Below are 45,495 nucleotides of genomic sequence, written 5' to 3' on the forward strand. Positions count from 1 at the left end.
CACTGCCGCCACCGCCAGCGGCACCGCGGCGCCCCCGGCGAACGACGCGGCCGACGCCAGCGCCGCCTGCACCGGCCGCGCTCGGTTGTGCAGCGAGATGCCCAGTTCGTCGCGCGCGTGCGCGTCCAGCGCGTCATGGCTGGTGAGCTGGCGCGCCACCTGTTCCGCCAGATCGCGCGTCAGCCCCCGGGCCACATAAATGTCCACCAGTTCGGCCAGTTCTTCGCCGGAATTGCGCTTGAGCGAGCGTTGCTCCATGCGCAGGTCGGCGGCTTCGGTGTCGGCCTGCGTGCGCACCGACACGTATTCGCCCGCCGCCATCGACANNGCCTGGGCCGCGGCAACGCCGGTGATGAGGCTGGCTGTCGAGACGATACCGTCGTTGGCGCCCAGCACTGCGGCGCGCAGCCAGTTGCTACGGAAAATTCGGTGATGTTCTTTTGCTGGCATTGCCGGAAAACCCATGCGAGGCGCGACAGACACGAGGCGCCCCAGGCATGGCCCGGCGCGCCTCGCGCGGAGTTCATCGCGGCGTCACGCGCACCGCGGTCAGCAAGCCTATCACGCACAGCGTGGCGTGTTCGCCGTCGTAGGCATGCATTTCCACTTGGCAGACCGAAAGACGCTTGCCTGGCTTGACCACGCGCCCGGTCGCGACAAAACGGTCACCCTTTGCGGGCGCCAGGAAGTTCATTTTGAACTCCGACGTCAGCACGTCCTCGCCCGGTCCGAACAGCGTGAACGCGGCATAGCCGCCCGCGCTGTCGGCGATGGTGGTGGAAATGCCCGCGTGCAGAAAGCCGTTCTGCTGGCAGAGGTCGGCGCGGTAAGGCAGAACGATGTCCACCCTGCCCGGCTCGACCGTGTCCAGCTTGGCGCCCAGCAGCGCCATGATGCTTTGCTGGCCGAAACTGGCCTGGACCCGCGAGGCCGGGTCCATAGCGGCGTTGGACGGCGCCACGTCAGTCCTGCTCACGCTTGACCAGGTTGACGATGCTGGAAAAGTCCAGCTTGCCGGAGCCGCCGCCGCTGTGCAGCGAATACAGATTCCGCGCCAGCTCGCCCAGCGGAATCGAGGCGCGCGCCGACAGCGCCGCCTCGGCCGCCAGGCCCAGATCCTTGAGCATCAGGTCCACGCCGAAGCCGCCGGCATAGCCCTTGGACGCCGGCGCATGCTCCATGACGCCCGGCCACGGGTTGTAGAGCTCGGTCGCCCAGTTGCGTCCCGAGCTCTTGGCGATGATGTCCGACAGCACCTTGGGATCAAGTCCGTTGGCCACGCCCAGCGCCAGCGCCTCGGACGTGCCGGCCATCAGGATGCCGAGCAGCATGTTGTTGCAGATCTTGGCCACCTGCCCCGCGCCTGCCGGGCCCGCATGGAAGATGTTCTTGCCCATCTTCTCCAGCACGGGGCGCGCGCGTTCCAGCGAGGTGTCGGCGCCGCCCACGATGAAGGTCAGCGTGCCCGCGGCCGCGCCGCCCGTGCCGCCCGAGACCGGCGCGTCGATCATGGCGATGCCGCGCACCTCGGCCGCCTGGGCCACCTTGCGAGCCGAGTCGGGCGCAATGGTGCTGCATTCAATGACCAGCGCGCTCGAGGCGATCTTGCCGAGCAGATCCTGATCCAGGTACAGGCCCTCGACGTGCTTGCTGGCCGGCAGCATCGAGATCACGACTTCGGCCCCTTCGACCGCTTCCGACGCGGACGCCGCCGCCGTCGCGCCGGCGTCGGTCAGCAGCTTGATGGCCGCCGGCACCAGGTCGAACACCTTCAGGGTGTGGCCGGCCTTGACCAGGTTCAATGCCATGGGCGCGCCCATGTTGCCCAAACCGATAAACGCGATGCTGCTCATGATGTCTTGTCTCCTGTTGCTATTGCTGTAGGTATGGATTCATCGTGACCTGCGAAACTGCGTGACCTGCGTGACGGGGGGGGGAGCCAAGGACCGGCTGGCGAGCCGGCCTCTATCAGCGACCGATCAGCGCCCTTCCTGTCCCAGATCGGCCAGCGGATGCGGCTGGCCTTCCGGCCAGGGTTCCTCAAAGAATTTCTGCACCCAGGCGTCGGTGGCCATGTCGATGACGGCCGGGTTCCAGCGCGGGTTCTTGTCCTTGTCGACCAGCAGCGCGCGGATGCCCTCGGCAAAATCGCCGTGCGCGGTGCATGCCAGCGCAGCGATGTACTCGACGCGGAACACGTCATCCAGCGACCGCAGGCGCGTGCGCTGCTGCAGCGCGAACGCCAGCCGCACCGATCCGGGCGAGCCCGCCAGCATGGTCTTAGCGGCGCGCGACAGCCACGGATCCTCGTGGTCCTTCAGGAAGGACAGCTCCTCGTAGATGTCGTCCAGCCGGTTGCCGTTGCACAGGTTGTTGACGACAAACGAGTGCTGGCGCAGCGGGCCGGGTTCCAGCGGCGTGGCCGGCTCAAGGGCGGTCAGCGCGCGGCGCAACAGGCCGTCGTTGATGGAGCGCGGCGGAATGGCGTCTTCGGGAGCGCCTGCGGCCTGCCCGGCCCACGGCTGCTGTTCCAGCGACGACAACAGCGCGGGCCAGTCCGCGCTGTTCAGGCGGAAGTCCGCCAGCCCCGCAAAGAAGGCGTCGGACGTGTTCAACTGCGCGCCCGTCAGCGCCAGGAACACGCCGCTGCGGCCCGGCATGCGGTTCAGCAGCCAGCTTCCGCCCACGTCCGGGAACAGCCCGATCGATACTTCCGGCATGGCAAGGCGTGAGGTCTCGCTGACGACGCGGTGGCTGGCGCCCATCATCAGGCCAATGCCGCCGCCCATGACGATGCCGTGGCCCCAGCACAGCACGGGCTTCGGATAGGTGTGGATACGATAGTCCAGCCGGTATTCGCGTTCGAAAAAGGTGCGCGCGTAAGGGTTGCTCCAGCCGGACCTGCCCGCGTTCTCTTGCATGCTGCGGTACAGGCCGTGCAGATCGCCGCCGGCGCAGAACGCCTTGTCGCCCGCGCCTTGCAGCACCACCAATGCCACACCGGGATCCCGCGCCCACGCGTCCAGACGGTCAGCCAGCAGGTCCACCATCTCGAGCGACAGGCCGTTCAGTGTTTGCGGCGCATTGAGCGTCGCAATGCCGAAACGCATTCCATTGGCAGCGGATCTTTCTTCGAACAGCACCGGTGCATTCATCTTATGTCGGCTCCTTTTTCCAACAATTGGCGGGCAATGATCACGCGCATGATCTCGTTGGTGCCCTCCAGAATCTGATGGACGCGAGTATCGCGCACCAGACGCTCCAAGGGATAGTCTTTAAGGTAACCATAACCACCATGGATCTGTTGCGCGTCCAGGCAGATCTGGAAGCCCATGTCGGTGGCAAAGCGCTTGGCCATCGCGCAATAGGTGGAGGCGTCAGCCGCGCCGGCGTCCAGCTTGCAGGCAGCAAGCCGCACCATCTGGCGCGCCGCGACCAGGTGGGTGGCCATGTCCGCGAGCTTGAATTGCAACGCCTGGAATTCCGCCAGGCGGCGGTTGAACTGGCGGCGCTCATCCATGTAACGGCGGGCAGCGTCCAGCGCGCCTTGTGCGGCGCCCACCGAGCACGTGCCGATATTGATCCGGCCGCCGTCCAGGCCCTTCATGGCGATCTTGAAGCCCTCGCCTTCCACGCCCAGCATGTTGGCAGCCGGCACGCGGACGTTTTCAAAGGTGATCGGGCGCGTGGACTGGCTGTTCCAGCCCATCTTCTCTTCCTTGCGGCCGTAGCCGATGCCCTCGCTGTCGGCCGGGATCGCAAAGGCGCTGATGCCTGCCGCGCCCTCGCCGCCGGTGCGGGCCATCACGACCAGCAGGTCGGTGTCGCCGCCTCCGGAGATGAAGGCCTTGGCCCCGTTGACGATGTAGCTGTCGCCGTCGCGCTGCGCCCGTGTGGAAAGCGATGCCGCGTCGGAACCGGCGCCCGGCTCGGTCAGGCAATAGGAGGCCAGCTTTTCCCCGCTGGCGAGCAAGGGACCCCAGGCGTCCCGCAGGCCCGGCTGGCCCCACTTGCCCACCATCCAGGTCGCCATGTTGTGTATCGTCAGGAACGCCGTGGTGGACGGATCCACCGCCGCCATTTCCTCGAACACCAGCGTGGCATCGAGTCGCGGTAAGCCCAGGCCGCCGATGTCTTCGCTGGCGTAGATCGCGCAAAAGCCCATCTCGCCCGCCCGGGCGAAGGCCTCGCGGGGGAAGATGCCCTCGGCATCCCAGCGCGCGGCGTGGGGAGCCAGTTCACCCTCTGCGTAATCGCGCGCGGCCTGCGCAAACGCGCGCTGCTCGTCGGTCAGTTCCAAGTCCACAGCCTGTCTCCTGTTGTAGTCGGTATTGTCTGGTGGCGTTGCTGCCGTCTCGTGAACGCCAGCCCGCCGATTTTGACATGACGTTGACGTAAACGTAAACGGACACCCGGCTCAATGTTACGCCCGAAGCGGCCGGGCGTTTTGTCTTATTGACGACAATGTGCGGGACGGCAGGCGGCAACGGCCGCCAGCGGAGACACGGCGGCGCGCCGCGGCGGTGTCACACCGGGGCGGCGATCAGCGCGTGCGTGCAGCGCGCTACAGCAGCCCTGCCGGGCGAACCCGTCCGTTGCGGGCTGTCTTGGTACGGCGGTGCTCGGCGCGGCGGCGGCGCGATTCCTTCGGGTCGAACGTCAGGCCGCGATAGATTTCCACGCGGTCGCCGTCGGCCAACCGCGCGTGCGGCTCGGTGGCGCGGCCAAAGACGCCCACGCCCCGTTCCCACGGCTTGACCACAGGAAACGCCTGCGCGAACCCGCTGGCGGCCAGCGCGTCTTCGACCGTCGCACCGTCAGGCAGGCGCACTTCCCGCTGCCACGCGTGGCCGGGCAAGGCGTAGCAGACGACGACGCCGATCTGCCCTGCCGCGGACGCCTCACTCGCCATACTTGGCCTGCGCGCGCTTGGTGAAGGAATCGATGAAGCTGGTCGCAATGCGGTTGAAGACCGGCCCCACCACCATTTCAAGCGGCCGGTTCGAGAACGCATATTCCATGGTGAACAGGACCTTGCAGGCGTCTTCGGCCAGCGGCTGGAACACCCAATGCCCCACCAGGCTGGAGAAGGGGCCATCCACGAGTTCCAGGTCGATCCGTTCCGGATAGACGTGGGTATTGCGCGTGGTGAAGCGCTGCTTCATGCCCGCAAAGGAAATCAGGATGGAGGCCTGCATACCGTGTTCATCGCGGGTCTGCACCTCGGCGCCGCCACACCACGGCATGAACTCGGGGTACTTCTCCACGTCGGCAACCAGGTCGAACATCTGGGCGGCGCTGTAAGGCACCAGGACGGATCGTTGTACTTTGTGCATCGACTATCGCAAATGGCTAGAATGGCAAGATTTTACCGGCACAGCGCTTTGTGGGCCTAAATGGGCCGAAACTTTGCGCAGAATAACGAGCAATCCCCGTTCGCAACAACCCGCAATCGGCCGGATAGCCAGATTCGCAGAATCCCAGCAAGAAGGCTTTATGAGCATTATCGACAACCGCAAGGCCACGCACGACTATTTCATCGAAGACCGCTACGAGGCCGGCCTTGTCCTGCAAGGCTGGGAAGTCAAGGCGATCCGGGACGGCCGCGTGCAGCTCAAGGAAAGCTACGTCATCGTGCGCGATGGCGAACTCTTCCTGCTGGGCATGCACGTCAGCCCCCTGCCCACCGCTTCCACGCACATCCATCCGGACGCCATGCGCACGCGCAAGCTGCTGCTCAAGGCCGAAGAAATCAGCAAGCTCATCGGCAAGGTCGAGCAGCGCGGCTACACGCTGGTGCCGCTGAACCTGCACTACAAGAACGGCCGCATCAAGCTGGATTTCGCGCTGGGCCGCGGCAAGAAGCAGTTCGACAAGCGCGACACCGCGCGCGAGAAGGACTGGGCGCGCGAAAAGGAACGCATCATGAAGCACGACACCCGCGCCCCCCGCCGCAGCAAGGACGACTGATCTACGCGGCCACCGGCAGCGCCGGGCGCTCGGCCTCGTGGCCGGGGCCCACGATGCGGTTGCGCCCCGCCGACTTGGCCGCATAAAGCTTGCGGTCGGCCCGCTCAAACAGCACCTGCAAATTCTCGCCGGGTATCCAGTCTTCCACACCCGCACTGAACGTATACGAAATGGTGCTGCCGCCGTGCGCACACGGCGTGCGCCGCACGGAGTCCAGCAGCCGCTCGGCCACCTCCAGCACCGCGTCGCTGCGCATGTCTGCAAATAACACGCAGAATTCTTCGCCGCCCACCCGGCCCACGTGATCGCCGGTGCGCAGCGTGGCAGTCGCCAGCAGGCCAAAATGGCGCAGCACCGCATCGCCGGCCGCGTGGCCGTGCGTATCGTTGATGCGCTTGAAATGATCGATGTCCAGCAGCAGCAAGGTCAGCGGACGGCGCATGCGCAAGGCCTGGGCGCAATAGCGCTCGGCCTGCAGCCACCACGCCTTGCGCGACATCAGCCCCGTCAGGAAGTCAGTACTGGCCTCTTGCTCGCGATCGGCCAGCATGCGGTCGTGGATGATCATGATGGTGCCCAGCGTCAGGCAAGGCATGATCAGCACCCCCAGCGTCAGGAAGGCGACGCTCCACAAGGTGGGCTCCAGAAAGGCCGACACCATGTCCAGCTCGACCAGGTAAACCGCGGCGCGAAGCGCGCAGACCACGGCGGAGATCAGCGTCACCACCCACACGAAACGGTAGCTGTAGCGCGAGCGGTGCGCCGGCATGTTGCGCTGGACGACGATGGCCACGGCCAGCATGAACCCCATCTGCAGCAGCGACATCGCCACGATGCGCGGCCCCACCTGCCAGTCCACGTACGTATAGACGGCCACGACCGACAGCGCGGCCACGCAGCCCAGCGTCATCAGATGCCGGGGCACCGTCAGCCCGAGCAGCCGGCGCACGCCCGCGTAATACGCACAGAGGGCAAGCGCGATGGCCGTATTGGGCACCAGGATGGAGGCCCATAGCGGCGCCTCGGTGCTCTGCAGCGCAAAAGTAGAAAACGCCAACAGCGTGAGCAAGTTGGCGCGGATGGTTTCGCGGATGCCGGCCATGCCGCTGCGCGCCAGCGACCCCAGCACGCAAAGGGAAAGCACTCCCGCCAGCGCTGCTATCAGAAGCAAATTAACGGGAGCGATCATGGGCGGCGCGCCGCAAGGCGCGGTATCAGGTGTTGCGCGTGGATTTCACGATGGTCATGGCGGAGGCGATCATGCCGCCCACGTCGGACAGGTTGGCCGGCAGGATGAGCGTGTTGCCTTCCTTGGCCACGTTGCCGAACGCCTCGACGTAACGCTCGGCCACCTTCAGGTTCACGGCTTCCATGCCGCCCGGCTGGCGCACGGCATCGGCAACCTGCGTGATGGCCTTGGCCGTGGCTTCGGCGATCGCCAGCACCGCGGCGGCTTCGCCCTGGGCCTGGTTGATCTGCGCCTGCTTCTCGCCCTCGGAACGCGCGATGGCGGCTTCACGTTCGCCGGTGGCGATGTTGATCTGTTCCTGACGGCGGCCTTCGGAGGCGGCGATCAGCGCGCGCTTCTCGCGTTCGGCGGTGATCTGTGCCTGCATCGAGCGCAGGATTTCGTTGGGCGGCGTCAAATCCTTGATTTCGTAGCGCAGCACCTTCACACCCCAATTCAGCGCCGCCTCGTCCAGCGACGACACGATGTTGCTGTTGATGGAGTCGCGCTCTTCAAAGGTGCGGTCCAGTTCCATCTTCCCGATGACCGAGCGCAGGGTTGTCTGGGCCAACTGCGTGATCGCGGAAATGTAGTTGGACGAACCGTACGACGCGCGCATCGGGTCGGTGACCTGGAAGTACAGCACGCCGTCGACCTGAAGCTGCGTGTTGTCACGCGTGATGCAAACCTGGCTGGGCACGTCCAGCGGAATTTCCTTCAGCGAATGCTTGTAGGCCACGCGCTCGATAAAGGGAATCACGAATCCGGCGCCCGGCGACAGGACACGGTCGAACTTGCCCAGCCGTTCGACCACCCAGGCATGCTGCTGCGGCACGATGGCGATCGCCTTGACGACGATCAGGATTGCCAGTGCAACGATGACGAGCAGCACGATGGTTGAAGTATCGATCATGGTGTGAAGCCTCTTTTCGAGTGGATGCGCTGGCCTGCCCCGCCATGCCGGCCAGGGTTCCAGCGTTTGCCCGCGGCGCTGCGCGGGCGCGTTCTGCTATGCCGACCCGCCGCGCTTGGGAGTAAGCACGAGGATCGAGCCGCGCAATTCAGTAATGGTGTGTTCGCCGGGCTGGGCGGCATGCCCCTTGGCCACTTCAGCCTGCCAATGTGCGCCGCGGTACCAGACGCGCGTTGACCCGCTGTCGGACCACGCCTCGACCGTGACGGTCTGGCCAATGTCCAGAATGACGTCGGCGTTGCGGGCCGAATTGACCTCGCGCTTTTTCAGTACCCGCGTCTTACGCAACACCACGAGTCCCAGCAGCAGCACGACGCCACACGCCACCAGCTCCCATTGCAGGCCCGCATTCAGCCAGGCAGCAATGCCGCCGGCGGCCAGACCCAAGGCAACAAGCAGCAAATAGAAGGTTCCTGTCGCCAGCTCACCGATGAGGGCCAGCGCGGCCAATCCCAGCCAAATCCACATAGTCTCGAGAATCGTCTGTAAGGATGAGTATCTGAGCGGATTGTACGTATTTCCGGGACGGAGCGGGAACTGCCGTGCGCCGACGGGAACATTTTCGCTGGATTATGATGTGCCCCTGGCGCGCAGGGTCGCGGGACCCCCACGCCGCCCTTATTCACCCACACGCTCTTATGACCGCTGCAACTTCTTCTGCTCTCCCCGTCCTGATCCTGCATACCGGCGATCCGGACGACACGCTCAAAAGCCAGTTCGGCGGCTATGCCGAACAAATCATGCAGGCCGCCGGTCTGGCCGCCAGCGCGGTGGACATCGTCGCGGTCTACGAAGGCCAGCGTCCGCAGGCGCCCTCCAGCTACCGCGCCGCTTTGATTACCGGTTCGCCCGCGATGGTCTCCGACAAAGAACCCTGGAGCGAAGACACCGCCGCCTGGCTGCGTGAGGCCCTGGAGGCCGGCCTGCCCATGTTTGGCGTCTGCTACGGCCATCAATTGCTGGCGCACGCGTTCGGCGGCAAGGTCGGCTACAACCCCGCCGGCCGCGAAGTCGGCACCCAGACCGTCGAATTGCTGCCGACCGCCGGCGGCGATCTGCTCATGGCCGGCATGCCGACCACCTTCCCCGCCCAGATGCTGCATGCGCAGACCGTGTTGCAACTGCCCGCGGGCGCGGCCGTGCTGGCGCGCTCGGACCTGGACGAGCACCAGATGATCCGCATCGGCCGCAACGTCTTTTCCACCCAATTCCACCCCGAGTTCGGCCCGGACTTCATCCGGGCCCATCTTGAACGCTATGGCCGCCGCTACGCAGCCGAAAACCTCGACGTGCCAGGGCTGTCCGCCAACGTGCGCGCGACGCCCGTGGCGGCTGGGCTGCTGCGCCGCTTTCTGGAAACCTACGCGCCCGGCGCCTGAGCCCCACCGCCGCTGCTCCAGCGGCCGCGCCAGGGACCGCCGCAACAAGCGGAGTGCGCAGGCCGGCCCGCCTTGAGACGATAGCGTCAAGCGTAAGTCATCACGCAAGAAGCCAGGAGTCCCTTATGAGCCCCGCCGCCGCCCCCTTGAGCAAACAGCACGCCGCCGCCGTGGAGCGCGCCTGCCGCGCCCTGGAAGCCGAGCAGCCGCCCGATCTGTCGGCGCTGGCCGAACAGGCCGGCATGAGCCGCTTCCATTTCCACCGCATTTTCAAGGCCGCCACGGGCATCACGCCCAAGGCCTACGCCAACGCCCTGCGGGCCAGCCGCGCCCGCCAGCGCCTGGAAGACAGCGCCAGCGTCACCGACGCCATGTACGACGCCGGCTTCAACTCCAGCGGGCGCTTCTACGAAGCCGCCCCCGCCATCCTGGGCATGACGCCCACCGCATTCCGCAAGAACGGTGAAGGCGTGGACATCCGGTTCGCGGTGGCGCAGTGCTCGCTGGGCGCGCTGCTCGTGGCCGCCAGCAGCACCGGCATCTGCGAAATCGCGCTGGACGAGGACCCGGACCGATTGGTCCAGAACCTGCAGGACCGCTTCCACGCCGCGAAACTGATCGGCGCCGACCCTCGGTTCGAAAGCTGGGTGGCGGACGTGGTCGGCTTTGTCGAAGATCCGTCGCGCGGCCTGGACCTGCCGCTGGACGTGCGCGGCACGGCATTCCAGCGCAAGGTCTGGGAGGCGCTGTGCGAGATTCCGCTCGGCGAAACCGCCACCTACTCGGAAGTGGCCGAACGCATCGGCGCCCCCGCCGCTGTACGCGCCGTCGCCCGCGCCTGCGCCACCAACAACATCGCGCTGGCCATTCCCTGCCACCGCGTGGTGCGCACGGACGGATCGCTGGCCGGCTACCGCTGGGGCATCGACCGCAAGCGCGAACTCATTGCCCGGGAAGCGCGGGCCGCCTGATCTGTGCGCGGCGTGGTCTGGGCCCCAGACCCCTCGGTGCGCTAAAAGCAGCTTCGGGATTATCGTCCCGCCTCTTCGATGTCGCGGGGAAATCTAGGCTCATAGCACAGCAGCAGCGAAAGCCAGTGGCCGGCAGCATGGATCAAGATAGCGGGCAACATCAATAGGTTCGCTACGACAAACACCCATAAGCCGCTGTGGCGCAGGAACTGAGTGTCCAAGCCCCAGGCCGCCTTGAACGAAAGCCAGGGCCAGGGGAACTTGTTGATAAGTCTTTTCGGCGCAGGCGCGGCAGCGGGGCCGTCCTCCATGTAGCGGCGGATGTACTCCCAAAACGCGAGGAGCTCGCTGGCATTGCGAGTAGGTTTACCCACGAAAGTGACTTCGATGTTATCGGTAGGAGTTCCCTGCAAATCCACACCATCGCCCCGATCCCAAACCAGAATGACGAAACCTCCGGTGCCCTCCAGTTCGCTCATGCCTTTGTCCATAAGTACCTCGGTCTTATCCCAATCCATGATACGGATGCCGCCTAGATGCTCGGGGCGTAGCAAGTAAACCTTGCGGGTAGCTCGGTTGAAACGAACGATGATGCGACGGGCGGTGAGGGATTCCAACCGAAAATACCGTAATGTGTATTTTAAGAAAACACATAGGACCGCAAACCACAGCACCGGAAAAAGTATCAGGAAAAAGTAATCCTCACCGTCCAGCGGCAAATCATCATAGTAGCCATGACCTTGACGGATGTAGTCCACGGACACGATCACGGTACGCAAGCACGCGTAGATCAGAAACCCATAAATCCATCCTAAAAATGCGGTGATTATTCCTCTCTTCTCATCGTTTGGCGTGCGAAGATCCATAGCCGAGTCGGTCAAGGCGTATACCGACTCATTGTCGTAGACGTCGCCGCAAACACACTCGCCAACACCTTCGGGAGCATGAATATCTGCCTGCCCCGGCTGGCGTTGTTGCTTGCCCAATTCTTCAGTCGCTTCCTCGTAGCTCAGCAAATTTCGCGACCACTGAAAACCGCGCTCCAATAAGTACATCAGTACACTACCTTCACTGATCGTTGCATGAGTTCGATCTCCATTTCTTCTGTCGCCACAGGACCGTTGCGGCGGTTTTTACGAAACGAGCAGTGATCCAGAAATAGTTCCAGAGCATCAGGAAGGATATATATTTCAACCGCAGCAAAAGCCAAGATCGCGAGATTCATGCTCAGGAATATGCGGAGCATCAAGACCATCCGGCCAGCCAGGGCGGTTGACAGCCTGGAGCCCACGTTGAGCGCACGCCCTAACATTCGACTGGTTCCATACCTTCGCGATAAATGCTCCAAGTAAGCGCCCGCCGCACCTAACCCGACCGCAACGGATAGTGTGGCTGCACCTAGCTGGGCGCTAGCCCGCAAAAAGTAAAAGCCAGCAATTGAGAATCTTCTGAAGACGAAATTTTTATTGAAGTCTTGGAAGTCATAGGTTGCCCCGACTAGCGAAGCTGCGCCAGCCAAGATCCCCGCCGTCAAGCGAAGGCCACTACGGAATACCTTGGCACCTTGCTGCACAGCAGCGCTGCCACTTTTCTCCGCAAAGCTCACCGCGCCCGCACCCACTTCGAAACCCGTTGCAGTTAGCGCCAGCAGCGCCGCGACAATCTCCACATACTCCTTGCTTCGCTTGTTTTCCGCCGTCAGTCTGTTGCACAGGTTCCACATTTCCAATAAGACCAAAGTGCTTCCAATGCGGATTTCAGTCATTGGACCTTTTATTCCCGTCCGCAGGGCCTCCTCGAACTGACGGCTGGCGGAGCGGCCCATGCGTACCGTTGACCCTCGGCTCAGTTCCTTGCCGTTCCGCAATTCGAGACGATAATGCTGCGCGTACCGACCCAGGCGCCCGAGCAGCACTGACGCCGCGAGCTTGTTGAATGGGGCGTCCACAATGGCGGCAGCAGTCTTGCTTTGGAACATTGAGTTGCCTAGCGCGTTGATCAGCATCGCACCGCCAACCAAGTAGCCGGACGGTGGCCCTCCGCCCGTTGAGGCATCTGCCATCGAATCGAGCATGGCGTGGCTCTTTTCGTAAAGATCCGCCAGCTTCTTTAGCCGGTTCTGCAACGCGACAGGGTCGACGGATTTCAGCGTCTCGCGCTCGCCGAAAAGTCGATTCACTTCGCTTTCAATGCTCTCCTGGTTCTGCGCCAACGACCGCCAGAACAGGTTTTCTCGGGAGACTCCCGCTTTACGCCAGCGATCAAGCAGTTCCTCGCCGACCGCCGTGGCATTCATGCCGGCGACCGCCTTTCCCATTTGGTCTTCAAATAACAAGGCCTGCTTAGTATCCTTACGGTCAAACGTGTCGAGCGCGTCGAGGAGCGGTTCGCTCTGCAGCCAAAGAAGGTGGTCCGAGGCACGCGCATCCTTGGCCGCGTCCGCCATACCGACTTCTTCGCGATAGCGCTTCAGGAAATCCTGACGCATTTCCTCATCGATGTAGTCGGCATACTTGCTCCAGCTTCCGGCACGGCGCTCCTTGGCGGCAGCTTCCTGAACCTGCCGTTGATGTTGCGGATTGCGAAAGTTGATGAAATCACCCCGCGATTGCAAAGTCATGTGGTTGTTGCTCATCTCGTACCCGCGATCCGAGTAACGCACGCCGTAGTTCTGCTGCTCCTTGTAATAGAGCTTTTCGGCTTCGTCCTCTAGCAGTTTCCTGATGTTTTCAATGCCGAAAGCGATCGTGAACTTGCGATGGTTGGTAAGCTTTTCGCCGTCCTCATATGCCATGAATGCATCGAGTGCGTCGACACTCGCATTGCGCCAGGCGTTCAGTTCCTGAGTAATGCCGAGAGCGTCCTCTACGACGATGCCCGCACCACGGAACCGATTGTGCTTGGCCGTGGGCCGCATTTCAGCCTGCGTGGCCTGCAGGGGTGGTGCAAGAGGATTGAACGCCTGCGTTTTGAGCAGCGTATTCAAACCCGGCTGGTTTACAGCCGCGAAGTCGGCAACGCAATCAAGCTGATCAAAAGTCAACACGCCGTCTTGCGAGCGAACACAATCCATTTCTTCGGGAGGCAGCGACGCAAGTTTGGCGATATCCACTGAGACCAACTTATCCCTGCTTGCCGGGAGCGAGCGATATCTGCGCAGCGTTTCCTTGGTCAAAGGGCATGGGCTAAAGAGCAGGCGAAGATCCTTGATGTCGTCCACGTCATGGACTTTGAACATCCACTTCCAGCCGGCGTATGCATCCATGCCTTGCCCCGCGGCGCGTTTCGGCTCCCACGGCTCATCCGCATTCATATAGGCGAGCGTTCCGGCTTCCGATACTCGGTACTGGCTGTGCCATTCGTAGGTCCCCGCGCTCACGCGCTGCACAAGGACGTACAGGAATCCCTGACGCAGCGGGCGTATGGCGTAAGTCGATTCGCTCAGACTGCCCACTCTGCTTGGCTTATTCAAATGCTCGGGCAAGGACGGAAGGAGTTTGCGCCGTTCGGCGCTACCTCCCACGGCGCCATACCGTAGCGGAAGTATCGTGAAGGTGCGAGTGCAAGTTACCTCCGCCCCGCGATTCAAGATTCCATCGAGAAGCGTGCAATTCTCTGCACACGCATTAAAGGTATCGTTCCAACCGAACATTGACGTCCTCAACCATTTTTCCTGCGCATGCGCACTTGCAGCGCCTGCGCCAGGGGTTCTCGCAGCGCTTTCGCCTCGTGCAATGCGTCGTTCCATGCCGGAGAACCTTCGAGCGCCTTGCCTTGCAACGCCATCAAGGTCACGTAGTCGATTCGGTCGCTCTGTCGGCTCAGACCGATGCGATCCGCTTGAGCTAACAAGTCATGTACGAGTCCAAGCCGGGTGCCATGGCAGTTTTCGCGGTCGCCCTTCTTTTCAAGCGGTGCCCGAAGCTGGTCCGCCAGTCGGTGCGTGAGCGGGTCGCCCGCAAGCGCCTCCCAGCATGACTCGTCCAATTGAATAGATGGCGTGCGATACGGCTTGGTCGAACCGTGACCTGTAAAGTGTTTCCAGGCCTTGCGCTCTCGGTGGGGAAACACGAGCCACCATGATCGAACCGGCGCCAGCCAGTCTGAGATTCCGGGGAGATCCTGACGCGCATGAAGCACGGGAAACGCCGTTTCCGTATGAAAGCGCAGCAAATAAGTAGCGCCCTCCGGGCCCTTCGCTGTCGTGGCTTGACTAAGGTGCTTGGCCAATTGAGGTGGGGACATGGCGCTGGTCAGCCAGACGCAAATTGCGTCTCCGGCAATGTCAGCAACGTCGCAGAGAAAGTCGTACTGTCCTTGCAGGTTGTTCTGGGCGGCAGGCCCGAACAACCATGGGCCAATCTCTCGGAGATTCTCCAACTCTCGCTGCTGCAGTAGCGGCCAACCGGAGAATCGCTCCATCAGCTGCCTCCGGACATCAGCCTTCAGGCGAGCCATTTCAATGATGGCTGTCAGCCCATGATCGGGGAGCCGACGCAGCTCGTTCACGACGCTTTCAGAAAATGGATTCATGTGCGGCCTATCCACCGAACCGCACGACGCTGCGGCCTTCTGCGATGGCTTTCAGCAGGCATCCCACACAAACGGGTTCGCCGGGCTCCGGCGTGCCGTTGACGGAGATCGAGTTCGTGCCGCCACCGGGCTTTTGATTCATCGGACCCTTGATCAGAATGGCGAACCCATCAAGCGTGATACCTGACGCATCGATTCGGATGGTTCCTCCCGGCCCATTGATAGTCAGGCTCTCTGCCGCTTGGCTTTCAAAAACCTTCGTGCGCTGCCGGATCGCCTGCCCCGCCTGCAGTTCCGAGTGCCCCTCGACCGTATGCTCCTGGTGTCCGCCGATACTCACCCAATGATTCGCTGAGGTCTTGTCGCGGCGGTTGTTGCCCACCTCCTCGGTGCGGTCCTTGGCCGTGTGCGTGGTGTGATTCCGGCCTACGGTTAGACAGTCATCGCGCCCGATGTCATGCCGCCGGTCCTGCCCGATGTTTACCTGTTCGTCGTTGCCCACGGTTTCCCTGCGGTCGTGGCCGATTGTGATGGTCTCGTCGTGCTCGACCTGTTCGCTACGGTCATGACCCACAAACGTGGTTTCATCGTGATTGACGTGGATGTTCTGGTCCTTCTGCGCGTGGACGTAAATTTCTTCCTGATTCTTCTCGTCTTCAAATCGCAGTTCGTTGTACCCCTCGCCTTTATGGGTCTTGCTCTTGATCGTCATCCGCGTCTTGTGGCGCGGTAGTTCGTAAGGCGGCAATTGCAGGCGGTTGTAGGCGCGGCCGGTGATCACAGGCTGGTCCGGATCGCCATCGAAGTAAGAGACGATGACCTCCTGCCCAATGCGCGGGATGGCCATGTGGCCCCAGGTGGCGCCGGCGATGTCCTGTGAAACGCGGATCCAGCAGGAGCTGCGTTCGTCCTCCTTGCCGAGGCGATCCCACGGGAACTGGACCTTCACCCGGCCATACTCGTCGGTAAAGATCTCTTCATTGGGCGGGCCGACCACCACGGCGTTCTGCGGGCCATCGATGCGGGGCCTGAGTAGCGGTTCCGCGCGCCACTCGGCGTCGTCCGGGACCAGTTCGGCTTCGTAGCTGTAGTGCGTTCCCATCTGGGCCTGTGCACTTTCCTCGGCCTGACTCGTGTGTTGGATGCCGCGGTGGACAATGCGCACCGGACGCCAGCCGCGGTTCAGGTCTTCGCGCGGATGACCAGCGAGAGTGAATGAAATGCCCGGTTGCAGACGCGGGTCATCGCCTTCAACTAAGGCGACGCGCGAATCGCGGCGATGGCCGCGCAGACGGTTTTCGGCGAAGGGCTTGCCGGCTTCGTCGAACTTGGCCCGAGCGGGATAGTCGTAGCGCTCGTAACGCCGGCTTTGATGCTCCAGATCTCGGCCATCGCAGCTGTGCTGGTGGGTGTAGCGCGGATGGTGAAAGGTGTAGTCGCGCTGGGTCTGGCGCGCGGTGCGCACGTTCTCGGTGTACGAGAAGCGGCGCAGCGCTGGCCGCGGCTGGTCGCCGCCGGGCGTGGGGTTGTACTGAACCGGTTCATCACCGACGCGGCCATGGATGAACAGGCGGTCGCTGTGGATCAGCTTATGGCCCTCGGCGGTATGGCGGAAGGAATAGAAGAAGCCTTCCTCGCGCATGATGCGCTCGACGAAGTGATAGTCGGTGTCGCCGGCCTGCACGCAGTATTCGCGCGCCTGGTGTTCGATGGTGCTGCGCTGCTCGTAATCCTGGTTGAGGCCATGCGCCTCGAGCACCGCCTCAGCGATCTGCGGGACGCTCTGCGACTGGAAGATGCGCCAGTCGGAACTCAGTTTCAAGCGCGCCAGACGCGGCTCGACGATCACGGAATAGCGTGAGCGGCGAAAGCCCGTGTCGCGCTGAGCAAAAGCGGAGACCGCGCCGTGCACGTACCGCACCGGCGTGTCGCCGTGCCAGATGGTCAGCAGTGCGGCGCGGTCCAGGACTGCACCGAAATCGATGGCGGAGTTGGCACTGGCCAGGTCCACTTCCAGCAGGAAGGTCTCGGACAGGCCTTCCTGCAGCGTGAATTCGACGACCTCAAATGACTCGTCGCCGAGGGCGAACGTGAACCGCAGATCGGATTGGGTAGGAATGACGTGCTCCCGCATCGACAGACCTTTCCCACCTGCCATGAGCGAGCGGTCCGCCTATAGAAACGCGTCCGCAGCAAATGAAGAATCTCGCAATGGACGCGAATGGAATATGGGGTCCATTACGTCACACGATCCAATAAATAGATATCAGAAGACTCTTACTTTGATCGGCGCCTGAAGAAAGCATTCGTCGCCGACATTCGGCGAGCGCTTTTCCCTTAACGCGGCCGCGCCCTATTCCCACGCCGTATAAAAAAAGCCCCGCGTCCCAAAAGACGCGGGGCTTTCTGTTTCAACCGGCCAATCAGTTCTTAGCCAGACGCTGCCACGTATCGACAACGGTGTCCGGGTTCAGCGACATCGACAGGATGCCTTCGTCCTTCAACCATTGAGCGAAGTCCGGATGGTCGCTGGGGCCTTGGCCGCAGATACCCACGTACTTCTTGGCGGCCAAGCAAGCCTTGATTGCACGGCGCAGCATGAACTTGACGGCTTCGTCGCGCTCGTCGAAGTCGGCGGCCAAGAGTTCCATGCCCGAGTCGCGGTCCAGGCCCAGCGTGAGCTGGGTCATGTCGTTCGAGCCGATGGAGAAGCCATCGAAAAACTGCAGGAACTCGTCGGCCAAAATGGCGTTGGACGGAACCTCGCACATCATGATGAGCTTCAGGCCGTTTTCGCCGCGCGCCAGGCCGTGCTTGGCGAGCAGGTTCACGACTTTCTCGGCCTGACCCAGCGTGCGCACGAACGGCACCATGATTTCGACGTTCGTCAGGCCCATTTCATCGCGCACCTTCTTGAGCGCTTCGCATTCCATGCGGAAGCACTCGGCGAAGTCTTCGGCGATGTAGCGCGACGCGCCGCGGAAGCCCAGCATGGGGTTCTCTTCCTCGGGCTCGTAACGCGAACCGCCGACCAGTTTGCGGTACTCGTTGGACTTGAAGTCGGACATGCGCACGATGACCGGCTTGGGGTAGAAGGCGGCGGCGATGGTCGCCACGCCTTCAGCCATCTTCTCGACGAAGAAGGCGCGCGGGCTGGCATGGCCGCGGGCGGCCGATTCCACGGCCTTCTTCAGCTCGCCGTCCACGTTCGGGTAGTCCAGGACCGCCTTCGGGTGGATGCCGATGTTGTTGTTGATGATGAATTCCAGGCGAGCCAGGCCGACGCCGCCGTTCGGAATCTGGGCGAAGTCGAACGCCAGCTGGGGGTTGCCCACGTTCATCATGATCTTCAGATCGATGGCGGGCATGTCGCCGCGGCGCACTTCCTCGACTTCGGTTTCGATCAGGCCGTCATAGATGCGGCCTTCGTCGCCTTCGGCGCACGACACGGTCACGGCCTGGCCTTCCTTGAGCAGGTCGGTCGCGTTGCCGCAGCCCACCACCGCCGGAATGCCCAGCTCACGCGCGATGATCGCCGCGTGGCACGTGCGGCCGCCGCGGTTCGTCACGATGGCCGAGGCGCGCTTCATCACGGGTTCCCAGTTGGGATCCGTCATGTCGGTGACCAGGACATCGCCCGGCTGGACCTTGTCCATGTCGGAGATGTCGCCCACCACCCGCACCGGACCCGAACCGATCTTCTGGCCGATAGCACGGCCGGTGATCAGGACCTGGCCGGTCGCCTTCAGGCGGTAGCGCTGCTGCACGTCATTGACGCCCTGCTGCGACTTCACGGTTTCCGGACGCGCCTGCAGGATGTAGATCTTGCCGTCGATCCCGTCGCGGCCCCACTCGATGTCCATCGGACGCTGGTAGTGCTTTTCGATGATGACAGCGTAGCGGGCCAGTTCGTTGACCTCGTCGTCGGTCAGCGAGTAGCGGTTGCGCTCGGACACCGGCACATCCACCGTGCGCACGGCACGACCTTCGGGGCGCTCGGGATCGAATTCCATCTTGATCAGCTTGGAGCCGATACGGCGGCCGACGATGGGATAGTGGCCCTGTTCCAGCGTGGGCTTGAAGACGTAGAACTCGTCAGGGTTGACGGCGCCCTGCACGACGGTTTCGCCCAGACCATACGACGACGTGATGAACACGACGTCCTGGAAGCCCGATTCGGTGTCGATGGTGAACATGACGCCGGCGCTGCCCTTGTCGGAACGCACCATGCGCTGGATGCCGGCCGACAAGGCGACGTCGGCGTGGGCGTAGCCCTTGTGCACGCGATAGGAAATGGCGCGGTCGTTGTACAGCGACGCGAACACGTGGCGGATCTTGTCCAGCACGTCATCGATGCCCACGACGTTCAGGAAGGTTTCCTGCTGGCCGGCGAACGAGGCGTCGGGCAGGTCTTCGGCCGTGGCGGAGGAGCGCACGGCAAACGAGCCCTTGCCGTCAGCATCGAGCTTGGCAAAGGCTTCGCGGATCTGCGATTCGAACTCGGGCGAGAACGGCGCGTCGACGATCCATTGGCGAATCTGCGCGCCGGCGGTGGCCAGCTCGCGCACGTCTTCGGGATTCAGCGTGGTCAGGCGTTCGGCGATCCGCTTGTCCAGGCCGGAGGCCTTCAGGAAATCGCGGAAGGCGTCAGCCGTCGTGGCAAAGCCGCCCGGCACGCGGACACCCGCGCCAGACAGCTGGCTGATCATTTCGCCAAGAGATGCGTTCTTGCCTCCTACCGAGTCCACGTCCGTCATGCGGAGCTGCTCGAACAAAACAACATACGACATTGAAGTCACCTTTTACAATGGAATGAAAGCGAGTTTGGTCAATGGCTGAATCGTGCTGTTTTTGATGCCGGAAAAACCGCGTTTTCCGGCCTTCGCAGAACCGAATTTCAGACGCTGACCAAACTGGCCTTGGACCGCCCTTGGGGTGACTTATAGGGGCCTGATTGTACTCGGTGGAGTACGTCCGGCCATCTGCCTGGTTGGAATTTTTTACACATGACATCTACCCCTATCGTACGCACGGTATACATCGTTTCCGACAGTACCGGCATCACCGCGGAAACGTTCAGCCAGTCCGTGCTTTCGCAGTTCGAAGAGGTCAATTTCAAGCCCATCCGGCTGCCCTTCGTGGACACGCTGGAAAAGGCTGCGGAAGTCGCCATGCGGATCGACCGGAGCGCCCAGGACGCCGGTGTCCCGCCCATCGTTTTCAGCACCCTGGTCAACCCGGAAATCCTGGCCCGCGTTCGACAGGCGAACGGAATCTTCCTGGATCTGTTCGGCACGTTCGTCAGCCACATCGAGCAGGCGCTGGGGCTGAAGTCCAGCCATTCCATCGGCCGGTCGCATATGCAGGCCAACTCGGAAAAATACCGGAACCGGATCGACGCCATCAACTTCAGCCTGGCGCATGACGACGGCCAGTTCGTGAACCAGCTCGATCAGGCCGACGTGATCCTGGTCGGGGTCTCGCGCTGCGGCAAGACGCCCACCAGCCTGTATCTGGCCATGCAGTACGCCATCAAGGCCGCCAACTTCCCGTTGACGCCAGACGACTTCGAACGCGGCACCCTGCCCTCCACCATTGCACCGCACCGCGCCAAGCTGTTCGGCCTATCGATCCAGCCGGAACGCCTGGCGGAAGTCCGCAACGAACGCCGCCCCAACAGCCGCTACGCGCAACTGGAACAATGCCGCTACGAAGTGGCGGAAGCCGAACGCATGATGCGTCGCGAGGGCATTTCCTGGCTGTCCAGCACCACGAAGTCGATCGAAGAGATCGCCACCACGGTGCTGCAGGAAGTCGGACTGGATCGGGGATAAGGCAGGGTGGCTCGCCAAAGCCAGCCCTTTAATTAGGGCGAAGGCTGCGCGCCCTGGGCCGCCTCAGCCCCGAAGGCGCGCGCTGGCCTGCCGGCGCTGCTCGAACAGGCAGATCGCCGCGGCGGCGCCGACGTTCAGCGACTCCACGGCCGCGGCGTCGTGCGGAATGCGTACCTTCAGGCTGGCGGCCGCCAACAGCGCCGGCGCCACGCCCTGGCCTTCGTGACCGAAAACCCATGCGCACTGTTCAGGCAGGCGGTCCGCGAAAAGGTCGCGCGACCCGTCCAGGGCGGTCGCCACGAGCGGCACGCGCAGGCGGGGCAGCAGGGCCTCCAGGTCGGCGTGCTCGTAGATCTCGAGGGCAAAGTGCGCGCCTTGGCCGCTGCGCAGCACCTTGGGCGACCACGCCGCCGCCGTCCCTGTCGCCAGGAACACGCGCTTGATGCCCGCTGCGGCGGACGTGCGCAACAGCGTGCCCACGTTGCCGGGATCCTGGATACGGTCAAACAGGACGCAGGTTTCATCGACCTGCGCAGGCAGCGCCGGAACGGGCGGCGTGACCAGGAAGGCAACGCCCTGCCCGCTTTCCACCGCAGCCACGGCGTGCATCAGCCGCGCGTCCAGCGCGAGGCTTACGTTGTCCGGCACGGCCGCGGCAAGCGCGGCGATATCGGGCTGGGACAGGCGGTCCACGTCGAAGATCGCCCGATCCGGCGGGCCGTAATGTTGCAGCCAGGCCTGGCAGAGATGAACACCGTCCAGCAGCACGGGTGCGCCGCGCTTGCCGGCCGTGCCGGCCAACTTGACCAGCGCCTTGACCGCCGGGTTGTCCCGGGAACTGATGTGCTTCATGAAACCAGGCCGAACGCCTTGATGGGAGCAAAGCTGCGCCGGTGTTCGGCGCACGGGCCGTGCTCGCGCAGCCGTTGCAGATGCAGCGCCGTGCCATAGCCCTTGTGCTGATCGAACGCGTACTGCGGATACAACGTATGCAGGCGCAGCAGGTCCGCGTCGCGAGCGGTCTTGGCAAGAATGGAGGCGGCCGAGATGGCAGGCACAAGGGCGTCGCCCTTGATGACGGTTTGCACGGTGCAGCGCAGCTTGGGCGCCTGATTGCCGTCCACCAGGGCCAGTTGCGGCACCATGGCCAAGCCCTGCACCGCGCGCTGCATGGCCAGCATGGTGGCGCGCAGGATATTCAGGCTGTCGATTTCCGCGACCGACGCGCTGGCGATGCACCAGGCAAGCGCCCGTTCCTTGATCTGCAGCGCCAGTTCCTCTCGGCGGACCGCGGTCAGCACCTTGGAATCGGCCAGCCCGCCGATGAATCGTGACGGATCAAGAATGACGGCGGCCGCGTAGACCTCGCCTGCCAGCGGGCCGCGGCCGGCCTCGTCAACGCCTGCGGTCAGCAACGCAGGCTGCTCTGGCGCCACGAAAAGCTCAGGCTGCTCCATCGGCCACCTCCAGGATCGCCTGCGCGGCCAGCGCCGGCGTATCGCGCAACAGGTCTTGGTGCATGGCGGTAAACCGCGCCTCCACGCGAGCGATCAGCGCGTCGTCGGTCAACGCCTGCCAAGTCGCTTCGGCCAGTTTATCGGGCGTCGCGTCGTCCTGCAAAAGCTCAGGGACAACAAAGTCACGCAGCAGCACGTTGGGCAGACCCACCCACGGCAGATACGGGCGCTGCTGGCCGGACTTCCAGGCCATGATGCGCCGCATCCACGGCGACAACACGTAGGAAATGACCATGGGCCGCTTGAACAGCGCCGTCTCGAGCGTAGCGGTGCCGCTGGCGACGAGGACCGCCGTGGCGGCTTCCATGACGGACCAGGCCACCGGCGCCTTGCGGTCGCCCCCCTCGCCGTGCAGGTCGTGCGCGGTGACGCAGCGCAGGCCGGGCACAGGGTGCTGCGCCAGGATTTCAAGGAACTCCGCCCGCCGCTGGTCATTGACCATGGGCACGATGCATTGCAAGGCCGGATCTTTCTTCAGCAGCTGTTGGGCTGCCTGCAGGAAGCGCGGCGCCAGCAGGCGGATCTCGGACGAGCGGCTGCCGGGCAGGATCGCCAACACGCGGGCGTTCTGGTCGATACCCAGGCGTTCGCGGGCGGCGGCACGGTCAGGCTGCATGGGCACGGCGCCGGCCAGCGGATGGCCCACGTACGTAACCGGAATGCCTTCCTTGCGGTAGATCTCTTCCTCGAACGGAAACAGCACCAGCATGTGCGATACCGATTCGCGGATCTTGTGAATGCGTTCGTAGCGCCACGCCCAGATCGAGGGCCCAACGAAATGCACCGTCGGCGTACCCGCCTGCCGCAATTGATGCTCAAGGCGCAGGTTGAAGTCGGGCGCGTCGATGCCGACGAAGACAGAGGGCGGCTCGGCCAGCCAGCGGCGTTTGACGTCCCGGTACGTGGCCAGCAGGCTGGGCAGGCGCTTGAGCGCGTCCACGTAACCGAACACGGTCAGCGCGTGCATCGGGTGCCAGGCTTCAAAATCACGGGCCTGCATCTGCGGCCCGCCAATGCCTTCGCAGCGCACGCCATTGTCGCGCGCTTGCAGACCGGCAATGATGCGCCCGGCCAGCAGGTCGCCCGAAGGCTCGCCGGCCACCATGCCGATCCGGGTGCTCATGGGCGGATGATGCCGCGGGAGGCGACGTCCAGGAAGTCCAGCAACGTCTGCAGGTGTTCCGCAGCTTCAGGAATGGCCTGCTGGCGGTCGCGCAATTCGGCGCGTGCCGCGTCCAGGGACAGGCCCCGGCGGTAGATGATCTTGTAAGCTTCGCGCAGCGCCGAAATGGAGGCGGCGGAAAAGCCGCGGCGCTTCAAGCCTTCGACGTTGACACCCACCGGACGGCACGGGTTGCCGGCGGCCAGGACGAACGGCGGGGTGTCCTGCATGAGCGAGCTGTTGCCGCCCGTCATGGTGTGCGCGCCCACGCGCGAGAACTGGTGCACGCCGGTCAGACCGCCGATGATCGCCCAGTCGCCCACGTGCACGTGGCCGCCAAGCTGCACCGAGTTGGCCAGGATCGTGTGGCTGCCGATGTGGCAGTCATGGGCCACGTGAACGTAGGCCATGATCCAGTTATCGTCGCCCAACGTCGTTTCGCCGCCGTCTTGCGTGGTGCCGGTGTTCAGCGTGACGAATTCACGGACCGTATTACGGTCGCCGATGGTCAGCCGGGTGGGCTCGCCCGCGTACTTCTTGTCCTGCGGCATGCCGCCGATGGAGCAGTACCGGTAGAACCGGTTGTCGCGACCGATGGTGGTCACGCCGTCGATCATGCAGTACGGGCCAATTTCGGTTCCCGCACCGACGGTCACATCGGGCCCCACCACTGCGAACGGGCCGATGACCGCGGTCGGGTCGATTTTTGCCGCCGGATCGACAACAGCGGTGGGATGGATGTTTCCTGCCATTTACTCTTCCAGGCTGCGAATCGCGCACATCAGCTTGGCCGACGCCACTTCCTGGCCATCGACGGTCGCGCGTGCTTGATACTTACAGATGCTGCGGCTCAGGCGTTCAGCTTCAACCTCGATGCGCAGCTGGTCGCCCGGAACGACGGGGCGGCGGAAGCGCGCGCCATCGATGCCGACCAGGTAATAGGCGGTCTTGGCGCCTTCGCACTTGAGGCCGCCGTTCTCGTCCGTGAAGGAGAACAGCGCCGAGGCCTGGGCCATGGCTTCAACGATGAGCACGCCCGGCATCACCGGATGGTGAGGAAAGTGACCGTTGAAAAACGGCTCGTTGATCGAGACGTTCTTGATGGCGACGATGGACTTGCCAGGCACCATTTCCACAACACGGTCAATCAGCAGCATCGGGTAGCGATGCGGCAGCCTCTCCATGATCCCCTTGATGTCGAGTTCCATTTTTCTCTGCGTTCCTGCGAAATTAAATAAGGTGGCGGCGCGCGCGCGCCAGGGCGGCGAACGCGCCCTAGTCCTTTTCCAGCGTGCGCAAACGGCGGCGCAATTGCGCCAACTGTTGTATCACGGCGGCGTTGCGCTGCCATTCGCCATGCTCCGCGTACGGGAAGACCCCGGTATAGCGGCCAGGCTTGGAAATATTGGACGTCACTGCCGTGCCGCCCGAGATATGCACGTCGTCGCCCAGCACCAGATGGCCCGAAAGCATCGCGGCGCCGCCGATGGTGCAGCGCTCGCCGATGGTCGTGGAGCCTGCCACCCCGACGCACGCCGCCATTGCGGTGTGCGCGCCGATGCGGCAGTTGTGGCCGATCATGATCTGGTTGTCGAGCTTCACGCCGTCAGCCAGAACAGTGTCTTCGAGTGCGCCGCGATCGACGGTGGTGTTGGCGCCGATTTCAACGTCGTCGCCAAGGGACACGCCGCCAAACTGTGGAATCTTGCCCCAGGCGCCCTTGCCCAGCGAAGGATCCGGCGCAAAGCCGAAACCGTCGGCGCCAAGCACCGATCCGCTATGCAGGATGACTCGAGCGCCGATCTTGACGCCTTCGTACAGCGTGACATTGGCATGCAGCCGGCCGTCGGGACCGATGGACGAACCAGCGCCGATGACGCATCCCGGACCCAGCACCGTGCCGCGCCCGATGCGCACGCCAGCTTCAACGACGCAGTTGGGGCCGACGCGCACACCCTCTTCGATGATGGCGTCAGGCGCGACCACGGCGGAGGGATGCGTATCAGCGGGCAAGGCGGGTCTACGGGCAGTGTCAAACCACTGCGCGACGCGCGCGTAAAGCAGATAGGGATGCTTGCAGACGACCAATGCGAACGGCGGCCGGTCGGTGCCCTGGGCCTCAAGCGCCTCGGCGACGTCGGGAGAGACGATGACCGCCCCTGCTCCCGTTGCGCCAAGCTGGCTCTGATAGCGGGGGTTGGACAGGAAAGAGATTTCCTGAGGACCAGCCGAAGACAGGGTCCCGATGCCGCAGACCCGCATGGGGTCTGCGCCGGGAACCGCACTGATACGCCAGTCCATACCCTGGGTATTGGCGGCGCTCAACATTGCTTCGAGTGTCGGCGCGCGGGCAAGATCCAGTAAAACCGGCATGACTAGACGGGTATCGCTTTACTTGCCCAGGCTCTGAATCACCTTGTCGGTGATGTCGATGCGGGGGTTGACCGTCACTGCGTCCTGGATGATCAGGTCGTAGTTTTCCTGTTCGGCGATGCGCTTGATGGCGTCATTGGCCTTGGACACGATGCCCGAGAATTCTTCGTTGCGGCGGCGGTTGAAGTCTTCCTGGAATTCGCGGCGCTTGCGCTGCAGGTCGGTATCCAGGTTGGCCAGTTCGCGCTGGCGCTTGACGCGGTCGGATTCCGACAGGACGGGCGCGTCCTTGTCGAATTTCTCGGCTTGCGAGCGCAGGCTGTTGTTCAGGCGTTGGAGTTCGTCGTCGCGCTTCTTGAATTCGGCTTCGATCTTGCTCTGGGCAGTCTTGGCCGGACCCGATTCGCGCAGGATGCGTTCGGTATTGACGAAACCGATCTTGGTGCTTTGCGCTTGGGCGGGGATCGCGGCAGCCGAACCGAGAATGAGCGCACCCACCAGGGCAATGGAGCCGCCCAGCTTGCCACGGCGCTTCGCGCCCAGCGTCTTCGATGATTTAAGTGCGAAATCAGACATCATGAAAATCTCACCTTCCAGTAAGGCAAAGCCAAAGTGTGTATTGTGCCACTAAACAGCAAGGACGCTGGGCCAGTGGGCCCTGCCCTTGTTTTCAAGAGTAACGCCTCGCTTAGAATCCGGTCCCGATCTGGAACTGGAAGCTTTGCTTGTCGTCGCCCGGCTTGGAATTGAGCGGCCGCGCATAGGACAACTGCAGCGGACCCATCGGCGATTGCCAGGACAGGCCCACGCCCGCCGAGAAACGCCAGCCGCACGGATCTTCGACCTCGGTATTGTCCCGGCCGCCCGTGCAGGAGAGGCCGCTGCCTGCCGACACCTGACCGGCGTCGCTGAAAATGAACCAACGCAACGTGCGATCCTTGGACGCGCCCGGGAACGGCAGGTAGAGCTGCGCGTTTGCCACGATGCGGCGCGTGCCGCCCAGGTAGTCGCCCGTCTTGACGTCGCGCGGACCCAGCGACGAGCCTTCGTAGCCGCGGACGGTGCCGATACCGCCGGCATAGACGTTCTTGATGACCGGGTAATCGTTGCTGCCGTAACTCCGGCCCCAATCAACCATACCGTTGAGCGCCAGCGTGTACGAGCCGCCCAGCGGCACGTAGTACTGCTGCTGCGCGGTCAGCATGGTGTATTGCAGGTCGACGGTCGACAGGTCGGCCTTCAGGCGGGTGTACGAACCCTTGGTCGGCGCCAAAGCGCTGTCACGCGTGTCCTTGGACCAGCCGGCGCTGAAAATCACCGAATTGGTCGAATCGCCATACTGGTCGACGAAGTGCTCGTAGGCCGCCGGCGAGTTGTTGTACAGGTCGATCTGGTTGCGTTCGAAGTTGGCGCCCAGGAAGACGCGGTCATACTCCGAGATCGGGATACCGAAGTTCATGCCCAGGCCCATGGCCTTGACGCGGTAATCACCGTCGTTGTTGTTCCAGGGCTCGGTCACGCGGTAGTACGCGGACGTGGTGCGGCTGATGCCGTCCTTGGTCCAGTACGGGTCGGTGTGCGACAGCACCACGGCGCGGTTCGTCTTGCTGGTATTCAGTTGCAGCGTCAGGTTGGTGCCGCTGCCGAAGACGTTGTCTTCGCTGATGCCTGCCGACAGAATCGCCTTTTCGGACGAGCCGTAGCCCACGCCCAGGTTGATCATGCCGGTGGGCTTTTCCTTCACGTCGACGTTGACGTCGACCTGGTCGGGCGAACCCGGGACCGGATCGGTCTTGACGTTGACGTCGCTGAAGTAGCCCAGACGATCGACGCGGTCGCGCGAAGTCTTGATGTCGGCGGCGTCGTACCAGGCGGCTTCCTGCTGGCGCATTTCGCGGCGCACGACTTCGTCCCGGGTACGGGTGTTGCCGCCGATCTGGATGCGGCGCACATAGACGCGGCGGCTCGGATCGACGTAGAAGGTCAGGTCGGCTTCGTGCTTGGCGCGGTCGAGCTGCGGGTTCGGGTTGACGTTGGCGAACGCGTAGCCCAGTTCACCCAGGTAGTCGGTGATCGCCTTGGCGGAATCGTTGGTCTTGGCGGCCGAGAAGGTCTCGCCGGCCTTGATCTGCACCAGGTCGTTGATTTCCTTGTCCAGGCCCAGCAGGTTGCCCGCCAGCTTTACGCTGCGCACCTTGTAGGGCTCGCCTTCATGGACGGTGATCGTGATGCGGATGTCCTGGCGGTCGGGCGAAATGGTGACTTGCGGCGGCTCGACCGAGAACTCCAGGTAACCCTGATCCAGGTAGAACGAGCGCAGGCGTTCGAGGTCGCCCTCGAGCTTTTCGCGCGAGTATTTGTCGGTATCCGTGTACCAGGTCAGCCAGCCCGGCGTCGTGAGCTTGAATTCGTCCAGCAGATCGCTTTCGGAAAAAGCCTTGTTGCCGACGAAACGAATTTCCTGAATGCGAGCGACCGAGCCCTCGAACACATCGAAACTGACGCCGACGCGATTGCGCGGCAGCGGCGTGACGGTGGAGGTGACTTCGACGCCGTACTTGCCCTTGGACAGATACTGCTGTTTCAGCTCGTATTCAGCGCGCTCGAGCATGGAGCGGTCGAAAATGCGGCCTTCCGCAAAACCGACCTGGGCCAGCGACGTGGTAATGGCCTTGGAGTCGAACTCGCGCATGCCGTTGAAATTAACGGAGGCGATGGTCGGACGTTCCTGGACGACCACGACGACGACATTATTGTCCGTCTGGATCTGAACGTCGGTGAAAAAGCCCGTGCCATACAAGCGGCGAATGGCTTCGGTGGCTTCTTCTTCGGTGAATTTCTCGCCCACTTTGACGGGGAGATAACCAAAGACGGTGCCGGCGTCGGTTCGTTGAATACCCTCTACGCGGATATCCCGTACGACAAAGGGTTCGAAGGCGTGGGCCAAGGCCGGCAACATCAGCGCGGCAACGAGACCCGGCAGTACACCCTTTTTGTGTTGAAACATCCGGCGAAAAGACATCCTTGAGTATCCTCGGTCGTGCAAATGGCGGGGGATTTTATGCTAAATCGCGTTCAAGTGAACAAACGCGTGAAATCGTTGAACAGCGCAAGCCCCATAAGGCTTGCCAATATGCCTATGCCAGCGCGTTGTCCGATGTCTATCCATCTGGCGGGCGGGGGGCTGCCCCGCACAATTTCGACGAGATAGTACAGCAGATGGCCACCATCCAGCATAGGAATGGGAAGCAAATTTAAAACGCCAAGGCTGATACTGATCAATGCGATATAGGCGATATACGCAACAATGCCGATCCGGGCAGTCTGGCCGGCATAGTCGGCAATCGTGACCGGACCGCTGACATTGCGCCAGGACACGTCGCCCGTCACCATCCGGCCCATCATGCGAAGCGAAAACCAGGCGGTGTCCCAAGTACGGACGGCGCCGCGCCAGAGGCTGTCGAAGACGCCGTAGCGCACGGTCACCATCGGCACGTTGCCGCCCAGTTGCACGCCGACACGGCCGATCTCCTGACCGTTGACGACTTCGGGACGAGGCGTGACGTTCAGGGTGACGCTGGCGCCGTCGCGCACCACGGTAAGCGCAAGCGGCTTCCCGGCACTTTCCTGGATCTGCTTGACGAGCGCGCCGGTATCAGGGGCCGGCTGGCCATTTACGGCCACGACCAGATCACCGGCGCGCAGGCCCGCGGCCTGCCCTTCGCCGCCGTCGATCACGGCGCGCACCGCGGGCTTGGGTTGAGCCAGACGCACACCGGCGGCGGCGAGCGGGTCACCCTCGGCCGGGTCCATCGTGTTGGGGGGAAGGTCGAGTTCGCGCTGCTGAACGGCGCCGGACGGGGTGCGGACCTCGATGCTGGCGCGGCCACCGGTGGACATCACGTCCATCAGGCGCCAGCGGGCGTCGGACCATGATGCAACTTCCTGGCCGTCGATGGCCAGGATGCGATCACCGGCCAGCAGACCCGCGCGGGCGGCTGGCGTCTCGGCAGCAGGAGGCGCGATGATGGCGACGGGCTCCTCGGTGCCGGCCATATTCAGGCCCGCATACAGAAACACCGCAAGTATCAGATTGAAGATGGGACCGGCCGCCACGATGGCGATGCGCTGTCCGACCGGCTTGGTGTTGAATGCCGACGCCGCCACGGCGGGCGAAGCCCCGGGCGGCGCATCGTCCAGCATCTTGACGTAACCGCCCAGCGGCAGCGCGGAAACCGCCCATTCGGTGCCGTGCCGGTCGGTGCGGCGCAGGATGACCTTGCCAAAACCGACTGAGAAACGCAGGACCTTCACACCACACAGGCGGGCAACCCAATAGTGCCCAAGCTCATGGAAAATGATCAGTGAGCCAAGCGCTACGGCAAAGGCCAGCAGGGTGAAAAGCATGGGGTCGGAGTCTAGAAAATCAGAGGCAGGCGCGGCCCGCTATCAGGCCAGTCCGAGGTTGCCCGAAAAGGCGCGCGCCTCGGCGTCAAGCGCAAGTACGTCGTCAAGACTGCTGAGCGTAACAGATGCCTGCCGTGCTTGCCACTCGAGCGCCGCCTCGATGACCCGCGGAATCCAGGTATAGGCGAGCCGGCCTTCCAGGAAGGCATCGACCGCAACTTCATTCGCGGCGTTGAGCGCCACGCAGGCGCCCTGCCCCGCCCGCATTGCGGCGAACGAATGGGCCAGGCAAGGAAACCGGGTCAGATCCGGCTTTTCGAAGTCGAGCCGGCCATGGCGGGTCAGGTCAAGCGGACCGACGCCACTCTCGATGCGATCGGGGAACCCAAGACCGTAGGCAATGGGCGTGCGCATGTCGGGCTGTCCCAATTGCGCGAGAACGGAGCCGTCGTCGTACTCAACCATTGAATGCACGACGCTCTGCGGGTGCACCACCACCTCGATCCGATCGGCGGGCATTGCAAACAGCCAATGGGCTTCGATGACCTCCAGGCCTTTGTTCAGCATGGTGGCCGAGTCGACGGATATCTTGCGGCCCATGCTCCAGTTGGGATGGGCGCAGGCTTGCTCAGGGGTGACGTCGTGCAGGTCTTCGAGATCGCGCCCGCGGAACGGGCCGCCCGACGCGGTCAGCAACAGGCGCCGTACGCCTTTTGCCGGACTATGGGGCGCATCCGCGCGTCCTTGGTGCGGCAAACACTGAAAGATGGCGTTGTGTTCGCTATCGATAGGCAGCAGTTCGGCGCCGTTATCGCGGATTGCCTGCATGAAAAGCGTGCCGGCGGCAACCAGCGCCTCTTTGTTGGCCAGCAATACGCGCTTGCCCGCACGCGCGGCAGCCAGTGCCGAGGGCAAGCCTGCGGCGCCGACGATGGCGGCCATGACGGCGTCGCATTGGGGATCCGCGGCCGTGTCGGCCAGCGCCTGCGCGCCGACGCGGATCTCGGGCATGGGCTGTCCGCCCGGCCACGCGTCGATGAATTTCTGACGGGCGGCGGTGTCGGGCACCACCACGACGGCGGCCCGGCTGGCCTGGGCCTGCTCGGCCAGCCGCTGCATCCGGCTGTGCGCCGACAGCGCATAAACCGCCATCCGCTCCGGGTGGCGAGCAATTACGTCCAGCGTGCTTTCACCGATGGATCCGGTCGATCCCAGCACGACGACACGTTGAAAAGCCGTCAAAACAAGACTCCAGACAAAAGTAGCGCAAACGGCGCGACGGGCAGGATCGCATCGATGCGGTCATAGACGCCGCCATGGCCAGGCAAGAGTGTGCTGGAATCCTTGCGGCCCGCACGGCGCTTGAGCAGCGATTCGAACAGGTCTCCCACAATGGACAGCACGCCCAGAACAGCGGCGATCGGCAACGCAAGCCAGAAAGTCCAACGTTCGACCAGGGCATGACCGAAGGTGCCGTCCCACAGACTGGACAGACCAATCCACACCACCGCGCCCAGGACGCCGGCAATGGCGCCTTCAATGGTCTTGCCCGGACTCACGCGCGGAGCCAGTTTACGCTTGCCGAAGGCCCGGCCGGCAAAATATGCCGCAATATCAGCCACCCAGACGAGGGCGAGGAGGGACACGACGAACACCGCGCCGCGCGCCACGTACATCTGGGCCAGAACCGCCCAGGCGGCAAACGCGGCCGGCACGGAGAAGACCGACCAGGCCAGGCTGGCCGGCGGCGCATCGGAACGCCCGCGCACCACGGCGGCTACGCCACCAAACAGCCAGACGGCCGAGACGGCAGGAACCAGGTAGCGCAGCACCCAGCCCGGATCGCCGGCGCCGCTACGGTCGCCCGCCAACCAGGCGGAGGTCAGCACCAGCATGCCGGCGAAAAGCAGGACGGCGACGCCGATGGCGATGACGGGGGATGGCGGTTGCGGCAGCGTCAGGCGCAGCCACTCCCAATTGGCGCAAGCGGCCGCAAGGGCCAGCAACGCGACGAACCACCATGGATTGGCGCTCGCCATGGCGGCGGCCAGAATGGCCAACAAAACGACGGCGGTAACGATACGCTGGCCCAGCATGTGACGGTCTCCTCTTGTGCAGCCTGGAAAGACGCGCGCGTCGCGATCAGCCTATTTGGCGGCGGCTTCGCTGACTTGGGCGCTGGTGCGGCCGAAGCGGCGCTCGCGCGTGCGGTACCAATCAAAGGCGGCCGTGAGTTCATTGGCGCCGAAATCCGGCCAGTAGCGATCCGTGAAGTAGAACTCCGCGTACGCCATCTGCCAGATCAGAAAATTGGAAATGCGCTGTTCGCCGCCCGTGCGGATGAACAGGTCGGGCTCGGGAGCCCATGCCATGGAAAGATGCCTGGAAAGGCGCTCTTCGTCCACCCGGTCGGGGTGCGCCGCGAGGTCGGGCTCGGCCGCCAACATGGCGCGGGTGGCTTGCAGGATGTCCCAACGGCCGCCGTAGTTGGCGGCGACAGTCAGGTGCAGCCGGTCGTTGTGCGCGGTGCGTTCCTGGGCAGCGGCAATGAGCTCGCGCAGGCGCGGCTCGAAAGCGCTCAGGTCGCCGATCACGTGCAGACGCACGCCCTGCTCTTGCAGCTTGCCGACTTCACGCTCAAGTGCCTGCACGAACAGGCGCATCAGCAACGAAACCTCTTCGGCCGGACGGCGCCAGTTCTCGGAACTGAACGCGAACAACGTCAGGTAGCGCACGCCGGCGCGTCCGCAGGCCTCGACCACGCGCCGGACGGCCTGCACGCCCTTGGCGTGCCCGGCAGTGCGAGGCAGCAGGCGCCGCGTCGCCCAGCGACCGTTGCCATCCATGATGATGGCGACGTGCTCGGGGATGTCACGGATATCGGGGACCGCCTGAGTCGAACTGGTTGCCATTAGTTTGGGGACTGCGCGCGGCGGACCGGCGAAAAAGACGAATACGGGAAAAAACCTGCGCCGTCGATTCCATCGCTACGAGGAAGTACCGCGAGGCAATGGACGGGACGGCGCATGTGCAACGTAATCCTGACGCCACGCGGACCGCAATGCGGCGCCTCGTGGCGTGTGGGGATTATACGGTCATGATTTCGGCTTCTTTCTGGACGACCATCTTGTCGATGTCGGCGACGGCGCGATCCGTCAGCTTCTGGACGTCATCTTGCGAACGACGCTCGTCGTCCTCGGAGATTTCCTTGTCCTTGACCAGCTTCTTGAGCGCTTCGTTGGCCTCGCGGCGCAGGTTCCGCACCGCGATCTTGGCGTCTTCGCCTTCGCTGCGCACGACCTTGGTCAGGTCGCGGCGGCGTTCTTCGGTCAGCGCGGGCATCGGCACGCGGATCGTGTCGCCCATGGAGATGGGGTTCAGACCCAGGTCCGACTCACGGATGGCCTTTTCGATCGGGCCGGCCATGTGCTTTTCGTACGGCTGCAGGCTGATGGTGCGGGCGTCGACCAGGTTCACGTTGGCGACCTGGCCCACGGGCACGGGCGAACCGTAGTATTCGACCTGCACGTGGTCCAGGATGCCGGTGTGGGCGCGGCCCGTGCGGATCTTGGCCAGGTTGGTCTTGAGCGTATCAAGCGACTTGGCCATTCTGGCCTCGGCGGATTTGCGGATTTCTGCTGCGCTCATGGAATTTCCTTTTCTTTAAACGTGTACCAACGTGCCTTCGTCCTCGCCGCTCACGACTCGCTTGAGCGCGCCGGACTTATTGATCGAAAACACCTTGATCGGCAGTTTCTGGTCGCGGCACAGCGCAAAGGCGGTGGCGTCCATGACTTCCAGACGGCGGACGATCGCCTCGTCGAAGCTGATGCGCGCGTAGCGCGTTGCGGTGGGATCCTTGTTGGGATCCGCGCTGTAGATGCCGTCCACCTTGGTGGCCTTCAGCACGATCTCCGCGCCGATCTCGGCGCCGCGCAGTGCCGCAGCCGTGTCGGTGGTGAAGAAGGGGTTGCCGGTGCCCGCGGCGAAGATCACGACCTTGCCCTCTTCGAGGTAGCGCAAAGCCTTCGGCCGGATGTAGGGCTCGACGACCTGATCGATATTCAGCGCGGATTGTACCCGGGTGTCGATACCCTTGTGCTTGAGCGCGTCTTGCAGCGCAAGCGCGTTCATGATGGTGGCCATCATGCCCATGTAGTCGGCGGTCGCGCGGTCCATGCCCTGCGCACCCGGGGCGACGCCACGGAAGATGTTGCCTCCGCCGATGACGATGGCCAGTTCGACGCCCGTGGCGGCGACTTCAGCGATCTCATCGGTCATACGGACGATGGTGGAGCGATTGATGCCGAATGCATCGTCGCCCATCAGCGCCTCGCCGGAAAGTTTGAGAAGAACCCGTTTGTATGCCCTGCTGCTCATAGGTGATATCCCGAAGAACAATCCGACGAAAGTGTAAGTCAAGAATGGGGTTGACCCCCAGCGCCGCGCCCGCGAGGCGGGTTGGGCGCCCCCGAGGCGTCTGCCTTTGGGGGCCCATGCGGCGAAAAAGGCCGGACTAGAATTTAATCTAGCGCCGGCCTTTAAGCACTACCTAGAGGTCAGGCGGCGCCAGCGGCGGCGGCGGCAACCTCAGCGGCAAAGTCGCTGGTCTTCTTCTCGATACCTTCGCCGACGACGAACAGCACGAACTTGCTGATCGACGCGCCCTTTTCCTTCAGGTGCTGTTCGACCGTGTGCTTGTCGCTCTTGACGAACGGCTGCGACAGCAGCGTCACTTCTTTCAGGAACTTCACGACCGAGCCTTCAACCATCTTGGCGACGATGTCGGCCGGCTTGCCGGATTCAGCGGCCTTCTGCTCCGCAACCGAGCGCTCGGCGGCGATGTCGGCCGGGTTCACGCCGTCGGCGTTCAGAGCCTTGGGCTTGGTGGCGGCGATGTGCATCGCCAGGTCCTTGCCCACTTCTTCGGCGCCGGTGTATTCGACCAGCACGCCGATCTTGCCGCCGTGCACGTAGCTGGCCAGCGAGTTGGCGGTCTCGATGCGCTCGAAGCGGCGGATCGAGATGTTTTCGCCGATCTTGCCGATCAGGGCGGTGCGGGTGGTTTCGACGGTGCCTTCGCCGTACGGCAGCGCCGACAGCGCGGCGACGTCTGCCGGGTTCTGCGTGGCGACCAGTTCGGCCAGCTTGTTCACGAAGCCGACGAAGTCGTCGTTCTTGGCGACGAAGTCGGTTTCGCAGTTGATTTCGATGACGGCGCCCTTCTTGGCGTCGGCGGAGATGAACAGACCGATCAGGCCTTCGGCGGTGACACGGGCAGCAGCCTTGCTGGCCTTGTTGCCCAGCTTGACGCGCAGGATTTCCTCGGCGCGGGCCAGGTCACCTTCGGCTTCCGTCAGGGCCTTCTTGCATTCCATCATGGGCGCGTCAGTCTTTTCGCGCAGTTCCTTGACCAGGGCAGCGGTAATTTCAGCCATGTTTGCTCCAAATTTTGCTAAGACACGCCCCGGCGGGCCGGGGCTGTGATTTGATTCGATGGGACGCCCGCACTGGGCGGGCCTGGAAGATGGGAGCCCAGCTTCGCAGCGCCGGCGGGGCGGAAACGGGCCGGTTTCGGCGCCGCTTCCAGACCTTACCCGCCGGACATGACAACCGGCTTAGGCCTGGTTGTCTTGAACTTCGACGAACTCTTCCTGACCTTCGCCCAGTTCTTCGACCAGACCGTTCAGGTTTTGCTCGCGGCCTTCCAGGACGGCGTCGGCGATGCCCTTGGCGTACAGCGCGATGGCCTTGGCCGAGTCGTCGTTGCCGGGGATGACGTAGTCGATGCCTTCGGGCGAGTGGTTGGTGTCAACCACGGCGACCACGGGGATGCCCAGCGTCTTGGCTTCGGCGATGGCGATCTTGTGGTAGCCGACGTCGATCACGAACATGGCATCGGGCAGACCGTTCATGTCCTTGATGCCGCCGATCGACTTGTTCAGCTTGTCCAGTTCGCGTTGGAACAGCAGGCCTTCCTTCTTGATCATGCGCTCGGCGCCGCCTTCGGCGACAACGGCTTCCATGTCCTTCAGGCGCTTGACCGAGGTCTTGACCGTCTTGAAGTTGGTCAGCATGCCGCCGAGCCAGCGGGCGTCGACGAAGGGCATGCCGCAACGGGCGGCTTCAGCGGCGACCAGCTCGCGAGCGGCGCGCTTCGTGCCGACGAACAGGATGTTGCCGCCGCGAGCAGCCAGCTGCTTCACGAACTTGGTGGCTTCCTGGTACTTATCAACCGTCTTTTCGAGGTTGATGATGTGAATCTTGTTGCGGTGGCCGAAGATGTACTGCGACATCTTGGGGTTCCAGTAACGGGTCTGGTGACCAAAGTGGACACCCGCTTCCAGCATTTCGCGCATCAAAGACATTTAATTCTCCAAGGGTTGGTTTCTTGCGCCGCACCTGCATCAGCATCCTGCTGACACCCTGGGTGGTGTTGCGCGCGATTTCCCGCAAAAACGCGGGATGACAAAAATTTTAACCGGGCCGGCCGATCACTGCCGCAATAACTACGACGCTCCAGGCGTGTTGCCTGTAGCGGCGCGCCTTTAACGACTTCTACTACGCTGCCGCGATAAACCCAGACGGCCGCCACACGACAAGAGACTTGCATTGCGTCTGCCCGACACTCCAGGAGTTTCCTGGAAGTTTCTTCGAGACGCACCCGGAATTGTTTTGTTGGCGGCGAAATCCAGTTCTTCGCGAACGTGGCCGCTAGGCCTGCCCGCGCATCAGGCCGCTGTGGCAGTTCTTAAGGATCCTTTTCAGGATGCGCTTTTCAGCACACGCTTTTCAGCACACGCTTTTCAGCAAAATTCCAAGAACTTAATCCAGCGCCCATACCGAACCTGCATCGCCGCTCAAAAACACTTCCGGGCTTGCAAGCACACCGCACCCAGCCAGTGTCAGCATTCATGCCCCAAGCTCCATGTCCCAAGCTTCGTGCCCCAAGCGCATCCAGCCGGATTTCCATTTGTCGCCCACTTTTCCCCCAATACCAGCAGCCTGCCCGAATTCGCTCCACAACCTTCGCTTGCGGTGAAACTTCAGGGCTTGCCGCGGGATCTCAAGAAAGAACCGCGCGAAACCAGATTTCCTGCCGGGTGTGCTCCAGCCCTCTGCTTTAGACCTTTGCTCTGGACCCAAAGACCAGCACCCGCCGGGTTTGGCTGGGAGCCGGGATCTTCCCACCCTGACGGATGTTCTTCTCCTGACTCTTCTTGCCGGTAACCCGATTGCTCCCCAAATTTTTAGGGAAGCCTATAATTCTACTATTCTTTCAAGCAGACATTCAAGCGACTCGTCGCAAGCATTCCATGGGCACAATCACCAATCCGGCCGACCTGGCCAAGATGCGCGCCGCCTGCCAGGACGCCGCCAAAGTTCTCGATTTCATCACGCCGTACGTCAAGCCGGGGGTCACCACGGGCGAACTCGACCGCCTGTGCCTGGAATACTTGACCGACGAGCTCAAGGTGAAGTCCGCCACGGTCGGCTATGCGCCCCCGGGCTACCCGCCCTTCCCCGGCGCCATCTGCACCTCGGTCAATCACCAGGTGTGCCACGGCATCCCGGGCGACAAGGTCCTGAAAAATGGGGACTCATTGAACATCGACGTCACCATCATCAAGGATGGCTGGTTTGGCGACACGAGCCGGATGTACGCGGTGGGCGAGCAGTCCATTCTGTCCCGGCGCCTGTCCGACATCACGTTCGAGTGCATGTGGAAAGGCATCCAGCAGGTCAAGAACGGCGCCACGCTGGGCGACATCGGCAACGCGATCCAGAAGCACGCCGAATCGAACGGCTTTTCGGTGGTGCGCGAATTCTGCGGCCACGGCATCGGCGAACGCTTCCACGAAGACCCGCAGGTGCTGCACTACGGCAAGCCCGGCACGGGCGTGAAGCTGGTGACCGGCATGCTGTTCACCATCGAGCCCATGATCAACGCCGGACGCCGCGAGATCCGCCAACTGGCCGACGGCTGGACCGTCGTCACCCGCGACCACAGCCTGTCCGCGCAATGGGAACACGCCGTCTGCGTGACGGAAACCGGCTACGAGGTCCTGACCCTCTCGCCCGGCATGCCCCAGCCGCCCGCGTTCATCACCGAACCCATCGTCATTCCCGCCGTCTGAAGCCCCGCAGCCACCCATGACCGCCGAAATCCTTACCAAGCTGCGCGAACGCATTCAGGAATCCCGGCGGGCCGCGGTGGCCCAGTTCCGGGAACACGAACGGCCGGACATCCTCCTGACCGAACTGCGACGCATCGTGGATGCCGCCCTGCGGGATCTGGTCAAGCATTGTCCGCTGCCGATCGGCGCCACGCTGGCTGCCGTGGGCGGCTATGGCCGTGGCGAGCTCTACCCCCATTCCGACGTCGACCTGCTGATCCTGCTGCCCCACGCCCCGACGCCGGACGAAGAAAGCGCGATCGAAAAACTGGTGGCATCGCTGTGGGATCTGGGACTGGAGCCCGGCCACAGCGTGCGCACCATCGAGGATTGCGAGCGCGAGGCGGACGCGGACATCACCGTGGAAACCGCGCTGCTGGAATCCCGCTGGCTGGCCGGCAGCCGCGTGCTGATGCGCAAATTCGATGCCGCGACCAAGTCCCGGCTGGATCCGCAGGCGTTCTTTCTGGCCAAACGGGTTGAAATGCAGCAGCGCCATGCGCGCTACCACGACACCCCGTACGCGCTGGAACCCAATTGCAAGGAATCGCCGGGCGGCTTACGCGATCTGCAGGTCATTCTGTGGATGGCGCGTGCAGCCGGTTTCGGCAACAACTGGCGCTCGGTGGCGCAGGCGGGTCTGCTGACCTCATCCGAGGCGCGCGACCTGCGCAAGGCCGAGCAGGCCTTCAAGCGCCTGCGCATTGAACTGCACCTGCTCGCCAACCGGCGCGAAGACCGGGTGCTGTTCGATCTGCAGCCCGCGCTGGCCGAGGTCTACGGCATCCACGCCACCGCCACGCGGCGCGGCAGCGAACTGCTGATGCAGCGCTACTACTGGGCGGCGCGACTCGTGACGCAGCTGAACGGCATCCTGGTGCAGAACATCGAGGAACGGCTGTTTCCGCGTCCCGACAGTGACGCGCGTGACATCGACGACGATTTCCGCAACCTGCGCGACCGCCTGGACATCATTCGGGACGACGGTTTCGAGCGCAATCCCACCCTGCTGCTGCGCGCCTTCCTGGTGATGCAGCAGCACCCCGAGCTGACCGGCATGTCGGCGCGCACGCTGCGCGCCATCTGGCATTCGCGTCACCGCATCGACGCGCAGTTCCGCCGCAACCCCGTCAACCGCAAACTGTTCCTGCAGATCCTGCAGCAGCCGCGCGGCATCGTGCACGAACTGCGGCGCATGACCATGCTGAACATCCTGCCGCGTTATCTGCCGGTGTTCCGCCGCATCGTGGGCCAGATGCAGCACGACCTTTTCCATGCCTATACGGTGGACCAGCACACGCTGGCGGTGGTGCGCAACCTGCGGCGATTCACCATGCCCGAGCACGCGCAGGAATATCCGCTGGCCAGCCAGCTGATCGCCGGTCTGGACCGGCACTGGCTGCTGTACGTGGCGGCGCTGTTTCATGACATCGCCAAAGGCCGCGGCGGCGACCATTCCGAACTGGGTGCGCGCGAAGTGCGCAAGTTCGCTGCGGATCACGGCATGGACCCGGAAGACGCGAAACTGGTCGAGTTTTTGGTGCGTCAGCATCTGCTGATGTCGGCGGTCGCGCAAAAGCGCGACCTGTCTGACCCCGACGTCGTGCAGGGATTCGCCGCCACGGTGAAGGACGAGCGCCATCTGACCGCGCTGTATCTGCTGACGGTGGCGGACATTCGCGGCACCAGCCCCAAGGTCTGGAACGCCTGGAAGGGCAAGCTGCTGGAAGACCTGTACAAGCTGACGCTGGCGGCGCTGGGCGGCGCCCATGCCGACGCCCACACCGTGCTGGCCGAGCGCAAGGAAGAAGCGGCGCGGCTGACCCGCCTGGCCGGCCTTCGCGACGACGCGCGCGAAGCGTTCTGGAATCAGCTCGACGTGGCGTATTTCCTGCGCCATGACGCGTCCGACATCGCCTGGCACACGCGCCACCTGTACCACCAGGTCGCGCCGGCCAAAGCCGTGGTCAAGGCGCGCCCCACCGAACAGGGTGAAGGCCTGCAGATCATGGTCTACACGCGCGACGCCCCCGACCTGTTTGTTGCCATTTGCGGTTATTTCGACGCCAAGTCGCTGTCCATTCAGGACGCGCGCATCCACACGACCCGCCATGGCTGGGCGCTGGACAGCTTCATCGTTCTGCTGCCGGAAGGCGCAAGCGACCTGCGGGCGCAGGCCACGCTGGTCGAACACGAACTTGCCGAACGTTTGAAGGATCCGCAGGCGGCCGCGCAGGCCCAGCCCGGCCGCGGTGGCTGGTACGGTCGCGGCCGGCAGTCCCGCGTGTCGCGCGTGTTTCCGGTCATGCCCCAGGCCGAACTCCAGCCCGACGAACGGAGCACGTCGTGGCGGCTGTCCGTCACGGCGACGGACCGCCCCGGTCTGCTGCACGCCCTGGCGCGCGTCTTTGCGCGCCACGAGATCAACCTGCTCATGGCCAAGATCATGACGCTGGGCGACCGCGTGGAAGACGTGTTCATCGTGGATGGGTCCGCGCTGGCGCGCCCCCGCAGCCAGATGCAGTTCGAACGCGACATTCTGGACGCGCTGTCGGGCGACGAGGCCCAGCAGCGCGCCGCCTGACCCGGCATCGCCAGACCCGGCCCGGACCGCATACAATCCGGGTTTTCGGCCAGGCGATGCTTGCTCACATGCAGCTCAACGACTATCTGCGCATTTTCGGTGGCAGCTTTTTCTTTGCGCTGGCCACCCTGCTGCCGTTCCTGAATCCGCCTGCGATCGCCCCCATCTTTCTTTCGCTGACCGAAGGCGCGTCCTCGGCCACGCGGGTGGTGCTGGCCAAGCGGGTCGCGATCAACGTGTGCCTGATGCTGATCGTGGCCATGGTGGCGGGCAACGTGCTCCTCAGCTTTTTCGGCATCTCGCTGTCCATCGTGCGCGTGGGCGGGGGCATGCTGGTGATCGCCAGCGCCTGGCGGCTGGTGAACTCGCCGGATGCCGACACCGAACGGGTGGCGCGCATGGCGGAATCGTTCACGCCCGAGATGGCGAAGGCGCGCGCGTTTTATCCGCTGACCTTCCCCATCAGTTGCGGCCCTGGCTCCATCGCGGCCGCCATCACGGTGGGCGTCTCGCTGCGGGACACGAACCACGCATGGAGCCTGGTGCGGCTGGCGGGTTCCATTCCCGGCATCATCGTCGTGTCTCTGACGCTTTACGTCTGCCTGCGCTTTGCGGCGCAGATGCTGCATCGCCTGGGCGACAACGGCACGGCGGTCTTCATGCGGCTGTCGGCCTTCATCATGCTGTGCCTGGGGGTGCAGATTTTCTGGGAAGGCGCGCGGGAACTGCTCCTGAGCGTGCTGACGCAGGTGATGCAACCAATTCCCGTCCCGAAGGCCTAAGCCTGTCCGGCCACCGCGCCGGCTTCGTCCAACCCACCCAACGCAACAATGACCTCTCGCTCAGAACGCCTGCTCCGCCTGATCGCCCTCTTCTCCTTCGGCGCGGTGGGCATCGCCCTCGTTTCCCAGCACGTCTTCGACATGCCGCCTTGCGCCTGGTGCGTGATGCAGCGCCTGATCTACCTGGTGATCGGCGTCGTCGCGCTGATCGGCGGCTATGGCGGCGGACGCGCGCTGACGCGCATTTGCGGCTTTCTTGCTGCCCTCTTGTCGCTGTCCGGCATCGTGGCCGCCTGGTATCAGTACAGCGTTGCCGCCAACATGCTGTCGTGCGACCAGACGTTTGCCGACCGCTTCATGACCGGCATCGGGTTGGAAAGCGCCATTCCGCCGCTCTTCGGCATCTATGCCACCTGCATGGACGCCAAGGTGCCGGTGCTGGGCGTCGAGTACGCTCTGTGGAGCCTGGCGCTCTTCGTGATCCTGTTCTTCATGGCGCTGCCGGTGATGTTCCGGCGCGGCCACGCCTGAGTTTCCCGTTTCGAATCGTGCAGACGCTGAAATTCCTGACCGGCTACCCGGAACCGCTGCTGGCGCAAGCCCAGAAGCTGCTGGACCAGGACAAGCTGGGCGCGGCCCTGCTTGCCCGGTATCCCGGTGGCGCGCATGATGTGCGCACCGACAAGGCGCTGTACCAGTACGTGACGGACCTGAAGAACGCCTACATGCGAAACGGCGACCAGATCAACAAGGTGGCGTTCGACAGCAAGATCCACGTGATCCAGCATGCGCTGGGCCAGCACACCTATATCTCGCGCGTGCAAGGCGGCAAGCTGAAGGCCAAACACGAGATCCGGGTGGCGACGCTGTTCAAGAACGTGCCCGCGGAATTCCTGAAGATGATCACCGTCCACGAACTGGCGCACCTGAAGGAAAAGGACCACAACAAGGCGTTCTACAACATGTGTCTGCGCATGGAGCCGCATTACCATCAGTACGAGTTTGACCTGCGGCTGTACCTCACGCATCTTGAGGCCACGCGCACGCCGCTGTGGGAAGCGCAGGGCTAGCCATTGCGCGAGCCACCGGCGAAAAAATGCCGTCCCGAGGGACGGCATTTTTGTCTGCGCGAAACGCCAGCAGGAATCAGGCGTCGTCGGACGTGTAGCCCATGTTGAAGCGCAGGCCGCCCGCGTCTTCGTCCTTGCCGGGCTCGGAACGCGACTGGCCCAGGCGAGCCAGGTACTCCGGCGTGATGTCGCCGGTGATGTACTGACCGTCGAAGCACGACGCCTCGAAGCGCGTCAGCTTCGGGTTGATGTCGCGAACCGCCTGCTGCATGTCGTGCAGATCCTGGTAGACCAGGCTGTCGGCGCCGATCGCGCGGGCGATTTCCTCGTCCGTGCGGCCGGTGGCGATCAGTTCGCTTTGCGTGGGCATGTCGATGCCGTACACGTTCGGGAAGCGCACCGGAGGCGCGGCCGAGGCGAAGTACACCTTGTTGGCGCCGGCTGCGCGGGCCATGTCGACGATTTCGCGGCTGGTCGTGCCGCGCACGATGGAGTCGTCCACCAGCAGCACGTTCTTGCCCTTGAATTCCATGCCGATGGCATTGAGCTTCTGGCGCACCGACTTACGGCGCACGGCCTGGCCCGGCATGATGAACGTACGACCTACGTAGCGGTTCTTGATGAGCCCTTCGCGATAGTCCAGGTTCAGGCGCGCGGCCAGCTGCATGGCGGCCGGGCGCGAGGAATCGGGAATCGGCATGACGACGTCGATATCGCCCAGGCGCATGTTGCGCGCGACCTTGTCGGCCAGGTACTCACCCATGCGCAGGCGCGCGTCGTACACCGACACGCCGTCGATCATCGAATCGGGGCGGGCGAAGTAGACGTATTCGAAAATGCACGGCACGAGCTGCGGATTGTCGGCGCACTGGCGGGCGACCATGCGGCCGTCCAGGTCGATGAACACGGCTTCGCCGGGCTCGACGTCGCGCACGAAGGTGAAACCGCTGCCTTCGAGGGCCACGGATTCCGAGGCGGCCATCCATTCCACGCCTTCTTCGGTCTCCTGGCGGCCGATGCACAGCGGACGGATGCCGTTGGGATCGCGGAAGGCGAGCAGGCCGTAACCGGAAATCTGGGCCACGACGGCGTAGGCGCCGCGCACACGCTTGTGCAGGGCGGCAACCGCGCGGAACATCGCGTCATCGTCCAGCGACACGCCGTTGGCGGCCGATTGCAGCTCGTGCGCCAGCACGTTCAGGAGGACTTCGGAATCGGAGTTCGTGTTGATGTGGCGGCGGTCGACGCGATAGAGCGATTCACGCAGTTCGCGCCAGTTGGTCAGGTTGCCGTTGTGGGACAACATGATGCCGAACGGGGCGTTGACGTAGAAAGGCTGGGCCTCTTCTTCGCTGGCGCTGGAGCCGGCGGTGGGGTAGCGGACCTGGCCGACGCCGGACGTGCCGGGCAGCGCGCGCATGTTGCGCGTGCGGAACACGTCGCGCACCAGGCCGTGCGCCTTGTACATATTGAACTGGTTGCCTTGCGACGTCGCAATGCCCGCGGCGTCCTGCCCGCGATGCTGCAACAGCAGCAAGCTGTCATAGAGCAGCTGGTTGACCGGCCCGCGCCCGATGACCCCTACGATTCCACACATGGTGAGATTTCCTGGTTGATTTGAAGCTAATCAGTACGGCAGCCACGTCGCCAGGGTTGGCGGCAGCCACGTCTTGATATGTTTGATGGCCTCGATGGCCGAATGCGAAAACATGGCGTCCTGCCACCATGGCTCTTGCGGCAGCGGCGTATACCCTGCGGCGGCGACCAGCGCCAGCACAATCAATAGACCACGGGCCAGCCCGAACATTCCGCCCAGGCCATGATCGGCCGGGCTGAGTCCGGTGCTGCGGATCAGGGCGGCAAGCGTCATATTGACCAACCCCACGCCGAGCAACACGATAATGAACACCGCCGCGTAAGAGACTCCCATGCGCAGCAGCGTCGTTTCAATATAGGGCTCCAACCAGGTATAGACCGTGGGACCCCACCAGATCGCGGCCACGAAGGCCAGCAAATAGGCGACCAGCGACAGCACCTCTTTGAGCAGGCCGCGCACCAGGCCCAGCACACCCGATACCACCAGGATGGCCAGCACGACGAAGTCGAAGCCGGTCACTATTGGGCGGCGATGAAACCATTGTCATAGCCCAGCGTGCGCAACCGCGCCTGGGCCGCCTGAGCCGCCTCGCGCGACGGGAACGGGCCCACGCGCAGACGGTACTGCTGCTTGCCATTGATGGTGGCCTGCTCGACAAATGCGTTGGTGACGCCGGCCTGATGCAGCTTGCCGCGGCGCGATTGGGCGTCTTCCGACGTGGTGTACGCGGCGATCTGCAGCACGAAGTTGCCCTTGGAGGCAGCCGGCTTGGGCGCATCGGGTTTGGGCGCGGACGCCGGGGCGTTGCGGCCTTCGAGCAGCGCCAGGGCGCGCGCGCCGTCGTCCGAGCGCGACTCGGGTTTGGCGGGTGTCGTGGGCTTGGCCGGCTCGGGCTTGGGTTTGACCTCGGGCTTGGGCGGCGTGGCCGGCGGAACAGC

43 protein-coding genes are annotated in these 45,495 nt (G+C 63.6%); 9 read left to right on the forward strand and 34 right to left on the reverse strand.

The window, feature by feature from the left end:
* From B3446_RS24695 to B3446_RS24725, 7 genes are all read right to left on the reverse strand, one after another.
* The coding region (locus tag B3446_RS24695; protein WP_291386376.1) for a VIT1/CCC1 transporter family protein at nucleotides 1-450 on the reverse strand (450 nt) is incomplete at its 3' end.
* Between the two features lie 73 nt (nucleotides 451-523).
* Nucleotides 524-940, reverse strand: coding sequence for a PaaI family thioesterase (locus tag B3446_RS24700; protein ID WP_175186157.1), 417 nt, complete (start codon nucleotides 938-940; stop codon nucleotides 524-526).
* A 22-nt stretch (nucleotides 941-962) separates the two neighbouring features.
* Nucleotides 963-1,853 carry a 3-hydroxyisobutyrate dehydrogenase gene (gene mmsB / locus B3446_RS24705; RefSeq protein WP_191578053.1) on the reverse strand — a complete coding sequence of 297 codons (891 nt, stop codon included), beginning with the start codon at nucleotides 1,851-1,853 and terminating at the stop codon, nucleotides 963-965.
* Nucleotides 1,854-1,979: 126 nt separating this feature from the next.
* Nucleotides 1,980-3,155 carry an enoyl-CoA hydratase/isomerase family protein gene (locus tag B3446_RS24710; RefSeq protein ID WP_291386378.1) on the reverse strand — a complete coding sequence of 392 codons (1,176 nt, stop codon included), beginning with the start codon at nucleotides 3,153-3,155 and terminating at the stop codon, nucleotides 1,980-1,982.
* The gene (locus B3446_RS24715; protein WP_291386380.1) at nucleotides 3,152-4,306 is read right to left on the reverse strand and encodes an acyl-CoA dehydrogenase family protein; all 1,155 of its coding nucleotides are present in this window, start codon (nucleotides 4,304-4,306) and stop codon (nucleotides 3,152-3,154) included. Before B3446_RS24715 ends, B3446_RS24710 begins: the two co-directional genes overlap by 4 nt.
* Before the next feature lie 258 nt (nucleotides 4,307-4,564).
* Entirely contained in the window at nucleotides 4,565-4,912 is a 348-nt protein-coding gene (locus tag B3446_RS24720; protein WP_175121910.1) for an RnfH family protein, read from the reverse strand.
* Entirely contained in the window at nucleotides 4,902-5,336 is a 435-nt protein-coding gene (locus B3446_RS24725; protein ID WP_056316825.1) for a type II toxin-antitoxin system RatA family toxin, read from the reverse strand. The genes B3446_RS24720 and B3446_RS24725 overlap by 11 nt, the downstream gene beginning before the upstream one ends.
* Before the next feature lie 124 nt (nucleotides 5,337-5,460).
* On the opposite strand from B3446_RS24725, the gene smpB reads away from it, so the two are divergent.
* Nucleotides 5,461-5,970, forward strand: a complete 510-nt coding sequence (smpB, locus tag B3446_RS24730) for an SsrA-binding protein SmpB (RefSeq protein WP_224776897.1) — start codon at nucleotides 5,461-5,463, stop codon at nucleotides 5,968-5,970.
* A 1-nt stretch (nucleotide 5,971) separates the two neighbouring features.
* On the opposite strand, the gene B3446_RS24735 is transcribed toward smpB, so the two are convergent.
* From B3446_RS24735 to B3446_RS24745, 3 genes are all read right to left on the reverse strand, one after another.
* Nucleotides 5,972-7,159: a GGDEF domain-containing protein gene (locus B3446_RS24735; RefSeq protein ID WP_191578057.1), complete on the reverse strand. Its 1,188-nt coding sequence runs from the start codon at nucleotides 7,157-7,159 to the stop codon at nucleotides 5,972-5,974.
* A 25-nt stretch (nucleotides 7,160-7,184) separates the two neighbouring features.
* Nucleotides 7,185-8,111 (reverse strand): SPFH domain-containing protein, encoded by a 927-nt coding sequence (locus tag B3446_RS24740; protein WP_008167745.1) that lies wholly within the window; start codon nucleotides 8,109-8,111, stop codon nucleotides 7,185-7,187.
* A 96-nt stretch (nucleotides 8,112-8,207) separates the two neighbouring features.
* Nucleotides 8,208-8,639 carry an NfeD family protein gene (locus B3446_RS24745; RefSeq protein WP_291386386.1) on the reverse strand — a complete coding sequence of 144 codons (432 nt, stop codon included), beginning with the start codon at nucleotides 8,637-8,639 and terminating at the stop codon, nucleotides 8,208-8,210.
* Nucleotides 8,640-8,809: 170 nt separating this feature from the next.
* Here B3446_RS24745 and B3446_RS24750 point away from each other — a divergent pair, with 170 nt between their 5' ends.
* Nucleotides 8,810-9,550, forward strand: a complete 741-nt coding sequence (locus B3446_RS24750; RefSeq protein WP_291386388.1) for a glutamine amidotransferase — start codon at nucleotides 8,810-8,812, stop codon at nucleotides 9,548-9,550.
* Nucleotides 9,551-9,675: 125 nt separating this feature from the next.
* Entirely contained in the window at nucleotides 9,676-10,521 is an 846-nt protein-coding gene (locus B3446_RS24755) for a bifunctional transcriptional activator/DNA repair enzyme AdaA (RefSeq protein WP_291386390.1), read from the forward strand.
* Between the two features lie 59 nt (nucleotides 10,522-10,580).
* On the opposite strand, the gene B3446_RS24760 is transcribed toward B3446_RS24755, so the two are convergent.
* From B3446_RS24760 to ppsA, 5 genes are all read right to left on the reverse strand, one after another.
* On the reverse strand, nucleotides 10,581-11,576 hold the full coding sequence (locus tag B3446_RS24760; RefSeq protein ID WP_291386392.1) for a DUF6708 domain-containing protein: 996 nt from the start codon (nucleotides 11,574-11,576) through the stop codon (nucleotides 10,581-10,583).
* Entirely contained in the window at nucleotides 11,576-14,269 is a 2,694-nt protein-coding gene (locus B3446_RS24765) for a T6SS effector BTH_I2691 family protein (RefSeq protein WP_349680058.1), read from the reverse strand. The genes B3446_RS24760 and B3446_RS24765 overlap by 1 nt, the downstream gene beginning before the upstream one ends.
* Nucleotides 14,182-15,054, reverse strand: a complete 873-nt coding sequence (locus B3446_RS24770) for a DUF4123 domain-containing protein (RefSeq protein WP_291386394.1) — start codon at nucleotides 15,052-15,054, stop codon at nucleotides 14,182-14,184. Before B3446_RS24770 ends, B3446_RS24765 begins: the two co-directional genes overlap by 88 nt.
* 7 nt (nucleotides 15,055-15,061) lie before the next feature.
* Nucleotides 15,062-17,212 carry a type VI secretion system Vgr family protein gene (locus B3446_RS24775; protein WP_291386396.1) on the reverse strand — a complete coding sequence of 717 codons (2,151 nt, stop codon included), beginning with the start codon at nucleotides 17,210-17,212 and terminating at the stop codon, nucleotides 15,062-15,064.
* Between the two features lie 265 nt (nucleotides 17,213-17,477).
* The gene (gene ppsA / locus B3446_RS24780; RefSeq protein WP_291386398.1) at nucleotides 17,478-19,844 is read right to left on the reverse strand and encodes a phosphoenolpyruvate synthase; all 2,367 of its coding nucleotides are present in this window, start codon (nucleotides 19,842-19,844) and stop codon (nucleotides 17,478-17,480) included.
* Between the two features lie 216 nt (nucleotides 19,845-20,060).
* Here ppsA and ppsR point away from each other — a divergent pair, with 216 nt between their 5' ends.
* A complete protein-coding gene (gene ppsR, locus B3446_RS24785; RefSeq protein ID WP_175121920.1) occupies nucleotides 20,061-20,888 on the forward strand; it encodes a posphoenolpyruvate synthetase regulatory kinase/phosphorylase PpsR in 828 nt (275 codons plus the stop codon).
* A 63-nt stretch (nucleotides 20,889-20,951) separates the two neighbouring features.
* Here ppsR and B3446_RS24790 read toward each other — a convergent pair whose 3' ends face one another.
* The 16 genes from B3446_RS24790 to rpsB form a co-directional block, all read right to left on the reverse strand.
* Nucleotides 20,952-21,740, reverse strand: a complete 789-nt coding sequence (locus tag B3446_RS24790; RefSeq protein WP_291386400.1) for a TrmH family RNA methyltransferase — start codon at nucleotides 21,738-21,740, stop codon at nucleotides 20,952-20,954.
* A complete protein-coding gene (gene rnhB, locus B3446_RS24795) occupies nucleotides 21,737-22,345 on the reverse strand; it encodes a ribonuclease HII (protein ID WP_291386401.1) in 609 nt (202 codons plus the stop codon). The genes B3446_RS24790 and rnhB overlap by 4 nt, the downstream gene beginning before the upstream one ends.
* Entirely contained in the window at nucleotides 22,332-23,528 is a 1,197-nt protein-coding gene (gene lpxB, locus B3446_RS24800) for a lipid-A-disaccharide synthase (protein ID WP_291386403.1), read from the reverse strand. Before lpxB ends, rnhB begins: the two co-directional genes overlap by 14 nt.
* On the reverse strand, nucleotides 23,525-24,319 hold the full coding sequence (gene lpxA, locus B3446_RS24805; protein WP_175139167.1) for an acyl-ACP--UDP-N-acetylglucosamine O-acyltransferase: 795 nt from the start codon (nucleotides 24,317-24,319) through the stop codon (nucleotides 23,525-23,527). Before lpxA ends, lpxB begins: the two co-directional genes overlap by 4 nt.
* The gene (fabZ, locus tag B3446_RS24810; RefSeq protein WP_006385190.1) at nucleotides 24,320-24,775 is read right to left on the reverse strand and encodes a 3-hydroxyacyl-ACP dehydratase FabZ; all 456 of its coding nucleotides are present in this window, start codon (nucleotides 24,773-24,775) and stop codon (nucleotides 24,320-24,322) included.
* A gap of 67 nt (nucleotides 24,776-24,842) precedes the next feature.
* Nucleotides 24,843-25,940 carry a UDP-3-O-(3-hydroxymyristoyl)glucosamine N-acyltransferase gene (gene lpxD / locus B3446_RS24815; RefSeq protein ID WP_175139166.1) on the reverse strand — a complete coding sequence of 366 codons (1,098 nt, stop codon included), beginning with the start codon at nucleotides 25,938-25,940 and terminating at the stop codon, nucleotides 24,843-24,845.
* Nucleotides 25,941-25,958: 18 nt separating this feature from the next.
* Nucleotides 25,959-26,519, reverse strand: coding sequence for an OmpH family outer membrane protein (locus B3446_RS24820; RefSeq protein WP_291386422.1), 561 nt, complete (start codon nucleotides 26,517-26,519; stop codon nucleotides 25,959-25,961).
* Between the two features lie 109 nt (nucleotides 26,520-26,628).
* Entirely contained in the window at nucleotides 26,629-28,962 is a 2,334-nt protein-coding gene (bamA, locus tag B3446_RS24825; protein ID WP_291386424.1) for an outer membrane protein assembly factor BamA, read from the reverse strand.
* Between the two features lie 53 nt (nucleotides 28,963-29,015).
* Nucleotides 29,016-30,347: an RIP metalloprotease RseP gene (rseP, locus tag B3446_RS24830; RefSeq protein WP_291386426.1), complete on the reverse strand. Its 1,332-nt coding sequence runs from the start codon at nucleotides 30,345-30,347 to the stop codon at nucleotides 29,016-29,018.
* 42 nt (nucleotides 30,348-30,389) lie between these two features.
* On the reverse strand, nucleotides 30,390-31,589 hold the full coding sequence (locus tag B3446_RS24835; protein WP_291386428.1) for a 1-deoxy-D-xylulose-5-phosphate reductoisomerase: 1,200 nt from the start codon (nucleotides 31,587-31,589) through the stop codon (nucleotides 30,390-30,392).
* The gene (locus B3446_RS24840) at nucleotides 31,586-32,443 is read right to left on the reverse strand and encodes a phosphatidate cytidylyltransferase (protein WP_291386430.1); all 858 of its coding nucleotides are present in this window, start codon (nucleotides 32,441-32,443) and stop codon (nucleotides 31,586-31,588) included. Before B3446_RS24840 ends, B3446_RS24835 begins: the two co-directional genes overlap by 4 nt.
* Before the next feature lie 51 nt (nucleotides 32,444-32,494).
* Complete coding sequence (uppS, locus tag B3446_RS24845; RefSeq protein ID WP_291386432.1) at nucleotides 32,495-33,259, reverse strand: polyprenyl diphosphate synthase; 765 nt, start codon at nucleotides 33,257-33,259, stop codon at nucleotides 32,495-32,497.
* A gap of 175 nt (nucleotides 33,260-33,434) precedes the next feature.
* Nucleotides 33,435-33,995 (reverse strand): ribosome recycling factor, encoded by a 561-nt coding sequence (gene frr / locus B3446_RS24850; protein ID WP_056316760.1) that lies wholly within the window; start codon nucleotides 33,993-33,995, stop codon nucleotides 33,435-33,437.
* A gap of 15 nt (nucleotides 33,996-34,010) precedes the next feature.
* Nucleotides 34,011-34,727 carry a UMP kinase gene (pyrH, locus tag B3446_RS24855; RefSeq protein ID WP_054425864.1) on the reverse strand — a complete coding sequence of 239 codons (717 nt, stop codon included), beginning with the start codon at nucleotides 34,725-34,727 and terminating at the stop codon, nucleotides 34,011-34,013.
* Nucleotides 34,728-34,906: 179 nt separating this feature from the next.
* The gene (gene tsf / locus B3446_RS24860) at nucleotides 34,907-35,785 is read right to left on the reverse strand and encodes a translation elongation factor Ts (protein WP_092582300.1); all 879 of its coding nucleotides are present in this window, start codon (nucleotides 35,783-35,785) and stop codon (nucleotides 34,907-34,909) included.
* Between the two features lie 180 nt (nucleotides 35,786-35,965).
* Nucleotides 35,966-36,715 (reverse strand): 30S ribosomal protein S2, encoded by a 750-nt coding sequence (gene rpsB, locus B3446_RS24865; RefSeq protein WP_175121932.1) that lies wholly within the window; start codon nucleotides 36,713-36,715, stop codon nucleotides 35,966-35,968.
* 948 nt (nucleotides 36,716-37,663) lie between these two features.
* On the opposite strand from rpsB, the gene map reads away from it, so the two are divergent.
* The 5 genes from map to B3446_RS24890 all read left to right on the forward strand — a co-directional run bounded on the left by map (nucleotide 37,664) and on the right by B3446_RS24890 (nucleotide 42,960).
* Nucleotides 37,664-38,485 carry a type I methionyl aminopeptidase gene (map, locus tag B3446_RS24870; protein WP_191578074.1) on the forward strand — a complete coding sequence of 274 codons (822 nt, stop codon included), beginning with the start codon at nucleotides 37,664-37,666 and terminating at the stop codon, nucleotides 38,483-38,485.
* 16 nt (nucleotides 38,486-38,501) lie between these two features.
* Nucleotides 38,502-41,108, forward strand: coding sequence for a [protein-PII] uridylyltransferase (locus B3446_RS24875; RefSeq protein ID WP_291386441.1), 2,607 nt, complete (start codon nucleotides 38,502-38,504; stop codon nucleotides 41,106-41,108).
* A 68-nt stretch (nucleotides 41,109-41,176) separates the two neighbouring features.
* Nucleotides 41,177-41,890, forward strand: coding sequence for a MarC family protein (locus tag B3446_RS24880; protein ID WP_056570280.1), 714 nt, complete (start codon nucleotides 41,177-41,179; stop codon nucleotides 41,888-41,890).
* 48 nt (nucleotides 41,891-41,938) lie between these two features.
* Nucleotides 41,939-42,421, forward strand: coding sequence for a disulfide bond formation protein B (locus B3446_RS24885; protein ID WP_291386444.1), 483 nt, complete (start codon nucleotides 41,939-41,941; stop codon nucleotides 42,419-42,421).
* A 17-nt stretch (nucleotides 42,422-42,438) separates the two neighbouring features.
* A complete protein-coding gene (locus B3446_RS24890) occupies nucleotides 42,439-42,960 on the forward strand; it encodes a M48 family metallopeptidase (RefSeq protein ID WP_291386446.1) in 522 nt (173 codons plus the stop codon).
* Between the two features lie 76 nt (nucleotides 42,961-43,036).
* Here the strand turns inward: B3446_RS24890 and purF are convergent, their stop codons facing one another.
* The 3 genes from purF to B3446_RS24905 all read right to left on the reverse strand — a co-directional run.
* Complete coding sequence (gene purF / locus B3446_RS24895; protein ID WP_175121937.1) at nucleotides 43,037-44,557, reverse strand: amidophosphoribosyltransferase; 1,521 nt, start codon at nucleotides 44,555-44,557, stop codon at nucleotides 43,037-43,039.
* Between the two features lie 30 nt (nucleotides 44,558-44,587).
* Nucleotides 44,588-45,076: a CvpA family protein gene (locus B3446_RS24900; RefSeq protein ID WP_056316730.1), complete on the reverse strand. Its 489-nt coding sequence runs from the start codon at nucleotides 45,074-45,076 to the stop codon at nucleotides 44,588-44,590.
* The coding region (locus B3446_RS24905) for an SPOR domain-containing protein (protein WP_291386449.1) at nucleotides 45,076-45,495 on the reverse strand (420 nt) is incomplete at its 5' end. The genes B3446_RS24905 and B3446_RS24900, both read right to left, overlap by 1 nt.

This window comes from Achromobacter sp. UBA5777, assembly GCF_002418565.1.
In the GTDB taxonomy this organism is placed as follows: domain Bacteria; phylum Pseudomonadota; class Gammaproteobacteria; order Burkholderiales; family Burkholderiaceae_B; genus Achromobacter; species Achromobacter animicus.

Bases quoted from the DNA above. Each gene is read 5' to 3' on its own strand.
- B3446_RS24700 (WP_175186157.1), bottom strand. From the start codon at position 940: ATGGACCCGGCCTCGCGGGTCCAGGCCAGTTTCGGCCAGCAAAGCATC.
- mmsB (WP_191578053.1), bottom strand. From the start codon at position 1,853: ATGAGCAGCATCGCGTTTATCGGTTTGGGCAACATGGGCGCGCCCATG.
- B3446_RS24710 (WP_291386378.1), bottom strand. From the start codon at position 3,155: ATGAATGCACCGGTGCTGTTCGAAGAAAGATCCGCTGCCAATGGAATG.
- B3446_RS24720 (WP_175121910.1), bottom strand. From the start codon at position 4,912: ATGGCGAGTGAGGCGTCCGCGGCAGGGCAGATCGGCGTCGTCGTCTGC.
- B3446_RS24725 (WP_056316825.1), bottom strand. From the start codon at position 5,336: ATGCACAAAGTACAACGATCCGTCCTGGTGCCTTACAGCGCCGCCCAG.
- B3446_RS24735 (WP_191578057.1), bottom strand. From the start codon at position 7,159: ATGATCGCTCCCGTTAATTTGCTTCTGATAGCAGCGCTGGCGGGAGTG.
- B3446_RS24740 (WP_008167745.1), bottom strand. From the start codon at position 8,111: ATGATCGATACTTCAACCATCGTGCTGCTCGTCATCGTTGCACTGGCA.
- B3446_RS24745 (WP_291386386.1), bottom strand. From the start codon at position 8,639: ATGTGGATTTGGCTGGGATTGGCCGCGCTGGCCCTCATCGGTGAGCTG.
- B3446_RS24750 (WP_291386388.1), top strand. From the start codon at position 8,810: ATGACCGCTGCAACTTCTTCTGCTCTCCCCGTCCTGATCCTGCATACC.
- B3446_RS24755 (WP_291386390.1), top strand. From the start codon at position 9,676: ATGAGCCCCGCCGCCGCCCCCTTGAGCAAACAGCACGCCGCCGCCGTG.
- B3446_RS24760 (WP_291386392.1), bottom strand. From the start codon at position 11,576: ATGTACTTATTGGAGCGCGGTTTTCAGTGGTCGCGAAATTTGCTGAGC.
- B3446_RS24765 (WP_349680058.1), bottom strand. From the start codon at position 14,269: ATGGAACGACGCATTGCACGAGGCGAAAGCGCTGCGAGAACCCCTGGC.
- B3446_RS24770 (WP_291386394.1), bottom strand. From the start codon at position 15,054: ATGAATCCATTTTCTGAAAGCGTCGTGAACGAGCTGCGTCGGCTCCCC.
- B3446_RS24775 (WP_291386396.1), bottom strand. From the start codon at position 17,212: ATGGCAGGTGGGAAAGGTCTGTCGATGCGGGAGCACGTCATTCCTACC.
- ppsA (WP_291386398.1), bottom strand. From the start codon at position 19,844: ATGTCGTATGTTGTTTTGTTCGAGCAGCTCCGCATGACGGACGTGGAC.
- ppsR (WP_175121920.1), top strand. From the start codon at position 20,061: ATGACATCTACCCCTATCGTACGCACGGTATACATCGTTTCCGACAGT.
- B3446_RS24790 (WP_291386400.1), bottom strand. From the start codon at position 21,740: ATGAAGCACATCAGTTCCCGGGACAACCCGGCGGTCAAGGCGCTGGTC.
- rnhB (WP_291386401.1), bottom strand. From the start codon at position 22,345: ATGGAGCAGCCTGAGCTTTTCGTGGCGCCAGAGCAGCCTGCGTTGCTG.
- lpxB (WP_291386403.1), bottom strand. From the start codon at position 23,528: ATGAGCACCCGGATCGGCATGGTGGCCGGCGAGCCTTCGGGCGACCTG.
- lpxA (WP_175139167.1), bottom strand. From the start codon at position 24,319: ATGGCAGGAAACATCCATCCCACCGCTGTTGTCGATCCGGCGGCAAAA.
- fabZ (WP_006385190.1), bottom strand. From the start codon at position 24,775: ATGGAACTCGACATCAAGGGGATCATGGAGAGGCTGCCGCATCGCTAC.
- lpxD (WP_175139166.1), bottom strand. From the start codon at position 25,940: ATGCCGGTTTTACTGGATCTTGCCCGCGCGCCGACACTCGAAGCAATG.
- B3446_RS24820 (WP_291386422.1), bottom strand. From the start codon at position 26,519: ATGATGTCTGATTTCGCACTTAAATCATCGAAGACGCTGGGCGCGAAG.
- bamA (WP_291386424.1), bottom strand. From the start codon at position 28,962: ATGTCTTTTCGCCGGATGTTTCAACACAAAAAGGGTGTACTGCCGGGT.
- rseP (WP_291386426.1), bottom strand. From the start codon at position 30,347: ATGCTTTTCACCCTGCTGGCCTTTGCCGTAGCGCTTGGCTCACTGATC.
- B3446_RS24840 (WP_291386430.1), bottom strand. From the start codon at position 32,443: ATGCTGGGCCAGCGTATCGTTACCGCCGTCGTTTTGTTGGCCATTCTG.
- uppS (WP_291386432.1), bottom strand. From the start codon at position 33,259: ATGGCAACCAGTTCGACTCAGGCGGTCCCCGATATCCGTGACATCCCC.
- frr (WP_056316760.1), bottom strand. From the start codon at position 33,995: ATGAGCGCAGCAGAAATCCGCAAATCCGCCGAGGCCAGAATGGCCAAG.
- pyrH (WP_054425864.1), bottom strand. From the start codon at position 34,727: ATGAGCAGCAGGGCATACAAACGGGTTCTTCTCAAACTTTCCGGCGAG.
- tsf (WP_092582300.1), bottom strand. From the start codon at position 35,785: ATGGCTGAAATTACCGCTGCCCTGGTCAAGGAACTGCGCGAAAAGACT.
- rpsB (WP_175121932.1), bottom strand. From the start codon at position 36,715: ATGTCTTTGATGCGCGAAATGCTGGAAGCGGGTGTCCACTTTGGTCAC.
- map (WP_191578074.1), top strand. From the start codon at position 37,664: ATGGGCACAATCACCAATCCGGCCGACCTGGCCAAGATGCGCGCCGCC.
- B3446_RS24875 (WP_291386441.1), top strand. From the start codon at position 38,502: ATGACCGCCGAAATCCTTACCAAGCTGCGCGAACGCATTCAGGAATCC.
- B3446_RS24880 (WP_056570280.1), top strand. From the start codon at position 41,177: ATGCAGCTCAACGACTATCTGCGCATTTTCGGTGGCAGCTTTTTCTTT.
- B3446_RS24885 (WP_291386444.1), top strand. From the start codon at position 41,939: ATGACCTCTCGCTCAGAACGCCTGCTCCGCCTGATCGCCCTCTTCTCC.
- purF (WP_175121937.1), bottom strand. From the start codon at position 44,557: ATGTGTGGAATCGTAGGGGTCATCGGGCGCGGGCCGGTCAACCAGCTG.